The following is a 57,516-nucleotide window of genomic DNA, read 5'->3' as shown; positions in this document are numbered from 1 at the left end:
CGCACCGATGATGACGTCGGACCTGGCCTTGAGCAGCTTGTCGGTCTCGGCCGGGGCGATGCCCGAGTCGGTGTCGCCCGAGTCGGCCTTGACGCCCTTGACGTCCTTGCCCAGCACGCCGCCAGCCTCGTTGATGTCCTTGATCGCCAGGTCGACGCCGGCGAACTCCGGCGGGCCGAGGTAGGCGAGGCTGCCGGTCTGGGGCAGCAGCGAGCCGATGGTCAGGACACCGTCGCCCTTGGCCGCGGCGGGCTTGTCGGACTCGGACTTGTCGTCATCGCTTCCACCGCACGCTGCAAGCACCAGCGCACCGGCAGCGGCGACAGCGGCAAGACGCATGGTCTTGGTACTGCGCTTCATCTGTCCTCCGGGGGTTCAGTCGAACGGCCGTCACGGCCGCAACAGTGTTCTGAAACCTAGTCGCCGTGCGTGTCACTCGGGCCCATCACGGTGTTAAATCCCGGTTCGTAGTCAACTTGTAACCCGGGAGGTCAGGAACCGATCTCGGCACCGTGGTCGATGACCTGCTGGGCGACCTCGCGCATGGAGATCCGCAGGTCCATGGCGGTCCGCTGGATCCAGCCGAAGGCCTCCGGCTCGCTGAGCGAGAGCGACTCCTGGAGCACCGCCTTGGCGCGTTCCACCAGCTTGCGGGTGGCGAGCTGCTCCGTGAGGTCCTCCACCTCGTCGGCGAGCGCACGGACCTCGGCGAAGCGGCTCATGGCCATCTCGATGGCGGGCACGAGGTCGGTCGCCGTGAACGGCTTGACGAGGTAGGCCATGGCGCCGGAGTCCCGGGCCCGCTCCACGAGCTCGCGCTGGCTGAAGGCCGTGAGGATCACGACCGGCGCGATCCGGGCCGCGGCGATGCGCGACGCGGCGCTGATCCCGTCGAGCCGCGGCATCTTGACGTCCATGACCACGAGGTCGGGCCGCAGGAGCTCGGCCAGCTCCACTGCCTGCTCACCGTCGGCAGCCTGCCCCACGACGTCGTAGCCCTGCTCCCCCAGCATCTCGACCAGGTCGAGGCGGATGATCGCCTCGTCCTCCGCCACGACGACGCGGCGAGCCTGGGGCGTGGGGTCAGAAGTCACGTGCGTAGGTTATCGGCCGCCTCGTCACGAGGACCGAACGTGTCCCGGGTGGGATTCGAACCCACACTGGATCGGGTTTGAGCCGACTCCCTCTGCCGTTGGGGTACCGGGACTCAACAGCCCGACCACCCTAGCGTCGAGCCGTCGTGGCCGCGGCAAGGGTCGATCACGCACCACACCGCGAGGGGCGGGAGGGACCGGGACGGTCAGTCCTCTTCCTCGAGGTCGTCGTAGGCCGGGACCACCTTGTTGATGGCGTCGCCCATGCGGTGGATCCGCAGGGCGTTGGTGGAGCCGGGGATCCCGGGAGGGGCACCGGCCACGATCACGACCTCCTGGCCGTGGTCGCAGCGGGCGATCTCGAGGAGGCGCTTGTCGACCTGCATGACCATCTCGTCGGTGTGCTTCACCTCGGGCACGAGGAACGTCTCGACGCCCCACGTGAGGGCCAGCTGGCGCCGCGTGAGGTCGTCGGGCGTGAACGCCAGCACAGGGATGGGCGAGCGGTACCGGGCCATGCGGCGGGCCGAGCCGCCGATGGTGGTGAACGCGATGACGTACTGGGCTCCGATGGCCTCAGCCACCTCGGAGGCGCCGCGGCAGATGATGCCCGTGCGGGTCTTGGGGGTCCACGTGTAGGCCGCCATGCGCGGCAGGCCGTGGTCCTCGGTGGACTCGATGATGCGCGCCATGGTCTTGACGGTCTGGATGGGGTACTCCCCCACGCTCGTCTCGCCCGAGAGCATCACGGCGTCGGCGCCGTCGAGCACCGCGTTGGCGACGTCGGAGGCCTCGGCGCGCGTGGGGCGCGGCGCAGAGATCATGGACTCGAGCATCTGCGTGGCCACGATGACGGGCTTGGCGTTGCGCCGGGCCTTCTCCACGATGAGCTTCTGGACGATCGGCACGTCCTCGAGCGGCAGCTCGACGCCGAGGTCGCCGCGGGCCACCATGACACCGTCGAAGGCGTCCATGATCTCGTCGAGGTTCTCGACGGCCTGCGGCTTCTCGATCTTGGCGATGACCGGACGGTGGATGTTCTCCTCGCGCATGATGCGGCGCACGTCCTCGGCGTCGCGGGCGTTGCGCACGAACGACAGGGCCACGAAGTCGACGTCCTGGTGGAGGGCGAAGCGCAGGTCGGCGATGTCCTTCTCGCTCATGGCGGGGACGCTCACCGAGACACCGGGCAGGTTGATGCCCTTGTTGTTGCTCAACGTGCCGGAGGTCTCGACCGTGGTGACGACCTCGGTGGCCGTGACCTCGAGGGCGCGCAGGCGCATCCGCCCGTCGTCGACGAGGATCTGGTCGCCGGGCGAGACGTCGCCGGGCAGGCCCTTGTACGTGGTGGAGCAACGGTCCTGGTCGCCCTGGACGTCGTCGACCGTGATGGTGAAGCGGTCGCCCACCGCCACCTCGATGGATCCCTCGGCGAAACGGCCGAGCCGGATCTTGGGGCCCTGGAGGTCGGCCAGGATGGCGATGGCCTTGCCCGTCCGCTCCGCGGCTGCTCGGACGTGCACGACGTTCTGCTCGTGGTCGGGGTGGTCGCCGTGGCTCATGTTGAGTCGCGCGACGTCCATGCCGGCCTCGACGAGCTGCAGGATGCGCTCGGCGGAGGCGACGGCGGGGCCGAGGGTACAGACGATCTTGGCTCTACGCACGACCCCACCCTATGCCTGGGTGGGCCCTACTCACGAGTCACCCCGCACGACGACCGAGCCCGCCGGAGCCAGGCTCCGACGGGCTCGTCCGACGGATCGGAGAGTCGCGCGCTCAGACCGTGAGCGGCCTGTCGTTGGGGTTGATCGGACGCGGCAGGTTGCTGGCCTCACCGGTGAGGAAGGCATCGACGCCGTTGGCGGCCGAGCGACCCTCCGCGATGGCCCACACGATGAGCGACTGGCCACGACCGGCGTCGCCGGCGACGAACACGCCGGGCACGCTGGACATGTAGGAACGGTCGCGCTTGACGTTGCCGCGCTCGTCGAGGTCCACGCCCAGCTGGGAGACGAGACCGTCCTTCTCGGGACCGGTGAAGCCCATCGCGAACAGCACGAGCTGTGCCGGGATGACCCGCTCGCTGCCCGGGACGTTCTCGAACTTCCCGTCCTTCATCTCCACCTCGGTGATGCGGAGGCCGGAGACGTGACCGTCGTCGTCGCCCACGAACTCCTGGGTGGAGACGGCGTAGACGCGGTCGCCGCCCTCCTCGTGGGCCGAGGCGACGCGGTACACCATGGGGTACGTCGGCCACGGCTGGTGCTCGGGACGCTCCTCGCCGGCCTGGGGCATGATCTCCAGGCTCGTGATGGAGCGCGCACCCTGACGGATGGACGTGCCGAGGCAGTCCGCGCCCGTGTCGCCGCCACCGATGATGACGACGTCCTTGTCGGTGGCCAGGATCTGGTCCTGGACCTCCTCGCCGAGCGCCACGCGGTTGGCCTGGGGCAGGAAGTCCATGGCCTGGTGGATGCCCGCGAGCTCACGGCCCGGGGCCGGGAGGTCGCGGCGGACCGTGGACCCGATGGCCAGGACGACGGCGTCGTAGCGGTCGCGCAGCTGCGAGCCGGTGATGTCCTCGCCGACCTTGACGCCGGTGCGGAACACCGTGCCCTCACGTCGCATCTGGTCGACGCGACGATCGACGTGACGCTTCTCCATCTTGAACTCGGGGATCCCGAAGCGCAGCAGCCCGCCGGGCTTCTCGTCGCGCTCGTAGACCGCGACGGTGTGTCCCGCGCGCGTGAGCTGCTGGGCGGTGGCCAGGCCGGCCGGGCCGGAGCCCACGACCGCCACCGTCTTGCCCGTGAGCCACTCCGGCGGCTCGGGCTTGACGTTGTGACGCTCCCACGCGGTGTCGATGATCGAGACCTCGACGTTCTTGATGGTCACCGGGTCGCGGTTGATGCCGACCACGCACGCCGTCTCGCACGGTGCCGGGCAGAGCCGGCCCGTGAACTCCGGGAAGTTGTTCGTGGCGTGCAGACGGTCGATCGACTCGTCCCAGTCGTCGCGCCAGACCAGGTCGTTCCACTCCGGGATCAGGTTGCCCAGGGGGCAGCCCGAGTGGCAGAAGGGGATGCCGCAGTCCATGCAGCGCCCCGCCTGCTCGGAGATGATCGGCAGCAACGCCTTGCCGGGCCCACCGGGGTAGACCTCGAGCCAGTCGTTGACGCGCTCCTCCACGGGGCGGCGCTCGGCCACCTGGCGGGGAGTCGTGATGAAACCACGGGGATCAGCCACGTGCGGCCACCTCCATCATGCGAGCAGTGGTGTCCTCTTCGGAGAGCCCTTCGGACTCGGCCTGCTTCTGGGCCTCGAGGACCTTGCGGTAGTTGACGGGCATGACCTCGGTGAACCGGGTCAGCGAGTGCTCCCACGCGCCGAGCAGCTGCTCGGCGACGGCGGAGCCCGTCTCCTGGTGGTGCTTGGTGATGAGCTCCTTGAGCTCCTCGACGTGCTCGTCGGCGACGTCGCGCAGCTCGACCATCTCGGGGTTCACGAGGCTGTGGTCCAGGTCGAGGACCCAGGCCGTGCCGCCGCTCATGCCGGCCGCGACGTTGCGGCCGGTGGGACCGAGGATGACGACGCGGCCGCCGGTCATGTACTCGCAGGCGTGGTCGCCCACGCCCTCCACGACCGCCCGCGCGCCGGAGTTGCGCACGCAGAAGCGCTCGCCCACCTTGCCGCGCAGGAAGATCTCGCCGCCCGTGGCGCCGAAGCCGATGACGTTGCCCGCCACGATGTTGGCCTCCGGCGTGAACTGGGCCTCGCGCGGCGGCCGCACGACGATGCGACCTCCCGAGAGTCCCTTGCCGACGTAGTCGTTGCCGTCGCCCTCGAGGCGCAGCGTGATGCCCCGGGGCACGAAGGCGCCGAAGGACTGACCGGCCGAGCCCAGGAAGGTCAGGTCGATCGTGTTCTCGGGCAGGCCCTCGCCGCGGTACTTCTTGGTGACCTCGTGGCCGAGCATGGTGCCGACCGTCCGGTTCACGTTGCGGATGTTGAGCTGGGCCCGCACGGGCTCGCCCTTCTCGAGCGCGTCGGCGCTGAGCCGGATCAGCTCCTGGTCGAGCGCGACGTCGAGACCGTGGTCCTGCGTCGTGACGTTGTGCAGCGCAGCACCCTCGGGCAGCTCGGGACGGTAGAAGATCGGAGCCAGGTCGAGACCCGAGGCCTTCCAGTGGTCGACGGCCTTGCGGGTCTCCAGCATCTCGGCGTGGCCCACGGCCTCCTCGATGGTGCGGAAGCCCAGGGACGCGAGGTGCTCGCGCACCTCCTGCGCGATGAACTCGAAGAAGTTCACGACGTACTCGGCCTTGCCGGAGTACTTCTCGCGCAGCTGCTTGTTCTGCGTGGCCACACCCACGGGGCACGTGTCCAGGTGGCACACGCGCATCATGATGCAGCCGCTCACCACGAGCGGAGCCGTGGCGAAGCCGAACTCCTCGGCACCGAGCAGGGCTGCGATGACGACGTCGCGCCCGGTCTTGAGCTGGCCGTCGCACTGCACGACGATGCGGTCGCGCAGGCCGTTGAGCAGCAGCGTCTGCTGGGTCTCGGCCAGGCCGAGCTCCCACGGACCGCCCGCGTGCTTGAGCGACGTGAGCGGCGAGGCTCCCGTGCCGCCGTCGTGGCCGGAGATGAGCACGACGTCGGCCTTGGCCTTGGACACGCCCGCCGCGACCGTGCCGACACCGACCTCGGAGACCAGCTTCACGTGGACGCGGGCCGACGGGTTGGCGTTCTTCAGGTCGTGGATGAGCTGCTTGAGGTCCTCGATCGAGTAGATGTCGTGGTGCGGCGGCGGGGAGATGAGCCCGACGCCGGGCGTGGAGTGACGCGTCTTGGCCACCCACGGGTACACCTTGGGTCCGGGCAGCTGGCCGCCCTCGCCGGGCTTGGCGCCCTGCGCCATCTTGATCTGGATGTCGTCGGCGTTGGACAGGTACTCGCTCGTGACGCCGAAGCGACCGGAGGCGACCTGCTTGATCGACGACCGGCGCTCGGGGTCGTAGAGACGCTCCGGGTCCTCGCCACCCTCACCGGTGTTGGACTTGCCGCCCAGGCGGTTCATGGCGACGGCGAGCGTCTCGTGCGCCTCCTGGCTGATGGAGCCGTAGCTCATCGCGCCGGTGGAGAAGCGCTTGACGATCTCGCTCACGGGCTCGACCTCGTCGATCGAGATGGGCTCGCGGGCACCGTCCTTGAAGGCGAACAGGCCGCGCAGCGTCATGAGCCGCTCGGACTGGTCGTCGACGCGCGACGTGTACTGCTTGAAGATGTCGTAGCGGCCCGTGCGGGTGGAGTGCTGGAGGCGGAAGACCGTCTCGGGGTCGAACAGGTGCTCCGGTCCCCCACGACGCCACTGGTACTCGCCGCCGACCTCGAGGAGGCGACGCGCGCCCTTGATGCCCTGGGTCGGGTAGGCCACGACGTGGCGCGACTTGACCTCCTGCGCGAGGACGTCGAGACCGACACCACCGAGCTTGCTGGACGTGCCGGTGAAGTAGGCGTCGACGACGTCGTGCGCGAGACCGATGCACTCGAAGATCTGCGCACCGGTGTACGAGGCCACGGTGGAGACGCCGATCTTGCTCATGACCTTCAGGACGCCCTTGCCCAGGCCGTACGTGAGGTTGCGGACCGCCACCGAGGGCTCGACGCCCTCGACGAAGACGCCCTCGCGCGCCAGGTCCTCGGCGGACTCCAGCGCCAGGTAGGGGTTGACGGCCGTGGCGCCGAAGCCGATGAGCAGCGCGACGTGGTGCACCTCGCGGACGTCGCCGGCCTCGACGAGCAGGCCCGCCTGGGAGCGCAGCTTCTCGCGCACCATGTGGTGGTGCACGGCTCCCGTGAGGAGGAGCGACGGGATGGGAGCGAGGTCGGCGTCGGAGTGACGGTCCGACAGCACGATGATGCGGGCGCCCTCGGCGACGGCACGGCTGACGTCGGCGCAGATCTCGGCCAGCTTGGCCTCGAGCGCGGCGCCACCGCCGTGGACGTCGTAGAGACCGCGGACCACGTGCACGCTGAACCCCGGCATGTCGCCGTCCTTGTTCATGTGACGGATCTTGGCGAGCTCGTCGTTGTCGATCACGGGGAACGGCAGCTGCAGCATGCGGCAGGACGCCGGGCTGGGCTCGAGCAGGTTGGCCTCGGGGCCCATGGTCCCGGACAGGCTCGTGACGACCTCCTCACGGATGGCGTCGAGCGGCGGGTTGGTGACCTGCGCGAAGAGCTGCGTGAAGTAGTCGAACAGCAGCCGCGGGCGGTCCGAGATGCCGGCGATGGGCGTGTCGGTGCCCATGGAGCCGATGGCCTCGGCCTTGGTGCGCGCGATGGGCGCGACGAGCTTGCGCAGCTCCTCCTCGGTGTAGCCGAAGACCTGCTGGCGCCGCGCGACGGAGGCATGCGTGTGGACGATGTGCTCGAGGTCGGGCAGGTCCTCGAAGCGCACGAGGCCCGAGTAGAGCCACTCGTCGTAGGGCTGCTCGGCCGCGAGACGACCCTTGATCTCCTCGTCCTCGATGACGCGGTGCTGCTCGAGGTCGAGCAGGAACATGCGGCCCGGCTCGAGGCGGCCCTTGCGGGTGATGGTCTTGGGGTCGAGGTCGAGCACGCCGGCCTCCGACGCCAGCACGACGAGACCGTCGTCGGTGATCCAGAAGCGTCCGGGGCGCAGTCCGTTGCGGTCGAGGACCGCGCCGATCTGGGTGCCGTCGGTGAAGCAGACGCACGCGGGGCCGTCCCAGGCCTCCATGATCGAGGAGTGGAACTCGTAGAACGCCCGGCGGGCGGGGTCCATCTCGCCGTTGTTCTCCCACGCCTCGGGGATCATCATCATGACGGCGTGGGGCAGCTCGCGGCCGCCGAGGTGGAGGAGCTCCAGCACCTCGTCGAGGGAGGCGGTGTCGCTGCCCTCGGGGTCGCAGATGGGGAAGAGCCGCTGCAGGTCGCCGGGGATGAGCTCGCTCGACAGCGTGGCCTCGCGGGCCCGCATCCAGTTGCGGTTGCCGCGGGCGGTGTTGATCTCGCCGTTGTGCGCCACGAAGCGGAACGGGTGCGCGAGCGGCCAGCTGGGGAACGTGTTGGTGGAGAAGCGGCTGTGCACGATGGCCAGCGCCGACTCCATGCGCGGGTCGCGCAGGTCGGGGAAGAACTCGTCGAGCTGCTCGGTGGTGAGCATGCCCTTGTAGATGAGCGTGCGGCACGAGAGTGACGGGAAGTAGACCCCGACCTCGTGCTCGGCGCGCTTGCGCAGGCAGTAGGTCAGGCGGTCCAGCAGGATGCCCGAGCGCGGCTCGCCGCTCGCCGCCACGAAGACGAGGGCGAACGACGGCATGGCGCCGCGCGACATGGAGCCGAGGATCTCGGGCTTGACGGGGACGTCGCGCCAGCCGAGGACCTCGAGGCCCTCCTCGGTCGCGAGACGCTCGATCGTGGCGCGCGCCTCGGCGGCCTCGGTCGGGTCGAGGGGCAGGAAGGCCATGCCGGCGGCGTACGTGCCGGCCTCGGGCAGCTCGGCCCCGGCCTCGTCGCGAGCGACCTCGCGCAGGAAGCGGTCGGGCACCTGGATGAGGATGCCCGCACCGTCGCCGGTGTCGGGCTCGCCGCCGACCGCTCCGCGGTGGTCGAGGTTGCGCAGGGCCGTGAGGCCGTGCTCGACGATCTCGTTGCTGGGGACGCCGCTGAGCGTGGCCACGAAGGCGACGCCACAGGCGTCGTGCTCGTTCTGCGGGTCGTAGAGACCCTGCGCGGGGGGCAGGGCGGAGAAACGGGACACAGGCGGGCCTCTTTCTCGTCGTCGGAGCCGGGACGGCCCAGAACACTGGTGGGAACGCAGCACCGGGCAGACCGGTGGCGCTCGACCGGGGACGACGTTGGCCCTGGAAGCCTGCCCAGATTACACCGGCTTCGCAGCGCCGACGAGGAAGGTGGGCCTAACCGCCGGGGACTCAGCCGAGGGAGGCGCCGACGGCCTCGCCCACGAGGTACGTGAGACCGGCCGCGGCCGCGCCCAGCACGAGCTGGCGCAGGCCGCCGAACCACCAGGAGCGAGCCGTCACGCGGGTGACCACGGCACCACACGCGAAGAGCCCCACGAGGGAGAGCACGATGGCGGGCCACGCCACCTCGACCCCCACGAGGTAGGAGAGCAGCGGGATGACGGCGCCCACGGCGAAGGAGAAGAACGAGGACACCGCGGCCAGCATCGGCGACGCGAGGTCGTCGGTGTCGACGCCGAACTCCTCGCGGGCATGCACCTTCACCGCGTTCTCGGGGTCCTCATGGACCTCGCGCGCCATCTCACGGGCGGTGGACTCGTCGATCCCCTTGTCGATGAACATGACCGCGAGCTCGGCCTCCTCGGCCGCCTCGTTGTGCAGGATCTCCTGGCGCTCGATGTCGACCTGCGCGAGAGCGAACTCGCGCTGGCTCGCCACCGACGTGTACTCCCCCGCCGCCATCGAGAACGCGCCCGCCGCGAGACCGGCCAGTCCGGCCAGGACCACGGGCTTCGTGTCGTCGGCCGAGCTTCCGCCGACCACGCCCATCATGAGGGCGAAGTTGGAGACCAGTCCGTCCATGGCACCGAAGACGGCGGGCCGCAGCCAGCCGCCGGTGACGTCGGGATGTTCGTGCTGGATCTTCTCGAGCTCGGGAAGGTCGTCGGTCGCGCTCATGGCTCGAAACTAGACCTCTCCGGGCGCCGCGTCATCGAAGGCCAGGCTGCTCAAACCCCCGGGCCGCGTCGGAAGGGTCAGGAGGCGGACGTGGTCTCGTCCGCGTCCTCGTCCGAGCCGGCCGGCTCGACGTCGCCGGTCCGGTCCTCCTTGCGCCGCGCCCAGAGGAAGTAGGCGAGGGCGAGCACGAAGACGATGATCGACGTCCACACGTTGAGCCGGAACGGCCCGATGGTGTTGGCGGTGTCGATGCGCAGCTGCTCGATCCAGAACCGACCCGCGGTGTAGAGCATGGCGTAGAGCGCGAAGGCGCGACCGGCCGTGAGCTTGACCCGACGGTCGATCAGCACGAGCAGCAGCGCCGCTCCCAGGTTCCACAGCAGCTCGTAGAGGAACGTGGGGTGGAACGTGGCGAACTGCTCGTAGCCCGCCGGACGGTTCACGTCGTCGATCTTGAGGCCCCACGGAAGCTCGGTGGGCTTGCCGAAGAGCTCCTGGTTGAAGTAGTTGCCGATGCGCCCCACGGCCTGGGCCACGAGGAGGCCGGGGGCGAGGGCGTCGGCCACACCCGAGAGCGGGACGCCGTAGCGCCGGCACGCGATCCAGGCACCGAGCGCTCCGCCGGCGATGGCGCCCCAGATGCCGAGTCCGCCCTCCCAGAGGTACAGAGCGCGCACGGCGCTGCGACCCTCGGCGAAGTACAGCTCGGGGTCGGTGGCCACGTGGTAGACCCGGGCCCCCACGATGCCGAACGGGATGGCCCAGATGGCGACGTCGCCGACCAGGCCGGCACGGCCGCCGCGGGCCACGTAGCGGCGCTCGCCGATCCAGATGGCGAGCAGCGCGCCGATGATGATCCCGAGTGCGTAGGCACGCAGGGGGAACGGGCCCAGGTGCCACACGCCCTCGGAAGGGCTGGGGATGAAGGCCGGAAGCACCGTGTGCACCATCAGGAACGTTCCACTCCGGCACGCAGCTCGCGCGCCAGCTCACGGACGGCGTCGACGCCGGCCTCGGGTGTCTCGGCGTCGAGGACGCGACGCACGATGGCCGAGCCGACGATCACGGCGTCGGCGAAGGCGGCAACTTCGTGGGCCTGCTCGCCGTTGCTCACGCCGATCCCGACGCCGACGGCCTTGTCGGTGACCTCGCGGAGGCGTCCCACCAGGGTGGGTGCGAGCGAGCTGCTCTGCTCGCGGGCACCGGTGACACCCATGACTGCGGCGGCGTAGATGAAGCCGCTCGCGGCCTCGGCCGTCATGGCCAGGCGCTCGTCGGTGGAGGACGGGGCCACGAGGTAGATGCGGTCGAGGCCGTGGGTGCGCGAGGCTGCCTCCCACTCGCCGGCCTCGTCGGGGATGAGGTCGGGCGTGATGAGGCCCGCTCCCCCGGCGGCGACGAGCTCGGCGGCGAACCGCTCGACGCCGTAGCGCTCGACCGGGTTCCAGTACGTCATGACGACCGCGACGGCCCCGGCGTCGGCCACGGCCCGGACCACCTCGAAGACGTCCTTCGTGCGGACACCGGCCGCGATGGCCGTCTCGGCCGCCGCCTGGATGGTGGGCCCGTCCATGACGGGGTCGCTGTAGGGCAGGCCGACCTCCACGAGGTCGACCCCGCCCTCGACGAGAGCCTCGACCGCCGCGATGGAGGTCTTCAGGTCGGGGAAGCCGGCGGGCAGGTAGCCGACCAGCGCGGCCCGGTCCTCGGCGCGCGTGCGCTCGAACAGGTCGTCGATCCGCGACATCAGGCCGTCCCGTCCACGGCATCGTCGTCGAGCTCGATGCTCTGCTCGAGCAGCCCGAAGTACTCGGCCGCCGTGTGGACGTCCTTGTCACCGCGACCGGAGAGGTTGACCAGGATGGTGGAGTCGGGGCCCAGCTCCTCGGCCAGGCGCAGGGCCCCGGCCAGGGCATGGGCCGACTCGATGGCCGGGATGATGCCCTCGGTCTTGCAGAGCAGGTCGAACGCTGCCATCGCCTCGGCGTCCGTGGCCGGGACGTACTGCGCGCGGCCGGTCTCGGCGAGGAACGAGTGCTCCGGGCCGACGCCCGGATAGTCCAGACCGGCGGAGATGGAGTGCGACTCCAACGTCTGGCCGTCCTCGTCCTGCAGGAGGTACGACCGCGCGCCGTGGAGCACGCCGACCTCGCCTGCCGTGATGGGCGCTGCGTGGCGACCGGTCTCGTAGCCGTCACCGCCGGCCTCGACGCCGAGCAGCTTGACGTCCGAGTCGTCGAGGAACGCGGTGAACAGGCCGATGGCGTTGGAACCTCCGCCCACGCAGGCCACCGCGGCGTCGGGCAGCGAGCCCGTCAGCTCCAGGACCTGGGCGCGGGCCTCGTCGCCGATGCCCCGCGTGAGGTCGCGGACCATGGAGGGGAAGGGGTGCGGCCCGGCTGCGGTGCCGAAGAGGTAGCTCGTGTGCTCGACCGAGGAGACCCAGTCGCGCAGGGCCTCGTTGATGGCGTCCTTGAGGGTGCGGCTGCCCGTGGTGACCGAGATGACCTCGGCGCCCAGCATCTTCATGCGGGCGACGTTGAGGGCCTGGCGCTCGGTGTCGACCTCGCCCATGTAGACGGTGCAGTCGATGTCGAGGTAGGCGCACGCCGTGGCGGAGGCGACGCCGTGCTGGCCCGCACCGGTCTCGGCGATCGCGCGGGGCTTGCCCATGCGCTTGGCCAGCAGAGCTTGCCCCAGCACGTTGCGGATCTTGTGGGCGCCCGTGTGGTTCAGGTCCTCGCGCTTGAGCAGGATCCGGGCACCGGCGCGCTCGGAGAAGCGCGAGGCCTCGTACAGCGGGCTGGGCACGTTGGCGTACTCGCGCAGCATCCGGGCGAGCTCGGCTGCGAACACCGGGTCGGCCTGGGCCTCGGTCCAGGCGCGGTCGAGCTCGTCGAGCGGGGCCACGAGCGCCTCGGGCATGAAGCGTCCGCCGAAGCGGCCGAAGTGACCGGTGGCGTCGGGCTGGATGTACGTGGTCATGCCTGTACCTCGTTAGGAAGAGAACGATCGCGAGCGAACACACGGGGGACCTGGCGGCGCTCCCCCGGGACGGTGGCCCGCTCGCCGGCGGTCAGCGGGACGCCTAGCCCCGGTGCTGCAGGGCGGGGTGGGACCCGGCAGCAACGAGATCGGCCACCGTGGCCCGCGGGTCGTCGCCGCGCACCAGGGTCTCACCCACGAGCACGACGTGCGCGCCGGCGCGGGCGTACTCGATGACGTCGTGCGGCCCGCGGACCCCGGACTCGGCCACCTTGACGACCGACGCCGGGATGAGCGGCGAGAGGCGCTGGAAGGTGTCGCGGTCGACCTCGAGCGTTTTGAGGTTGCGGGCATTGACGCCGATGAGGTCGGCGCCCGCCTCGAGGGCGCGCGTCACCTCGGGCTCGTCGTGGACCTCCACGAGCGGCGTGAGACCGATGGAGCGGGCGCGCTCGATGAGGCTCTCCAGGGCCGGCTGCTCGAGGGCGGCCACGATGAGCAGCGCCATGTCGGCGCCAGCAGCCCGGGCCTCCCACAGCTGGTAGGAGGTGGTGATGAAGTCCTTGCGCAGGACCGGGACGTCGACGCGGGCACGGACGGCCTTGAGGTCCTCGAGGGTGCCACCGAAGCGGCGCTGCTCCGTGAGGACGCTGATGGCTGCGGCGCCACCGGCGGCGTAGTCGCCCGCGAGAGCCGCCGGGTCCTTGATGCTGGCCAGGGCGCCCTTGCTGGGGCTGGAGCGCTTCACCTCGGCGATGACCGAGACCCCGTCGGCACGGAACGCGGGCATGGGGTCGAGCGCGGGGTCGAGACGCTCGGCACGGCGCTTGAGGTCGTCGAGCGACGTCTGCTCCATGCGGACCGCGAGGTCCTGGGCCACGCCGTCGAGGATGTCGTCCAAGACCGTCATGGGTGAGCCCTCCCCTCGGGAAACCGGTGAGCCCCCAGGATAGACCCGTCCGGACGGGCGACGTGCGGGGGTGCCGGGACGGCCTTTTCTCACTAGGGTCAGGCCATGACGACGAACCAGCCGCCGCCGTACCCGGGCGACCAGCCCGACGACTCCTCCTCCACCTCGGGCCTGCCGAGCTACGGCTCCACGCCCCCACCTCCGCCTCCGCCTCCCGGGGCGGACTACCCGCCGCCCCCGCCGCAACCGCCCGGCGGACCCGGTGGGTTCCAGCAGCCGTTCAGCGCACCCGACGCCATCGCGTGGGGCTGGAAGGCGTTCACGGCCAACGTCGGGCCCATCCTCCTCGCAGCGCTCGTCGTCATCCTGGTGAACGTCGCCTTCTCAGCCGCAGGGTTCGTGATCGGCGGAGGCTTCGATGCCGAGACGGCGCAGAGCTTCAGCCTCGCCAACGTGCTGCTGAACCTCCTGTCCACGATCGTGGTGCTGTTCCTGTCCGCCGCCTTCGCCCGCGCAGCCCTCGACGTCGTGGACGGGCGGGGCTTCGACTTCTTCGGCGCGTTCGGACGCATCAACCTCGTGTCCGTGGTGGTGGCGTCGATCGCGGTGAGCATCCTGACGGTGATCGGGTTCGTGCTGCTCATCATCCCCGGCCTCATCGTGCTGTTCCTCACCTACTTCACGACGAACTTCGTGGTCGACGACGACGCCGGCTCACCGTTCAAGGCCATCGGCGACAGCGTGAAGCTCGTGTCGTCGAACCTCGGCGACGCCCTGCTGCTCGCGCTGCTGAGCTTCCTCGTCATCGTGGTGGGCTTCTGCGCCCTCATCATCGGCGTGATCGTCGCCTACCCCGTGGTGGCGCTGTCCTCGGCGTACGCCTACCGGCGCTTCCGGGGTCAGCCGGTCGCCGCGCTCTGAGTGACCGGTCCTGGCTCGCTCCCGTCAGGGGGCGAGCCAGGCACCCCAGGGCGTGTTGCGCAGGACCCCGAACACCACGAGCACCGTGGCCAGCAGGACGACGAGCCGAGGCGTCACCTCGACCCACGGCACGTCGTGTCCGGAGGCGCGCCGCGCCAGCCACACGAGCCATGCCGCTCCGGCCGCGACCATCGCCACCACGACGACGGCGTTGCTGCTGATCGCCGCGGCCACCTCGCCGTGCACCAGGTCGTTGACGGCCCTCAGGCCACCGCACCCGGGGCACGGCCGTCCGGTCAGCACCAGGAAGGGGCAGAAGCCCCACGAGCCCTCGACGTGAGGATCGCGCAGTGCCAGCGCGGAGACCGCCGCAGCGGCACCGAGCCCCAGGAGCAGGGGCTCGCGCAGGAGCCGAGCTCCTGAGCGCTGGGCGAGAGGTGAGCTCAGTGGCCGGGCGCGCGATCGACGCCGTAGCCGAGCGACGCCATGACCTTGCCGATCGGAGCCGCGAGCACGGCGATGACCGTGCCGATGGTGAAGAGCACCCAGTGCGGCTCAGGGATGAGCGCGATACCGCCGATGGTGATGCCGAGCAGAGCCAGCAGGACGGCGGTCCAGGCGGCGGGCGAGCTTCCGTGCGACATGAGTCTCCTCAGGCGATGTTCGAGTCGACGTCAGCGTACCCGTCGGGCACCGCGTCGCCGAACTCGGTCCGCGTCAGGGCGGGGGCGGGCTCGAACGCGTCGGCCGTCACGCGGGCGCGGCGGGTGTGGCGCTCGATGAGCTCGATGACACCGTTGTAGTCCAGGCCCTTCGTGATGCCCAGCACCCCGAAGATCGTGGCGAAGAGGATGGCCAGGTCGAGACGGAACGTGTAGCCCGTGAGCGCCGCGCGGCAGTAGGCGCCCTCGAGCGTGAGGCGCTCGTCGTCGGTCAGCGCGTCGCGTCCCACGAGCTGCGCAGGACCGGTGAGTCCGGCGGGCGTGAGGAAGCGGTCGTCGGCGTGCGGGTACTCCTCGCGCAGGCACGCCATGACGTTCTCGGGAAGCGGTCGGTTGCCGACGATGCTCATGTGGCCGCGAAGGATGTGCAGGAACTGCGGAAGCTCGGTGAGGGCGAAGCGCTCGACCTTGCGGCCCACCGGCGTGTAGAGCGGCGAGTCGGGGGCGATGTTGAGGAACCGCTGCTGCTTCTCGACGGGGACGGTGTCGCGGTTGGCGATCTTGTCGGCGTTCTTGATCATGGTGCGGAACTTCACGATGCGCCGCTCCTCGTCGCGCGAGATGCGCCGCACCGAGCGGTACAGGACCGGACGGCCCGACGTGATGGCGATGGCCAGGCCGACGAGCAGGACCACAGGGACCCACACGAGGGCTCCGACGACGGTCAGGACGAGATCGAGGAGACGCTTCTTCATCATGCGACGGACCGGCTCTCGGAGGAGGAGACAGGGACGGGGGGTCGAACGGCCGAACGGCCGGGGAGCAGGGAGCGCAGCACGGTGCGCAGCGCGGCGACGGCGAGCCAGGCCCGGGCGTCGAGGCCGACGACGGCCGAGGCCGACCGTCCGGCCAGGAGGGAGTCGATGCGGGCGGCGAGACGCCCGTAGGTGGCGTGCAGGACCGAGCCGGACTCGACGAGTCGGCCGGGGTACAGCACCGCCAGGCCGGCGTGGCGTCCGTGGGCGGCGACGAGGTCGCGCAGCTCGCCCTCCACCAGGTTCTTCCAGCCGCCGTAGTAGCGGCGGTCGTCGCCCGGGGCCAGGGCGATGACGGTGGAGACGAGGACGACGGAGACCGGACGGTCGCCGGCCTCGTCGAGCACGCCGGCCACGACACCCAGGTCGCGCTGGAAGGCCGCCATGTCGTCGGCGGAGCGGGCCTCGGTGGGGTGGACGGGTCCGAGCGCGCACACCACGAGCTCGACGGGCCCCTCGGAGTCGCTCAGCAGCTCGGCGGCCGAAGGGGCCGGCACGGGACGCGAGCTCGTGGCGACGGGGCGGACGTCGCGGCTCTGCGAACCGGCGAGGACGGCCCGGCCGAGCCGGGTGCCGGAGCCGAGGACGACGCGGACCGGGGTGGGCGCACTCATCGGCGCGCGCTCTCGAGGAGGATCTTCTCGAACGCGTCGCCGCACGTCTCGAGGGCGAACTCGCGCTCGGCGAGCTCGCGGGACGCCCGGCCGACCTCGTCGCGGCGGTCGGGCTCGTCCATCAGGTCGGCGACCCAGTCGGCGACGGCGGGGACCGAGTCCGACGACGGCGGTGCAACGAAGCCGCCGGTGGACCTGATGAGGTCGGAGGCCGAGTTCTCGGCCGGCATGAGGCCGACGACGGGGCGACCGGCGCAGAGGTACGACAGGGTCTTGGACGGCACCGAGAACGCGCCCGCCTGCTGGTCGAGGAGCACCACGAGGACGTCGCCGGTGGCGAGGACCTCGGGGAGGCGCTCGTAGGGCTGGAAGGGAAGCAGGGTCACGGGCACGGACTCACGGGCCGCCAGGTCGCGGATGAGCTCGACGGCAGGTCCGTCGTTCACGACGACGAGCCGGGCGTCGCGTCCGCGCTCCTGGACCGCCTTCGTGAGCTGCACGAGGAGGCCCGGGTCGTGCTTGAGGCCGAGGGTGCCCGAGTACAGCAGCGTGAACGTGTCGTCGAGCTGGTGCTCGACGGCCCAGTCGTTCTTGCGCTCGCGGGGGACGATCTCGTCGAGCGGGGCCCAGTTGGGGATGACGGTGACCTTGTCGGCCGTCCCCCAGCCCTCGTGGACCGGCACGAACGAGTCGGCGATGACGACGATCGCCCGGGAGCGACGCGAGGAGAACCGCTCGGCGACCTCGAAGCCCCAGGCCACGACCCCGAAGGCCTTGGAGAGCTTCTCACCGGCGAAGGCGCGGACCGCCACGGAGTAGACGTCCTGGTGCCAGAGCACCCACGGCGTCCGCAGGAACATCATCACGAAGGCGAAGAGCGTGAGCGTGGGGATCTGCACGTTGGAGAGCAGGACGACGTCGGGACGCTCCTGGCGCACGTGCTTGACGAGATCGATGCCGAGCCGCAGCTCCATGAGCAGGCGGTGGACGAAGCGCTCCTTGTCGAAGACGATCCCGTCGCCGACGGTCTCGAACCGCAGGGTCTCACCGGGCTCGGCCTCGAGTCGGCCCTTGCCGGAGACGTAGGCGGCGCAGGAGGAGTGGACGACGTCGTGGCCTCGGCGGGCGAGCTCGCGGCTCAGCTGGACCTGGAACGGGTGTCCGCTGAAGTCATGGACGACGACCTTCATCCAGCAACCTCCGCATCCCGAGTCGCGAGGGTTCCGAGACCCTCATTGCCCCGAACAACGAAAGTCCGGCGGCAGGGGTTACGGACGATCTGTCACGGAAGTGCGCCGAGGTGCTCATGCGGTGGGGTCGTCCCCGCGGTCCTGCGCCTTCCAGAGGTCCATCGGGTCGTCGGGGTCGACGTCGGGACGACGCGCACCCGGCGCGTCGTAGCGTCCGCTCATGGTGGACCAGCGCCCACCGTGCAGGGCTGCGACGACACCGAGGACCGCTGCCAGCACGAACCCGGCCCACGCCACCAAGATCCACCCCGTGGTGACCACGGAGTCGGGCTGGTTGCCGCCCGTGAAGGACGGCGACTTCTCGACCGCCTCGCGCAGGGCGGAGTCGAGCGAGTCGTCGCCCGGGACGAGCATGACCAGCGCCCCGACGGAGACGAGCACGACCAGGACACCCACGACCCGGCGCGTGCGGCGACCGGCCGCGAGGATCGCGAGACCGGCCGTGAGGACCACGAGGGCCAGGGCCGTGGCCGCCGGGTACGCAGCCGTGCCCGTGACCTCGACACGGTCCGACGGTGCGCCGGAGGCCTGGACGTCGGCACGCTGCCACGTCCTGGAGAGGGCGAGGAACGCTCCGCCGCCCGCGACGAGCAGTCCGAGCACGACGGGGACCAGCAGCTTCTCCCGAGCGGGCAGCCGCGCGCTCACAGCAGCCGATCGGCGTCGAAGCACGTGGTGTCACCGGTGTGGCAGGCCGGCCCGTGCTGGTCGACGGTGAGCAGGATCGTGTCGCCGTCGCAGTCGAGGCGGACCTCGCGCACGGCCTGCGTGTGGCCCGAGGTCTCGCCCTTGACCCAGTACTCCTGGCGGCTACGGCTCCAGTACGTGCCGCGGCCGGTGGTGAGCGTGCGGTGCAGCGCCTCGTCGTCCATCCAGCCCAGCATGAGCACAGCGCCGGTGGACGCGTCCTGCACCACGGCGGGCACGAGGCCGGCGCCGTCGCGCTTGAGCCGTGCGGCGACGGCTGGGTCGAGGGAGGTCACGAACCCGATCCTCCCACTGCGCCCCCACCCGCGGAGCCCGCACCCACCGCGCCCGGTGCCAGCTTCTGCTGAGCCACCCAGCTGGCGTGCAGCCGCGCGTAGGTGCCGCCGAGGGCGACGAGCTCGCGGTGCGAGCCGTCCTCCACGAGGCGACCGGCGTCGAAGACGAGGACGCGGTCGGCGTTCTCGGCCGTGCTCAGGCGGTGCGCGATCGTGACGCTGGTGCGGCCGTCGAGAAGCCTCTCGAGCGCCCGGGTGGCGCGGAGCTCGGTCTGCGGGTCGACGGCGCTCGTGGCCTCGTCGAGCACGAGGAAGTCAGGGTCGGCCAGCGCCGACCGGACGAGCGCGACGATCTGGCGCTCGCCTGCCGACAGCGCCTCGCCCCGCTGGCCCACACGGGCGTCGAGGCCGTGCGGCAGCGCTCGGAACCAGTCGGTGAGCGCGAGGTCGTCGAAGACCGCCACGAGCTCGGCATCGGTGGCGTCGCTGCGGCCGTAGAGCAGGTTCTCACGCAGGGTGGCGTCGAACAGGAAGCCCTCCTGCGGGACCATCACGACGTGCCGGCGCAGGTCGTCGAACGGCGCCCGGGAGACGTCGGTCCACTCGTCGTCGCGGCCGAGCAGCACAGCGCCCTCGACCGGGTCCATGAGGCGCGTCAGGAGCTTGGCGAACGTGGTCTTCCCCGAGCCCGTCTCCCCCACCACGGCGACCCGCTGCCGCGGCGCGATGGTGACGTCGACGTCGTCGAGCACCACCGGGCCGTCGGGGTAGCGGAACGTGACGTGGCGGAACCGCGCGCCCAGGTCGCCGTCGGCCAGCCGCTCGCCACCCGGACCCGGGTCCACGACGTCGGCCGGCGTCTCGAGCAGTTCGATGACCCGACGCCAGGAGGCGACGGCGTTCTGCGCGTCGGTGATGACCTGCGTGGCCATCTGCGCCGGCCCGACGAAGAGCCCGACGAGGAAGATGAAGGCGATCACGGTGCCCAGCGAGAGGTCGCCCAGCAGGCCCAGCCAGAGGCCGACACCCAGGACGGCCGCGTTGGCGATGCCCGCCACCACGGTGGCCGACGCGAAGGTGACCGAGACGATGGTCTGGGCGCGCACGTTGGCGCGGTAGTTGGTGTCGATGGCATCGTCGATGCGGCGCTGGGTGCGCTCCTCGATGGCGTAGGAACGCACCACGGAGGCGCCGACCACGGGCTCCCCCACGACGGCCAGCAGCTCGCCCACCGTCGCCCGGACACGGTCGTAGGCGCGGGACATGCGCTCCGCGAACGTGGACAGGAGGAGCACGAGGGGCACGAAGCTGGCGAGCACGACGATCGTGAGCTGCCAGGACAGGAACGCCATGACGATCGTCGCGACGATCATCTGGCCGACGCTCACGATCATGATGAGGCCGGTGAACTGCAGGAACTGCGAGATCTGGTCGACGTCGGAGGTGACGCGCGAGACGAGCGAGCCCCGGCGCTGCGTGTTCTGGGTGAGCATCGAGAGGTCGTGCACGTGGCGGAACGCGCGGACGCGGAGCTCGGCGAGACCTCGCTCGCTCGCGGTGAAGATGCGCACCTTGGACAACGACGCAGCGATGCCGGTGAGCAGGAGCACGACGAGCGTGACCCCGACGTACATGCCGATGCGGCCGACGTCGACAGCGCCGCTGCCGGTCTCGCTGCCGCCGAGACCGTCGTCGATGGCGCGCTGCACGACGATGGGGACGACGGCGCTGCCGACCGTGCCCAGCGCGGACAGCACCGCGGTGAGCCAGATGCCCTGCGTGATGGCGGGCGAGAGGGAGAGGCCCCTGCGGATGATCGCGAGGCTGCCCTCGCGCTCGATCTCCTCGGGCACGGGCAGGACCCCGTCGAGGGCGTCGGTGTCACTCATGGTCGACCTCCTCGCGGGCCTGGTCGTAGGCGTCGACGAGGTCGCGGTAGGCCGCCGACCTCGCGTGCAGCTCGTCGTGGGGACCGCGGCCGACGATCCGGCCGTCGGCGAGGTGCAGGACGGTGTCGGCCAGCGCGATGGTGGCCTTGCGGTAGGCGACCACGAGCACGCTCGGGCCGGTGCCGTCGGCCGTCTGGTCGGCGAGCGCACGCAGGATGCGCTGCTCCACGTCGGGGTCGAGCGCGCTCGTGGCGTCGTCCATGACGAGCAGGCGGGGACGGCGCACGAGGGCGCGGGCCAGAGCGAGCCGCTGGCGCTGCCCGCCCGAGAGGCTCGTGCCGCGCTCGCCCAGCTCGGTGTCGAGTCCGTGGGGCAGGGCCGACACGAAGCGCTCGGCCTGCACGACCCGCAGCGCGTCCCAGACCGCGTCGTCGTCGACCTCGGCGCCGAGGGTGACGTTGCTGCGGACCGAGTCGTCGAAGAGGAACGTGGACTGCGGGACGAGGGCCACCGACGCCGCCAGCCCGGCGTGGCTGAGGTCGCGGACGTCGACTCCGTCGAGGCTCACCGTGCCGGTGACCGGGTCGACGAGCCGGGTGACCAGCGAGGTGAGCGTGCTCTTGCCGCTGCCCGTCGCCCCCACGACCGCGGTGACGCTGCCCGGGGCCACGTCGAAGGAGAGGTCGGACAGGACCGGCACTCCCCCGTCGGCCAGCGGCTCGTGGGAGAACCCGAGGTCGTCGACCCGCAGCGCGACGGGACCCTCACCGGCGAGGGCGCGGGTGCCGTACGGCATGTGCGCGTCGTCGTCGAGGACCGTGCGGACGCGGTCCCAGCCCACGACACTGCGCGGCAGCTCACCCAGGACCCAGCCGATGGCGCGCACCGGCATGGCCACGACCGTGAAGAGGAAGGCGATCTGCACGACGTCGCCGGGCTCGGCGGCACCGGACTCCACCCGGAGCGCACCGAGGAGCAGGACGGCCAGGATCCCGAGGTTGGGCAGCGCCTCCAGCACGGGGTCGAAGACCGCGCGGATCCGTCCGACGCCGATGTTGGCGTCGCGCAGGCGCTCGGCGGCCGCGGCGAACCGGCGGGTCTCGTCGTCCTCGCGGCCGAGGCTCTTGACGACGAGCGCACCGTCGAAGGACTCGTGGGCGATGGCCGAGACGTCGCCGCGCAGGCTCTGTGCGTGCGCCATGCGCGGGCCCTGCCACCGCTGGTACACGATGTTGATGGCGAAGAGTGCGGGGAAGACGACGAGCCCCACGAGCGTGAGGACGGCGTCGGCCACGAGCATCGTGGCGACGGCGCCCACGAGCATCGCGAGGACGCCGAGGGCCATGGGGAGCGGCATGAAAACGCTCCAGATGGCCTCGACGTCGGCGTTCGCGTTGGAGAGCAGCTGCCCCGTGGGGTGCGACTGGTGCCACGACAGCGGCAGCTCGAGGTACTTGCGGGTGACGCGGCGGCGGTCGGCGGCCACGAGCCGGTAGAAGACGATGCCGCCGGCGAGCCGGCGGCCCACCACACCCACGGTCCTCAGCAACGCGACGGCGATGAAGAGACCGATCGCCACCCAGAGCGTGCCGTCGGTGATGTCGCCGCGATCGAACGACGGGCGGATCACGTGGTCCGTGGCATAGCCCAGCACCCAGGCGTCGGCCACGGTCATGAGCCCGAAGAGCAAGGAGAAGACGACCGCCAGGGCGAACATGAACCGCTCGCGACCGATGCCGATCCCGAGCACGGCGAAACCGCGCCGGGTCAGCCCTCGGGGGTCGGCTGAGCCCGCGGCGAGGTTGTCGGTGCTGGGAGTACTGGGCTTATTGTCTGACACTGTGTCCGGCCGAGCGCAGGGCGCTCTTGACCGCTCCGATCGTGAGGTCGCCGAAGTGGAAGACACTTGCGGCGAGGACGGCATCGGCACCGGCCTCCACAGCGGGAGCGAAGTGCTCGAGCCGGCCGGCGCCGCCGCTCGCGATGAGCGGCACTGGTGTAACACCGCGGACCGCCCGAATCATTTCCAGGTCGTAGCCGTTCTTCGTCCCGTCGGCGTCCATGGAGTTGAGCAGGATCTCTCCGACCCCCAGCTCCGTGGCCTGACGGACCCACTCGACGGCGTCGATCCCGGCGCTCTGGCGACCGCCGTGGGTGGTCACCTCGAACCCGCTGGGCTGGGCTCCCTCGCCCGAGGACGGCGCCCGGCGGGCGTCGACGCTCAGGACGAGCACCTGGTTGCCGAAGCGGTGCGCGATCTCGGCGATGACGTCCGGCCGCGCGATGGCGGCGGTGTTGATGCCGACCTTGTCGGCACCGGCGCGCAGCAGCCGGTCGACGTCGTCGACGGTCCGCACCCCTCCACCCACGGTGAGCGGGATGAACACCTGCTCGGCCGTGCTGCCGACGATGTCGAACGTGGTGCTGCGGTCGCTGCTCGAGGCCGTGATGTCGAGGAACGTCAGCTCGTCGGCGCCCTCGGCGTCATAGACACGGGCCATCTCGACTGGGTCGCCGGCATCCACGAGGTCGACGAAGTTGACGCCCTTGACCACCCGGCCGGCGTCGACGTCGAGGCACGGGATGACACGCACGGCGAGGCTCACCCGAGGAGCCTACCGAGGCCACCAGTAGGGTCCGGCCATGGCCACGAGCCACCGCTGCGACCACTGCAGGGCGACCATCGACACCTCGTCCGACGCCGCCATGATCGTCAACGTCCACCGCCGTGTCGATGACGACGAGTGGGGCGACTCCTGGTTCAGCGACAGCGCGAAGGACACCTTCAGGTTCTGCTCGCAGCCCCACCTCGCGGCGTACATGGGGCGGGAGACGCTCCCGCCGCCGGTGCGCGGGGACGACGGCGACGAGGGTTCCGTCGCCACCGTCCTCGGCTGCCTCCTCGTGGGACTCGTGGTCGTGGCTCTCCTCGTCGGCGCCGGCTACGGGTTCCTGGCGCTCGTCACCGACGTGCTCTGACAGGTCAGTGGTCGCGCTTCGTGAGGGCGAGTGCCTCCTCGAGCGTGAACTGGCCCGTGTACAGCGCGGTTCCGGCGATGGCGCCCTCGACACCGATGTCGACGAGGCCCATGAGCGCCTCGATGTCGGCGAGGGTGGTGACGCCGCCCGACGCGACGACGGGACGGTCGGTCCGCGAGCAGACGTCGCGCAGCAGGTCGAGGTTCGGGCCCTGCAGCATGCCGTCCTTGTTGACGTCGGTGACGACGTAGCGCGCGCAGCCCTCGGCGTCGAGGCGCGCGAGGGTCTCGTAGAGGTCTCCGCCGTCGCGCGTCCACCCGCGGGCGGCGAGCGTCGTGCCGCGGACGTCGAGGCCTATGGCCACGCGGTCGCCCCACGTGGCGATGGCCCGGGCGCACCACTCGGGCTGCTCCAGCGCGGCGGTGCCGATGTTCACGCGACGGCAGCCCGTGGCCATGGCGGCCTCGAGCGACTCGTCGTCGCGGATGCCGCCGGACATCTCGACCTTGATGTCGAGAGCACCGACGATCCGGGCCTGGAGCTCGCGGTTCTGGCCGTGGCCGAACGCGGCGTCGAGGTCGACGAGGTGCAGCCACTCGGCCCCTGCCGACTGCCACCGCAGCGCGGCCTCGACCGGGTCGCCGAAGCGCTTCTCCGAGCCGTCGACCCCCTGGACCAGCTGGACGGCCTGGCCGCCCTTGATGTCGACGGCGGGCAGCAGCTCCAGGTAGTCACTCACCGGGCGATCCTAGCGATGGACCTTGTCCGAGGTCGCGCCTAGGTTCTCAGGCATGAGCACCCTCGTCCTGGTCCCCGGATTCTGGCTCGACGCGTCCTCGTGGGACGAGGTGTCTGCTCCGCTTCGCGCCGCGGGCCACGAGGTCGTGCCCCTCACCCTTCCCGGGCTCGAGTCGCTGCACGCCGACCGGTCAGGCATCGGGCTCGCCGAGCACGTGGCGGCCGTGGTCGCGGAGATCGATCGTCACGACGATCTCGTCGTGCTGGTGGGCCACAGCGGTGGCGGCACCGTGATCCATGGCGCCGTCGACCAGCGTCCCGACCGGGTGGCGCGGGCCGTCTACGTCGACTCCGCTCCCCTGCCCGCCGGCCAGCCCACCAATCCTCATCTCCCGGCCGAGCGCGGCGAGATCGGGCTCCCGCCGTGGGACGTGTTCTCCGACGACGGCTCCAAGGATCTCGACGGGCTCACCCCGGAGCTGCTTGACGCCTTCCGCGCCCGCGCCGTCCCGCACCCCGAGCGTGCGGCGCGCGACGGTCTCGTGCTGTCCGACGAGAGGCGGTACGACGTCCCCGTCACGCTCATCTCGTCCACGTTCACGCTCGCCGAGATCGAGCAGTACCGCGACGCGGGCGAGAGCTACTTCGCCGAGCTGGCGCTGCTGGAGTACCTCACGATCGTCGAGCTGCCCACCGGCCACTGGCCCCAGCTCTCCCGCCCCGCCGACCTCGCCGCGGCGATCGTCGCCGCTCTCTGACGAGTGGCGCAAAGTGGGTCTCGAGTGGCGCAGATTGGTCCGACACGCCGTCCCGAAAGTGCCAATCTGCGCCATTCGCGCGTGAGGGCCGGAGCTAGAGCGTGGCGATCCAGTTCTCGAGGAGACGACGGCCTGCGTCGCCGGACTTCTCGGGATGGAACTGGGTGGCCCACAGCGGGCCGTGCTCCACGGCGGCCACGAAGCGGTCTCCCCCGTAGTCGGTCCAGGTGACCTTCGGCTTCAGGAGCGGCGTGTCCCCGTCGAGCTCCCAGTGCCTGACCCCGTAGGAGTGCACGAAGTAGAACCGCTCGTCCTCGATGCCGGCGAACATCTGCGAGCCGTCGCGAGCGATCACGGTGTTCCACCCCATGTGCGGCACGATGGGCGCCTGCAGGCGTTCCACGGTGCCGGGCCACTCGCCCGCACCCTGGGTCCGCACGCCGTGCTCGATGCCCTCGCCGAACAGGATCTGCATGCCCACGCAGATGCCCAGCACCGGACGCGACGCGATGAGGCGACGCTCGATGATGCGCTCGCCACCCACGGCCGACAGACCACGCATGCAGGCCGCGTACGCGCCGACACCCGGCACGAGCAGGCCGTCGGCCTCCTCGGCCGCCCGCGGGTCGGCCGTGAGCGTCACCTCCGCGCCGGCCCGCTCGACGGCGCGGACAGCGGAGCGGAGGTTGCCCGACCCGTAGTCGAGCACCGCCACCGAGGGGCGAGCGGTCACAGGGCGCCCTTGGTGGAGGGGACGCCCGTCTCCCGGGGGTCCAGGGCGATGGCGTCGCGCAGGGCGCGGGCCAGGGCCTTGAACTGCGCCTCGGCGATGTGGTGCGGGTCGCGGCCGCCCACGAGGGTCACGTGCAGCGTGAGTCCGGCGTGGTGGGCGAGCGACTCGAAGACGTGCGACGTGAGCGACCCGGAGTACTGGCCGCCGATCACGACGGTGATCTGGCGCTCGGGCTCGCCGGTGTGCACGAAGTACGGTCGGCCCGAGACGTCGACGACGGCCTGCGCGAGCGCCTCGTCGAGCGGCACGAGGGCGTCGCCGTACCGCTTGATGCCGACCTTGTCGCCGAGCGCCTCGCGCAGGGCCTGGCCGATGACGATGGCCGTGTCCTCGACGGTGTGGTGCGCGTCGATGTGGAGGTCGCCCTCGGTCTTGACCGTGAGGTCGATGAGCGAGTGCCGCGCGAACGCGGTGAGCATGTGGTCGTAGAAGCCGACCCCGGTGGAGATGTCGTGCCGGCCGCTGCCGTCCAGGTCGAGCTCGACGACGACGTGCGACTCAGACGTCCTGCGCTCGATACGGCTGGTGCGTGCCATCGTCGGTCACCTCCTGGAGTGCGGCGTGGAAAAGGTCCATCTCGTCGGGGGTGCCGATCGAGACGCGCAACCATCCTAGGGGGCCGGTCTCGCGGATCAGCACGCCGCGGTCGACGAGGGCCTGCCACGTGGCGTGCCGGTCCTCGAACGGACCGAACAGGATGAAGTTGGCGTCGGACTCGGCCACGGTGAAGCCGCTCCCCCGCAGCCTCGACGCGGTGTGGTCGCGCGTGGCGCGGAGCGCGGCCACCTGGGCGAGGAGCTCGTCGGTGTGGCGCAGGGCCGCCTCCGCCGTGGCCTGAGTGACGGAGGAGAGGTGGTAGGGCAGGCGCACGATCCGCAGGGCGTCGACCACGGCGGCGTGGGCAGCGAGGTAGCCGAGGCGCCCGCCGGCCAGGGCGAAGGCCTTGCTCATGGTGCGGGTGACGATGAGCCGCGGGAACTCCTCGAGCAGCTCCAGGGCCGACGGCGTGCCGGCCCTGCGGAACTCCGCGTAGGCCTCGTCGACCACGACGATGCCCGGAGCCGACTCCAGCACGGCCCGCGTGTGGCTCGGGTCGAGCGCCGTGCCGGTGGGGTTGTTGGGCGACGTGAGGAACACGACGTCGGGCTGCTCGGCCTCGATGAGGGCGATGGCGGCCTCGACGTCGATGCCGAAGTCCTCGCGGCGCTGCCCCGCGACCCAGCGCGTGTGGGTGTTCCGGGCGTACTCGGGGTACATCGAGTACGTGGGCGCGAACGACAGCGCCGTGCGGCCCGGGCCACCGAAGGCCTGCAGGATCTGCTGCATGACCTCGTTGGAGCCGTTGGCTGCCCACACCCGCGAGGCGTCGAGCCCGGCCGACGGCACCTCGGCCGTCAGGTAGGACGCGAGCGCCGTGCGCAGCGCCACGGCCTCGCGGTCGGGGTAGCGGTTCAGCCCCAGCGCGGCAGCGCGAACGGACGACGCGATGTCGTCGGCGGCCGCCTCGCTGGGTCCGTACGGATTCTCGTTGGTGTTCAGCCGTACGGGCACGTCGATCTGCGGCGCACCGTACGGCTCCTCCCCCCGCAGCTCGTCCCGGAGCGGGACCCAGGCGGGGGTGCCGGCCTCGGTCATCAGCGGCTGGTCCGGATGGAGACGGCAGCGCCGTGGGACGGGAGGTCCTCGGCGTCGGCGAGCGTGGTGACGTGCGGGCCGACCTCGCGCAGGGCCTGCTCGGTGTACGTGACCACGTGCATGTTCTTGCAGAACGCGCGCACCGAGAGCCCCGAGGAGTGGCACGCGCACCCGGCAGTGGGGAGCACGTGGTTGGACCCGGCTGCGTAGTCGCCGAGCGAGACCGGCGTCCAACGACCCACGAAGATGGCACCGGCGTTGACGATGCGGGCGGCCACCCCCGCGGAGTCGTCCGTCTGGACCTCGAGGTGCTCGGCTGCATAGGCGTTGGCCACGTCGACGGCCTGGTCGAGGTCGGCCACCAGGACGATCGCCGACTGCTGGCCGTCGAGCGACGTGGTGATGCGCTCGGCGTGCTTGGCGGCCGGGACCTGACGCTCCAGCTCAGCCGTCACCGCATCGGCCAGAGCCTCGCTGGGCGTGATGAGGATGCTCGCGGCCATGGGGTCGTGCTCGGACTGGCTGATGAGGTCGGCCGCGACGAAGGCCGCATCGGCCGTGTCGTCGGCGATGACCGCGATCTCGGTGGGTCCGGCCTCGGAGTCGATGGCCACCGACCCCTGCAGGTACCGCTTGGCCGCGGCGACGTAGATGTTGCCCGGACCGGTGATGAGGTTGACCGGCGCGACGGAGCCGCCGGTGGAGGTGGTCCCGTAGGCGAGCATCGCGAGGGCCTGCGCACCGCCGGCGGCGTACACCTCGTCGATCCCCAGGAGGGCGCAGGCGGCCAGGATGGTGGGGTGCGGCTGACCGTCGAACTCGCGCTGCGGAGGTGTGGCCAGCGCGATGGACGCGACTCCGGCGACCTGCGCCGGGACGGCGTTCATGACGACGGTGCTGACGAGCGGCGCCAGACCGCCCGGCACGTAGAGACCGACCCGCTGCATGGGCACGATGCGGCGCTCGACCGTGGCGCCGTCGGCGACGGTGGTCACGACCGAGGCCTCCAGCTCGGCCTGGCTCGTGCGACGCAGGCGCGCGACGGACTCCTCGAGGGCCGCGCGGATGTCGGGAGCCAGCTCTGCGAGAGCACGCTCGAGCGCCTCCGGGGCCACGCGCAGCGAGGCCGGACGGACGCCGTCGAAACGCTCGCCGTACTCCAGCACGGCCTCCTCGCCGCGGGCCTTCACGTCCTCGCACAGCGGCCGCACGACGTCGAGCGCGTGCTCCACGTCGAGCTGGGCCCGGGGAAGGTCGGCAGAGGCGTCGATGCGGAGGTCGAGTCGGCGGATCACGCACCAATCCTAGGCGCGGCAGCCCGCCCCTAGGATGCTCGGGTGAGTCGGACGTCGGTGCAGCAGCCCATCGTGGCCGGAGTGGTCGCCGCACTGGTCGGGTTCACGTCGTCGTTCGCCGTCGTGCTCGCCGGCCTCACGTCCGTCGGCGCCACTGACGCCGAGGCTGCCAGCGGCCTGCTCGCGCTGTGCCTCGTCTTCGGGCTCCTCATGGTGGTGCTCTCGCTCTGGACCCGCATGCCTCTCACGCTCGCCTGGTCCACCCCCGGCGCTGCCCTCCTCGTGACCACGGGACCGGTCGACGGCGGATGGCCTGCCGCCGTGGGCGCCTTCATCGTCACGGGCGTCCTGCTGGCCGCCACGGGCGCCGTGCCCTGGCTGGGTCGGCTCATCGGCCGCATCCCCGTGCACATCGCACAGGCGATGCTCGCCGGAGTGCTGCTCGGCCTGTGCCTCGAGCCGTTCACCGCGCTGCAGGACCATCCGTGGATCGTCGGCCCCGTGGTCGCGGCGTGGCTGCTCGCCACGCGGCTCGCACCGCGCTGGGCGGTGCCCGTCGCCCTGGTGGTGGCGCTCGTGGGCATCGCTGCGTATCTGCACGACAGCGGACGGTCCGTCGCCTGGTCCGAGGCCGTCCCCTCCCCCGTCTGGACCACGCCGACGTTCACGTGGGCCGCCCTCGTGGGCATCGCCCTCCCGCTGACCGTCGTCACGGTCACGTCGCAGAACATCCCCGGCGTGGCCGTCATGCGCTCCTTCGGGTTCGAGCTGCCCTGGACGCGCTCGGTCGTGGCGACCGGACTGGGCACCGTGGCGGCCGCACCCTTCGGCGGTCACGCCATGAACCTGGCGGCCATCTCGGCCTCCCTCGCGGCAGGCGACGAGGCGGGGCCGCGGGAGCGGCGCTGGGTCGCGGCGCTGACCACCGGGCTGGTCTATCTGCCCCTCGGGCTCGGGTCGGGGCTCTTCGTCGTCCTCACCACGGCGGCGCCCGAGGGCGTGATCCCGGCCGTCGCGGGGCTCGCGCTGCTCGCGACGTTCGCGACCTCCGTGGCCAGCTCGCTCGCCGAGGTGCGGTTCCGCACGAGCGCGGTCGTCACGTTCCTCGTCGCTGCGTCGGGCCTCCAGGTGCTGGGGGTCGGCGGGGCGTTCTGGGCCCTCGTGCTGGGCATCGCGGTCCACCTCGGCCTGGAGCGGAAGGCAGCCTGATGGCGAGGAAGAAGTCCGGCGGAGCCACTCCCGCCTTCGCCCACCTCGTGCGTGAGGAGGTGGCCTTCACGGAGCGGTCGTACGAGCACGACCCTCGCGCCGGCTCCTACGGCCTCGAGGCCGCTGAGGCTCTCGGGGTGGAGCCCGCCCGGGTCCTCAAGACGCTCCTGGCCGACGTCGACGGCGAGCTGTGCGTCGGCATCGTCCCCGTGGACGCGCAGCTGGACCTGAAGGCGCTCGCCTCCGCGCTCGGCGCCAAGAAGGCCGGCATGGCCGACGCGGCACGTGCCGAGCGCGCGACCGGCTACGTGGTGGGCGGGATCTCGCCGCTGGGGCAGAAGAAGAGGCATCGCACCGTGCTCGACGCCTCGGCCCTGGCGTGGGACACCGTGCTGGTGTCCGCGGGGCGCCGAGGACTGGAGGCCGAGCTGGCTCCGGCCGACCTCGTACGTCTCACCGAGGCGGTCGTGCAGTCGATCGCAGCCCGCTGAGGTAGGTCACGACGAGGAGCGCCAGGAGCGCCCCGGCCGGCCACGCGAGGAAGGGTGCGAGCGTGTCGACCTGCAGTGCCGACGGCACCTCGTCGCCGACGGACAGACCGCGCACCGAGGCCGCCGTGGGGTCGCTGGGTCCCCACCAGGTGCCGAGCCTCCAGGCGACCCCTCCGGCCGCGAGCGTGGCCACGACGAACCACGGCACGAGGGCCCAGCCCAGTCGGTTCATGACCACGGCCACGACACCGCCCCACACCAGGCTCACGAGGGCGCCGACGGCCATGAACGCGGCCACGACCTGGAACTGGCCCCGGATGGCCTCCTCGGTGAGCACGGCGCCACGCTCGGTGACGACGTAGGCCGAAGGCTCGGCCACCGCCTTCCAGAGCAGCGCAGCCACCACGCCGAGGGCGAGCAGCAGGAGCGTCCAGAGGAGGAGGCCGATCAGGGGTCGACGCACGACGGGGCCCTTCGGGTGGGTGCGGGAGGGCTCGGTGACGGTCAGGCCAGACAACTCGGCCCCAGGAGCTCCTTGAGGTCGGCGATGAGCGACGACGACGGCTTCACGCGGTACTGGTCGTCGAGCCGCCAGACCTTGGTGCCGCTCGTGCTCACGAGCCGCAGGTGCACCTCGGTCATGCCGGGGTGGGTGCCGAGCACCTGCTTGAACTGTCCGATGGTGTCGGTGGTGCAGCGGGCCACGGGGAGCGTGACGACCACCGGTGCCTCGGCGCCGCCGCTGCTCATGGCCGGCATGGTGACCTCCATGGCGTTGAGGTCGACGCCGTCGTCGGTGCGACGGACGCGGCCCTTCACCACGACGATGGCGTCGGGCAGCAGCACGGAGGAGGCCAGCTGGAAGGCGGCCGGGAAGACCATGACGTCGACCGAGCCCTCGAGGTCCTCGATCGTGACGAGCGCCCAGGTGTCGCCCTTCTTGCTCATGCGGCGCGAGACAGCCGTGATGAGACCGCAGATCCGTACCGTGCTGCCGTCGGCCCGCTCGGTGTCGGTGAGGAGCTGGCCCACGGTGCAGTCGCTGCTGGCCTTCAGGACGTGCTCGAGACCGAGGAGCGGGTGGTCCGAGACGTACAGGCCCAGCATGTCGCGCTCGAAGGCGAGGAGCTGCGTCTTCTCCCACTCCGGCAGCTCAGGGACGGTGATGGCCAGACCGGTGACCGAGTCGTCCATCCCGCCGAACAGCGAGTCCTGGCCGATGGCCGCGTTGCGCTTGAGGTCGATGTACTGGTCGACGGCGTCGTCGGCGATCGTGGTGAGGGCGCGGCGGCCGTGGCCGAGGGAGTCGAAGGCACCGGCGCGGATGAGCGAGTCGAGCACGCGCTTGTTGCACACGTGGACCGGGACCTTGTCGAGGAAGTCGGCGAAGTCGGTGTACGGGCCGCCCTCCTCGCGTCCCTCGACGATGCCGGCGACCACGTGGTCGCCGATGTTGCGGACGGCCGAGAGTCCGAAGCGGATGTCCTCGTCGACCGAGGCGAAGGTGCCGATGGAGTCGTTGACGTCGGGCGGCAGCACCTGGATGCCGAGCCGGCGACACTCGTTGAGGTAGATCGCCGACTTGTCCTTGTCGCCCTTGACGCTCGTGAGCAGCGCGGCCATGTACTCGGCCGGGTAGTGGGCCTTGAGGAAAGCGGTCCAGTACGAGATGACGCCGTAGGCCGCCGAGTGCGCCTTGTTGAAGGCGTAGTCGGCGAACGGGACGAGGATGTCCCACAGCGTCTTGACGGCCTGCTTGCTGAAGCCGCGCTCCATCATGCCGGCCTCGAAGCCGACGAACTCCAGCTCCAGGACCTCGCGCTTCTTCTTGCCCATGGCCCGACGCAGGTTGTCGGCCTGTCCGAGGGTGAACCCGGCCAGCTCCTGCGCGATGGTCATGACCTGCTCCTGATAGACGATCAGGCCGTACGTGGTGCCGAGGATGGGCTTGAGCGCCTCGGTGAGCTCGGGGTGGATGTAGTCGACGGGCTGCTTGCCGGTCTTGCGCAGGGCGTAGTTGGTGTGGCTGTTGGCACCCATGGGACCCGGGCGGTACAGCGCGATGACGGCCGAGATGTCCTCGAAGTTGTCGGGCTGCATGAGGCGCAGGAGCGAACGCATGGGTCCACCGTCGAGCTGGAACACGCCGAGCGTGTCGCCGCGACCGAGGAGGTCGTAGGCGCCCTGGTCGGTGAACTCCAGGTCCTCGAGCACGAGGTCGATGCCGCGGTTGGACTTGATGTTGGCCAGCGCGTCGTCGATGACCGTGAGGTTGCGCAGGCCCAGGAAGTCCATCTTGACCAGCCCGAGCGACTCGCACATCGGGTAGTCGAACTGCGTGATGATGGCGCCGTCCTGCTCGCGCTTCATGATGGGGACGATGTCGATGAGCGGCTCGCTGCTCATGATCACGCCGGCCGCGTGGACGCCCCAGCCGCGGATCTGGCCCTCGAGACCGAGGGCGGTCTCGTAGACCTTGCGCACCTCGGCGTCGTCGGCGTGCATGTCGCGGAAGTCGCGTCCGTCGTTGTAGCGGCTGTGCTTCTCGTTGAAGAGGTCGGTGAGACCGACGCCCTTGCCCATGACGTCGGCGGGCAGCGCCTTGGTGATCTTCTCGCCCATGGCGAACGGGTAGTCGAGCACCCGGCTCGCGTCCTTGATGGCGGCCTTGGACTTGATGCGTCCGAAGGTGGCGATCATGGCGACGCGGTCGGAGCCGTACTTCTCGCTCACGTAGCGGATGACCTCGGCGCGGCGGCGATCATCGAAGTCGATGTCGAAGTCGGGCATGGAGGGGCGCTCGGGGTTGAGGAACCGCTCGAAGATGAGGCCGTGCGTGAGCGGGCAGAGATCGGTGATGCGCAGGGCGTACGCGGCGATGGAGCCGGCGCCTGATCCACGACCCGGACCGACCCGGATGCCGTTGTCCTTGGCCCAGTTGATGAAGTCGGCGACCACGAGGTAGTAGCCGCAGTAGCCCTTGGTGCGGACGACGTCGAGCTCCATCTCGACGCGGTCGCGGACGTCCTGGGTGAGCTTGTCCCCGGGGTAGCGGGCCTCGATGCCGCGCCACACCTCCTCGACGAACCAGGTCTCCTCGGTGTGACCGGCCGGGACGTCGGCCCGGGCCATGTAGCCGCCGTTGGACTCGGTGAACTCGACCTCGCACCGCTCGGCGATGAGGAGCGTGTTGTCGCACGCCTCCTTCATGTCGAAGCGGTCCTCCCAGAGCTCGCGCATCTCCTGGGCGGACTTGATGTAGTACCCGGCCCCGTCGAACGCGAACCGCTTGCCGCCCTGGGCGTAGGTGGGCTCGGTGAGGCGGCTGCCCGAGTTGACGCACAGCAGGGCCTCCTGGGCCGCGGCGTCCTCGGGGTTGTTGTAGTGCGAGTCGTTGGTGGCGATGGGAGCGATGCCGAGCTCGCGGCCGAGCCGCAGGAGGTCGTCGCGCACGACCTTCTCGATGGAGAGGCCGTGGTCCATGAGCTCGAGGAAGAAGTTCTCCTTGCCGAAGATGTCCTGGAACTCTGCGGCGGCTGCCCGGGCCTCGTCGTACTGGCCGAGCCGGAGGCGGGTCTGGATCTCCCCGGACGGACATCCCGTGGTGGCGATGAGGCCCTTGCTGTACTGGTTCAGGAGCTCGCGGTCGGCCCGGGGCTTGCGGTAGTAGCCCTCCAGGCTGGAGCGCGAGGACAGCCGGAAGAGGTTGTGCATGCCCTCGGTGCTCGAGGCGAACATGGTCATGTGCGTGTACGCGCCGCCGCCGGAGACGTCGTTGCCGCCCTCCTCCTCGCTGTCGCCCTTGCCCCAGCGGACCTTGCGGCGCTCGCTGCGGTGGGTGCCGGGCGTGAGGTAGGCCTCCATGCCGATGATCGGCTTGACGCCGTGCTTCTTGGCCTTGGAGTAGAAGTCGTAGGCGCCGTGCACGTTGCCGTGGTCGGTCATGGCGATGGCCGGCATCTCGAGGGAGGAGGTGCGCTCGAACAACCCGTCCAGGAGGGAGGCGCCGTCGAGCATCGAGTACTCGGTGTGCACGTGCAGGTGCACGAAGGACGAGTCGCTCGGCATGGTGTGGCGGCCTCCAAGACACGTCGAAAGAACCCTCGCGGGCAGGTCATCGGGGAAGAGGACCAGCCTACGTCAGCGCGATGACAGATCGGACCGGGCTCGCCGCCGCAGTGGTGGAGACAGGCGACCCGTGATAGAAAATTCCCACCACGCGCGCGAACCTGGGGGAAACATGACGATGCACGCCACCGCATGGGCCACGGGGCCGATCGGTCCTGAGACGATCGCCCTTCCCGGCGAGACACAGCAGCTCCGCAACGCGGTGCAGGGCATCCGCGGGCTCTGCCGCCAGGTGGAGCAGGCCGCCAACCAGCTCAAGCAGGCCAACCCGCCCGAGGGCCAGAACGGGAAGGCCGTCACGGCGCTCTCCCGGGCCGCCCAGCGCACCGGCCGCCAGCTGGAGGCCGACTCCCAGCAGCTCGAGCGGCTCGGCGACGCCATCGACCACGCCTCCGACGTCCTGGGCAACGCCCAGCAGGGGGTCGACGACCTCAAGCGCCGTTGGCGCGACGCCCGCGAGACGTTCCGCGACGCGCTCCACGGGGCCAAGAACGCACCCAAGGACGTGGGCGCCCTCATCCACAGCGTCGACGCCGACGTCTCCGACGGCCACGGCGCGCAGTTCAAGCGCCAGGCCGGCCTGCAGTTCACCTCGGTGGGCCAGGGGCAGGCCCACGCCATGCTCGTCCAGGACGGCAGCAAGATCGAGCACGCCATCACGGCGTACCGCCACGCGGCCCGCAGCATCGTCGACGAGTACTCCGACCTCATGCAGAAGGTCAAGAACGCCGACGAGAAGCTGGCCGAGAAGCTCCCCCGCCAGCGCGACCACGCCACGGCCGAGGCCCAGGAGATGAACGGCCACGAGGGCGGCGGCAACGACCACCAGGGCATCTCAGCGCCCGCCGGCATCCGCTCGGTGGCCGAGGAGATCCACGCCGCCGCGCAGACCATCGACCAGGCCGCGCACCGCCTCGAGGACATCCGCCTGGCCATCCGGGCCGGCCGCATGCTCCCCGAGGACGAGCGCGTGGGCAGCAACGACGGCTTCAAGCGCGACTGGGACGAGCACTTCGACAAGGTCCGCCACCAGCTCAACGGCGCCCGGCGCGCCGCCGACCACGTGGCCGACCGGCTCCGGGACGCCGACGAGAACGGCGCCGCCGACATCCGCCAGGCGCTGCGCGACGACTGAGGCGCCACCTGAGGACGAACGACGAGGGGCTGTGGTCGCGATCGCGACCACAGCCCCTCGTCGTTGTTGACCGACCTACTTCAGGCTGGCCTTCTGGTACTGGCGGACCGAGAGCGGGACGAAGACCGCGAGGATCAGCACGATCCACAGCAACGTGTAGAGCACGGGGTGCTGAAGGCTCCACGCGTCGGGGACGGGCTGACCGTCGGGCAGGTTGCCGAAGAGGTCGCGGACGGCCTGCGTGAGCGCGGAGACAGGATTCCACTCCACGACCTTCTGCAGCCCGTTCGGGAACGACTCCGTGGGCACGAAGGCGTTGGAGACGAACGTGAGCGGCATGATCACCAGGAACGACGCGTTGTTGATGACGTCGACGCTGGGGACGGAGAGGCCGACCCAGGCCATGACCCAGCTGATGGCGTAGGCGAAGACGAGCAGCAGCAGGAACGCGCTGAGGGTGTCGAGGATCGATCCGTGCGCACGCCAGCCGACGAGCAGTCCGGTGAGCGCCATGATCACGAGCGAGACCACGTTGTAGACGATGTCGCTGCCCGTGCGTCCCACCAGGACGGCCGAGCGCGCCATGGGCAACGACCGGAACCGGTCGATGAATCCCTTCTGCATGTCCTCGGCCAGGCTCGCACCCGTGAACGTGGCGCCGAAGACGACAGTCTGGGCGAAGATCCCGCCGATCAGGAACTCCTTGTAGTCCAGGCCGGGACCGGCGTCGATGGCGCCACCGAAGACGTACGCGAACAGCAGCACGAACATGATGGGCGAGAGCAGGACGAAGACCATGATCTCCGGCACGCGCTTGATCTTGATGAGGTTGCGCTTGGCGACGACCCAGCCGTCGACCAGGGTGCGCACGGGGCTGGCCACGCTCATGCGGAGACCTCCTGGGTGGTGGTGTCGGGGGTGGACTCGGCGTCGTCGGCCTCATGGCCGGTGAGCTCGAGGAAGACGTCGTCGAGGGTGGGTCGGCGCAGGCCGACGTCGAGGACCTCGATGCCCGCCCCTCGCACCTCGCTCAGGACGCTCAGGAGCTGGTCGGCCCCGTTGCCGGAGACGGCTGCCGACGCGGACCGCTCCCCCTGGATCACGTCGCCGCTCGCGACCTTGCCCAGGATGCTGACGACCTCGCCGATGCGGCCGGGGTCTGCGGCGACGACCTCGATGCGGTCGCCGCCCACCTGCGACTTGAGCTCGTCGGCCGTGCCGCGCGCGATGGCCTGGCCCCGGTCGATGACGACGATGTCGTCGGCGAGGAGGTCGGCCTCCTCCAGGTACTGGGTGGTGAGCAGCAGGGTGGCGCCGGAGCTCACGAGGTCCTGGATGACGCCCCACATCTGCTGGCGGCTGCGCGGGTCGAGGCCCGTGGTGGGCTCGTCGAGGATGATGACGGGCGGCTCGGCCACGAGCGCACCGGCGAGGTCGAGACGGCGGCGCATGCCTCCGGAGTAGGTCTTGGAGGGCCGGTCGGCGGCGTCCGCGAGGCCGAAGCGCTCGAGCAGCTCACGGGCCCGCGCCTTGGCCTTGGACTTGGGGAAGCCGTAGAGGCGCCCCACCATCTCGAGGTTCTCGTACCCCGTGAGGTGCTCGTCGACCGCGGCGTACTGGCCGGAGAGACCGATCTTGGACCGCACCCCCGTGGGGTCCTTCAGGACGTCGACCCCGGCCACCTCGACGGACCCGGAGTCCGGCGCAAGGAGCGTGGTGAGGATGCGGACGGCGGTGGTCTTGCCGGCGCCGTTGGGGCCCAGCAGGCCCAGCACGGTGCCCTCGGGCACGACGAGGTCGAGCCCGTCGAGCGCCGTGACCCCCTTGTACTTCTTCACGAGGCCGTGGGCCTTGATCATGTCGGTCATCGTTGAGACTTCTTCCACTCAGGAACACTCACGACGACATCCTGCCTCACCCGACCGACACTTTTCGATCATCCGAGGGTCTAGTCGTCCTTCTTCGAGGAGCCGAGCCCGAACAGCCCGACGTCGTAGCGCTGGTCCTTGGGAGGCTTGCGGGTGGCCGACGGGCCGTAGGCGTAGTCCCAGGAGTAGTCCGAGTGGACCAGCGCGACGCCGCCCTTGAACGGGACGGTCTCCGGACTGGTCTGGAGACCGTTGCGAGCCTTGGCCGGGACCTTCCAGCGGCCGGTGATCTTGCCGTCGGACGCCTTCAGGGTCATGAGCTCCACGCTCGTGTCGTTGGCCAGCGTGACGAGGACCGTCTTGCCGCCGTCCATGAGCTGGAACGTGGGTGAGGCCGAGGCGGCCTGCCCCCGCTCACGCTCGAGCGAGGCCATGATGGAGCTGGTGTCGGTGGCCCACAGCGCCTTCTTGTCCTTCAGCGAGTAGCGCACGACGCCCTTGCTCTGCGGAAGCACCACGGACCCGTCGTCGAACCCGGCCGTGACGTAGCCGGCGGAGCTCGTGGCCGTGAGCGAGAACTTCTTCAGGTCGTCGGCCAGGTAGTCGCGCAGCACCTTGCCGGTGGTGGCAGCGACCTTGCCCGTGGCCGGGTCGAGCTGCACCAGGACGTCGCGCACCTTGGCGTCCGTGTCGGACACGTCACCGTACGTGGTGGACATCCACAGCGGGTTGCCCCGCCAGGAGGTGACCGTGTTCCTGGGGTCGACCGAGCCGAAGATGCGGGAGGCCGTGGTGGACCACACCGGGTCGAGATCGGGCAGGCGGTAGGCGTCGACCGTCCAGTCCTTGCCGCCCTTGATGCTCGAGGTGGTGACCACGAGGTCGGGGTCCTCCGGGGTGGTCTCCCAGGTGTAGACGGGGTTCTTGATCCTGGCCTTCTGGGCCAGCTTCCCGTCCTTCCAGCTGCTCACGACGCCCTTGGCGTCGATGACGAGCACGGCACCGTCGTGCACCCGGACGCTGCTCCACTGGCGCTCCTTGCTGGGAGCGCTCGCGCGAGCCAGGATCTTGCCGCTGGAGGCGTCGTAGCGGATGGCCTCCGAGCAGGGCTTGCCCTCGCCCGGACGCACCGCGACCGTGAACGTCTTGACGCTCTTGTCGGGCGTGGGCGCAGCGCACACGCGCGCAGCAGGGTCGTCGGCGACGGTGGAGGACCAGAGCTTCTTGCCCTTCGTGCTGAAGGCCGTGAGGACGTTCTGGCCGTAGGCGACCACCTCGGACCCGGTCGTGAACGCGCCGGCCCCGCGATCGACCTCGGGGTCCGTGGTCTTGAGGCCCGCGAGGGCGGTGGCCTCCGTGTCGGTGGGACCGGCGGTCGCGACGACACCGGCCTTGGCCTTCTGGGGCTTCGGGAACGTGAAGACACCGATGTCGTAGCGGTCGCCCTCGGGCTCCTTGACGTCCTTGTAGTCGGCGAACTCGAACTCCCAGCGCTCGAAGTTGCGGGTGAGCACGACCCCGTCGCCGAAGAGCGTGAGTCCTGGCTGCACCTGGAAGCCGTTGCGGTACTCCTCGGGCACGGCCCAGCGGCCGACCAGCTTGCCGGTCTTGACGTTCACGGCCACGACCTCGGCCTCGGTGTTGTTGCTGACCGAGGCCACGAGGTAGCCGTCCTTCGTGACGCCCTGGGGCAGCACGTCGGTGAGGGGGTACTCCTGGTCCGACTTGAGCTCGAGCTGGCCGAGGTCCAGGTCCCACAGCATCTTCTTGTCGGCGAGGGAGTAGCGCGAGATGCCGCTGGCCTGCGCGAAGACCATGTCGCCGTCGGGGAGGCCGAGGGTCGTGTCGAGGTGCAGGGCAGCACTCGCCACGTCGAGCTGACCGGCCGGGGTGGGCCCCTCGTTCTGGGTGGGGCCATCGGCGCGACCCAGGACCTTGCCGGTCTTCGGGTCGACCTGGGTGAGGTACTGACGTGTACCCACCTGCTGGGCCAGCCAGGAGGGGTTGCCCTTCGCGGCCGAGATGACGCAGTCCTGCTTGGCCTCGGGGAAGAGCGTGGCGTTGTCCTGCGTCCAGATGGGCTCGAACGAGGGCAGCTCGTAGGCGTCGACCATGCAGGTGGGGTTGCTGCCGAGCCGCGACCCGATGAGCACGTCCTTCCCCGGGGTGGGGAGCAGGCCGAAGTACGAGTCGGCCTTGAGCTTGGCGACGGGGTCGGGCTGGCCGTCCTTCTTCATGACCCACACGACGCCGCGCATGTCGACGAGGTAGTCCTTGCCCTTGACCGTGAACAGGTGGTTGACGCTGCCGCCGGCGCCCTCGCCCTGGAACTGCACCATGCCGTTGAGACGGTCGGACTTCTTCAGGACCTTGCCGTCGGAGACCCGGATGGTGGCCACGTCCGAGCAGAAGCCCGACTCGCCGTAGACGACGGTGAGCTGCTTGACGGCACGGTCGGGCTGGGAGGTGAAGCACACGGTGCCGCCGCCGAGATCGAGCTTGGCGGTCCAGAGCTTCTCCCCCGACCTCAGGTCGTAGCCGGACACGTTGTCGACCGAGTAGCCGACGACCTTGGAACCGCTCACGAAGGCACCGGAACGGCGGTCGACCTGGGCGGTGTCGAGTGCGCCGGCCTGCTCCTCGAGGTCGTCGGTGGAGGCCAGCAGGACCTTGGCCTCCAGGGCCGGGCCGGTGGCCGGACCGCGGGCCGAGGGCGCCTTGGGCGGAAGAGGCAACGACGGGCCGTCGGCCTTCTTGTCGTCGCCACCACCCGTGCAGGCGGTGAGGACGAGGGTGGCTGCGACGAGGGCAGCGGCGACGCGCCTCATGCGCGCAGCCACTTCTTGGTGGCGGCCAGCAGGTCCTTCTCGGAGCGGCCCAGCTTCCGGGCGGCCTCCTGGCGGGACTGGTTGCCGTAGAAGGTGGACGCGACCTCGTACACGGCGTCGCGACCTCCCGTGTCCTCGAGGTAGGCGAAGACCGCTCCCCCGGACTTGTAGGCGATCGTCTCGACCGACGGGTCGTGGAACGCCTCGTACTCCTTCGGTGCGACCTTCTCGAACCGGCTCCAGCCCGAGCGGATCAGGCCGCCGTGCTCGGCCAGGAGGGCGTCCTTGCCGTACTCGCCCCACGTGGCCAGGCCCTCGATGACCCAGATGGGCGGCGAGCCGTCTCCCCACTGGTCGGCCAGCACGTGGACCGCCTCGTGCGTGGTGACGCGCGGGAAGTCGGAGCGCGTGAAGGAGCCTTCGTGCAGTCCCACACGGCCCGTGCCGAGCGGCACGCCCTTGGCCGTGGAGGGCTTCTTCTGGCCGGCGGCCAGCTCCTGCGGGTCGAGGAAGGGGTGCCGGTACGCGTGGGCGTCGGCCTCGCTCGTGCCGACCCCGCCCCACAGCTTGCCGTCGACGGCCTTCCAGGTGAGTGCGTAGAAGACCTTCGTGACGCCTCCCGGATCGGGCATGGTGTCGAAGGCGCGCTTGGCGCCGGCGTCGATCGTGGCGGCGTACCGCTTGGCCTTGGCGGCGTCCTGCAGCCGGAAGCCCACGATGGAGTGCTTGCCCTCGATGACGTCGACGTCGGCGACGTCCCAGAACGAGGGGTCGAAGTAGGAGTCGGCGTCGCCGATGCGCAGGAGCTCCAGGGGTGCGTCCTCGGTCTTCTTGCGGAAGTCGGCGCGATAGCTCTCGACGACGTCCTGTCCGTCGCAGTCCTTGATGCGGTGCGAGAACACGAGGTTGCCGCTGTACTCGACCTTGCCGCCGGCCCCGTTGCGCGTGCGGCCGCTGGGGACGCCGACGTACCACTCACCGTCGACGACGCCCATGCGATCGAAGTTCTCGTACCGCCGGGTCCACCGCTTGCGGACGTCATCGAGCGAGTAGTCCTCGGCGTCGATGACACCGACGAGCTGCTCGACGTCGCGAGTCTTGAACGCGGCGTTGAGCTTCTTGCGCAGGGCCGCCGTGTCGGCCGGCGTGACGACGTTGCCGGCCTCGGGCTTGACGATGTTGGGGCCCTTGGTGGCGGTGGCCTCGGGCGAGCCGCCCTTGCCTCCGCCGCAAGCCGTGAGTGCGAGTGCTGCCGTGCCGGCCAGCAGCGTCCTGCGGTCGATCGTTCCCATGATTCCCCCGAGTCCATGCCTGATGGACCGAAAGAGTAGCCGCACTCGACGACGTCGGCGCGTCGGCCCGCCCGAGCGCCGCCGATCAGTCCTGGCGGTACGTGCTCAAGAACCCGCCGAGACGCTGGATGGCGTCGGAGAGGTCCCTCGCCCACGGCAGGGTGACGATGCGCAGGTGGTCGGTCGACGGCCAGTTGAACCCGGTCCCCTGCGTGATGAGGATCTTCTCCTGCAGGAGGAGGTCGAGCACCAGCTTCTGGTCGTCCTTGATCGGGTACACCTCGGGGTCCAGGCGCGGGAACGCGTACAGCGCGCCCCGGGGCGCCACGACGCTCACCCCCGGGATCTTGCGCAGCTCGGACACCGCGGTGTCGCGCTGCTCGAGCAGCCGTCCGCCGGGCAGGATGAGGTCCTTGATGCTCTGGAAGCCGCCGAGCGCGACCTGGATGGCGTTCTGGGCCGGGACGTTGGGACACAGCCGCATGGAGCACAGCAGCGTGATGCCCTCGAGGTAGTCCTGGGCACCTTCCAGCGGGCCCGTGACCACGAGCCACGCGGCCCGGTAGCCGCACACCCGATAGGCCTTGGACAGGCCGTTGAACGTGAGCGTCAGGACGTCGGGAGCCACGCTCGCGAGCGGGACGTGCACGGCGTCGTCGTAGAGGATCTTGTCGTAGATCTCGTCGGCCATGAGGATCAGGTCGTGCTTGCGAGCCAGGTCGGCGATGCCCTGCAGCGTCTCGCGCGAGTACACGGCGCCGGTGGGGTTGTTGGGGTTGATCACGACGATGACGCGCGTGCGGTCCGTGATCTGCGCCTCGAGGTGCTCGAGGTCGGGGTTCCACCCGTTGTCCTCGTCGCACCGGTAGTGCACCGGGACACCACCGGCCAGGTTGGTGACCGCCGTCCAGAGCGGGTAGTCCGGTGCGGGGATCAGCACCTCGTCGCCGTTGTCGAGCAGCGCCTGGAGCGCGATCTGGATGAGCTCGGAGACCCCGTTGCCGATCCAGACGTCGTCGATGTCGATGTCGGGGAAGCCGTCCTGCAGCTGGTAGTGGTGCACGACCGCGCGGCGGGCGGACTGGATGCCGCGCGAGTCGGAGTAGCCGGCCGAGCCCGGCAGGCCGGCGATGACGTCCTGCAGGATCTCGGCGGGAGCGTCGAAGCCGAAGGGCTGCGGGTTGCCGATGTTGAGCTTGAGGATCCGGTGACCCTCGGCCTCGAGCTGGGCGGCTCGTGCGCTGACCGGTCCTCGGATGTCGTAGAGGACGTCTCTCAGCTTCTCGCTCTGGCGCACGGTGGACATGCCCCCATCTTTCCAGAAGCCCCCCGGCGGGAGTGCCGGGCCACGGGCGACGGACGGCGCAGCTCAGTCGAGGGCGCGGACGACGTCGAGGGCGCTCTGGAGGTCGTCGGGGTACGGGCTCTCGAACTCGACGTACTCGCCGGTGCGCGGGTGGGCGAAGCCCAGGCGCACTGCGTGGAGCCACTGTCGTTCGAGCCCCACCCGCTGGGCGAGCGTGGGGTCGGCGCCGTACTGCAGGTCGCCGACGCAGGGGTGGTGCAGTGCGCTCATGTGCACGCGGATCTGGTGGGTGCGGCCGGTCTCGAGCTTGATGGTGAGCAGGGAGGCGTAGCGGTGAGCCTCGAGCGTGTCGTAGTGCGTGACGCTGGGCCGGCCGTCGGAGCGCACCGTGAACTTGAAGTCGTGCTTGGGGTGCCGCGCGATGGGGGCGTCGATCGTGCCGACGCTCGGGTCGGGGTGGCCCTGCACGAGCGAGTGGTAGGTCTTGTCGACGGTGCGGTCGCGGAAGGCCTGCTTGAGCACGCTGTAGGCCTGCTCGGACTTGGCCACCGTCATGAGGCCGCTCGTGCCGACGTCGAGACGCTGCACGATCCCCTGGCGCTCGGAGGCGCCCGAGGTGGAGATGCGGACGCCGGCGCCGGCGAGATGGCCCACGACCGTGGGGCCGGTCCACCCGACGCTCGGGTGCGCGGCCACGCCGACAGGCTTGTCGACCACGACGAAGTCGTCGTCCTCGAACACGACGCGCATGCCCTCGACCTCCTCGGCGACCACGACGGCCTGCCGGGGGGCGGGGATGGAGGCCTCGAGCATCGAGCCGGGCTCGACGCGCTCGGACTTCTGCGGCACACGGCCGTCGAGCTCCACGAGCCCCGCGGCCACGAGCTCGGCGGCCCGCGTGCGGGACAGGCCGAGCAGGCGCGACAGGGCGGCGTCGACGCGCTCCCCCGCCAGCCCCTCGGGGACGGAGAAGACCTTGCGCTCGAGGATCTCGGTCATGACGTCTCCTCCTCGCGCGTCCCGTCGAGGCTCACGCCGCGCCAGGTGCGCCAGATGATGAGGACCGCCGCGACGGTCAGGGCGATGTCGGCGACGTTGCCCACGAAGAAGCCGTTGTAGTCGATGAAGTCGACGACGTGACCGCGCAGCACGCCGGGCTCGCGCACGATGCGGTCGGTCAGGTTGCCCACGGCACCGCCGAGCAGCAGCGCGAGGGCGACGGTCCAGCCGACGTCGCGCAGGCGGCTGGCGGCCCGCGCCACGAAGACGCACACCACCACGGCCACGAGGCTCAGCACGACGGTCATGGACGCACCGAGGCCGAGGGCGGCGCCCGGGTTGCGCAAGAACGTGAGGCTCAGCAGGCCGTCGGGCAGCAGCTCGACGCGCTCACGCCCGGCCAGGCGCTCCACGGCGAGGACCTTGGTGACCTGGTCCGCGACGTAGACGATCACGGCGAGCAGGACGAACAGGCCGATCCGGGGTCGACCCAGCGACCCCGTGACCTCGTCGTCGCCGTCAGGGCTCAGCGACGCTCCTCGCGCTGCTTGCATGTCATGCACAGTGTCGCACGGGGGAAAGCCTGGAGCCGCATCTTGCCGATGGGCTCCCCGCAGGACTCGCAGGCGCCGTACGTGCCGTCGCCCAGGCGGCGCAGGGCACGCTCGGTCTGCTGCAGCAGCTCCTGCTGGTTGGCGGCGAGGGAGAGCTCGGCGTCGCGCTCGAGCCCCTTGGAGCCGACGTCGGCCTGGTCGTTGCCGGCGCCGTCGACGCCGTCACGCAACAGGTCCTGAAGCTCCTTGGCCGAGAGGTCGAGCTCCTTGCGGAGCCGGACGAGATCATCCTCCAGCTCGGCTCGGACGGCCTTGGTCTCGGCGGCGGTCCAGGGCTTCTCATCAGCCCGGACGGCCATGGTGGTCTTCGACATGCGAGAAAACTAGACCCGCGGGGGCACCCGTGCAAACGCGCACCGCCGCAAGGTTTCCTGAGAACTCGCGGTACTCTTGCGGCACAGCGTTCGAGCCGTCATCAGCGGCGAGCCTCCGGAAGAACAGGACCCTCCCCGGGCCCCCAGTAGAACCGGACGGGCCGGCCCGTCACAGCCTGCATACGAGTGGTCACCGCCGAGTCATCGGCAGCGGCAACCGAGGTGGTACCGCGGTCCCTGTGGGGTCGTCCTCGACACGGACGACGACGCAGGAGCACCCCATGACGTACCCCAAGGTCCAGACCGGACTCACCGATCCCGACCGCAGCAGCGGTGTGCCGTCCACCCCGCGCTTCCCCGACATCGAGGAGCGCGTCCTCGCGTACTGGAAGTCCGACGACACCTTCCGGGCGAGCATCGACGCGCGCGAGACCGGCCCGTCCGGCGAGAACGAGTTCGTCTTCTACGACGGCCCCCCGTTCGCCAACGGCCTCCCGCACTACGGCCACCTGCTCACGGGCTACGTCAAGGACGTCGTGCCGCGCTACCAGACGATGCGCGGACGACGCGTCGAGCGACGCTTCGGGTGGGACACCCACGGCCTGCCCGCCGAGCTCGAGGCCATGCGCCTCAACGGCATCAAGACCACCGACGAGATCGTCGAGATGGGCATCGACAAGTTCAACGACGCCTGCCGTGCCTCGGTGCTCAAGTACACCGGCGAGTGGGAGGAGTACGTCACCCGCCAGGCACGGTGGGTCGACTTCCAGAACGACTACCGCACGCTCAACCCCGACTACATGGAGTCGGTCATCTGGGCGTTCAAGAGCCTCTACGACAAGGGCTTCGTGTACGAGGGCTTCCGCGTGCTGCCCTACTGCTGGAACGACGAGACGCCCCTCTCCAACCACGAGCTCCGCATGGACGACGACGTCTACCAGAACCGCCAGGACCCGGCCGTCACGGTGGGCTTCACCGTCACCACCCCGGGCGAGCACGAGGGCAGCAAGGTCGTCGTCTGGACCACCACGCCGTGGACCCTGCCCAGCAACCTCGCGGTCATGGTCGGCTCCACGATCGACTACGTCACCGTGCAGCACGGCGACGACCGGCTGATCCTCGCCGAGGCCCGCCTCGGTGCCTACGCGCGCGAGCTGGGCGACGACCCCGAGGTGGTCTGGCGCGGCACGGGTGCCGACCTCGTCGGTCTCACCTACGCTCCCCCGTTCACCTACTACGCCGACCACGAGAACGCCTTCCGCGTCGTGGCCGCCGACGAGGCCGTCACCACCACCGACGGCTCGGGCCTGGTCCACAGCGCCGGCGCCTTCGGCGAGGTCGACAAGGAGGTCACCGACCGCGAGGGCATCGAGCCCGTCATGCCCGTGGGCAAGGACGGCCGCTTCACCGCTCCCGTCGACGCCTACGCCGGCATGCTCGTCTTCGACGCCAACGCCCCCATCATCGACGACCTCAAGAACGGGACCGGACCCGTCACCCCGGGCACGCTCCTGATCCGTCGTGAGACCTACGACCACAGCTACCCGCACTGCTGGCGCTGCCGCGAGCCCCTCATCTACAAGGGCGTCTCGTCGTGGTTCGTCGAGGTCACGGCCGTCAAGCAGCGCATGCTCGAGCTCAACCAGCAGATCGGCTGGGTCCCGGAGCACATCAAGGACGGTCAGTTCGGCCGCTGGCTCGAGAACGCCCGCGACTGGTCCATCACCCGCAACCGCTTCTGGGGCTCCCCCGTGCCGGTGTGGAAGAGCGACGACCCGGCCTACCCGCGCATCGACGTCTACGGCTCGTTCGAGGAGATCGAGCGCGACTTCGGCCGCGTGCCCAGCAAGGACGGCGTGGTCCCCGACCTCCACCGCCCCTACGTCGACGACCTCGTGCGCCCCAACCCCGACGACCCCACCGGGCAGTCGATGATGCGGCGTGTCCCCGACGTGCTCGACGTCTGGTTCGACTCCGGCTCCATGTCGTTCGCCCAGGTGCACTACCCGTTCGAGAACGCCGAGTGGTTCCACGACCACTTCCCGGCCGACTTCATCGTCGAGTACATCGGTCAGACCCGCGGCTGGTTCTACACGCTGCACATCCTGGCGACAGCCCTGTTCGACAAGCCCGCGTTCGAGGCCTGCATCAGCCACGGCATCGTGCTGGGCTCGGACGGCAACAAGATGAGCAAGTCGCTGCGCAACTACCCCGACGTCTCCGAGGTCTTCGACCGCGACGGCGCCGACGCCATGCGCTGGTTCCTCATGGCCTCGCCGATCCTGCGGGGCGGCAACCTCGTCGTCACCGAGCAGGGCATCCGCGACTGCGTGCGCCAGGTCATGATCCCGCTCTGGAACAGCTGGTCGTTCTTCGGCCTGTACGCCAACCTGGCGGGTCACGAGGCGCAGGCCGTGAGTGACGCGTCGGCGCTCGAGGACCCCCTCGACCGGTACGTCCTGGCCAAGCTGGGCCAGTGGGTGCGGGAGATGACCGACCACCTCGACTCCTACGCCATCGCCGAGGCGTGCGAGTCCACGCGGGTGTTCCTCGACGTGCTCACCAACTGGTACATCCGCGGCTCTCGCGAGCGGTTCTGGGACGGCACCTCGCCCCAGCCGTTCGACACCCTGCACACCGTCCTCGAGACGGTGTGCCGCGTCGTCGCTCCGCTGCTGCCGCTCACCACCGAGGAGATCTGGCGCGGCCTCACCGGCGGGCGCTCGGTGCACCTCACCGACTGGCCCCAGGCCGACGCCCTGCCCGCCGACGACACCCTCGTCGCCGCCATGGACGCGGTGCGCGAGGTGTGCTCGGCGGGATCGGCCCTGCGCAAGGCAGCCGGACTTCGAGTACGCCTGCCCCTGACGTCGCTCGACGTCGCGGTTCCCGACCCTGCGCTCCTGCACGGCTTCGAGGACATCGTGGCCGGTGAGCTCAACCTCAAGCGGGTGCGCTTCATCGACGTCGAGTCCGACGAGGCCGCAGCCCACGGGCTGTCGTCGAGCCTCACCGTCCACGCCCGCGTGGCGGGTCCGCGGCTCGGCAAGGAGGTCCAGACCGCCATCAAGGGGTCCAAGACGGGCGACTGGTCGCTCGACGCCGACGGCGTGGTGACCTCCGGCGGCATCGCGCTCGTGGAGGGCGAGTACACGCTCGAGCAGGTGGCCACCTCGTCCGACGACGTGGCCATCAGCGTGCTGCCGGGCGGCGGGTTCGTGGCGCTCCACACCACGGTCACGCCCGAGCTCGCAGCGGAGGGCGTGGCACGCGACATCGTGCGGGGCGTGCAGCAGGCGCGCCGCGACGCCGGGCTCGAGGTCTCCGACCGCATCAGCCTGGCCGTGGGCGGCAGCGAGCAGGCGCTCGCAGCGGCTCGCACCCACGCCGACCTCATCACCGCCGAGACCCTCGCCACGACGTTCACCGTCGGCGAGGTCTCCGACGGCACGAGCATCGACGTCGCCGAGGCCACGGCGTTCGTCCAGGTCGCCAAGGCCTGAGCAGGACGAAGGGCCCGTCACCGTGAGGTGACGGGCCCTTCGTGTGTCCGGAGCGACTCAGATGGACTGGTTCGACGTGTCCTCGTCGCCGAGCAGCGAGCGCAGGCGACGCGGCGAGGCGTCGGCCGGAGCCTGGGCCGTGGCCGGCGTGGTGCCGTTCTCGTTGGCCGCGAGCTGGTCGAGCTGGCTCTGGAAGTAGTTCTTCAGACGCGCGCGGTACTCGCGCTCGTAGGCCCGGAGGTGCTCCACCTCCCGCTGGATCTCGTAGCGCTCGCGCTCGATGGCCGCGACGGCCTGCTGGCGACGCTCGTTGGTCTCGTCGTCGAGCTTCTGCGCGCGGATGCGGGCGTCGGTCTCGAGGCGGTCGGCCTTGCCACGCGACTCGTTGGTGAGGCGCTCGGCCGTGGAACGAGCCTCACCGACGATGCGGTCGGCCTCTTCCTTGGCCTGGTCCATCAGCTGATCGGCGTTCTGCGACGCGATCTCCAGCAGACGGGCGGCGGCACCGGATGCCTCGCCCACCGTGGGCCTGACCGTGGGCGGGGCGGGAGCAGGCGTGGGAGCGACGGCGACCGGCTCGGGGGCCTTGACCGGCTCCGGCTCGGGCTCGGGCTCGGGCTCGGGCTCCGGCTCGGGGGCCTTCTCCTGGACGGCGGGCTGGGGCGCGGTCTCGGCGGCGGGAACGACGGCCGGGATGAGCCCGGTGGGCTCGCCGGTGGACGCAGCGGCCACCTTGGCGCGGAGCTCGTCGTTCTCGACGGTCAGTCGCTCGAGCTCGGCCTCGACCTCGTCGAGGAACTGGTCGACCTCGCCCATGTCGTAACCCTCGCGGAGACGGACGGGCGTAAAGCGCTTGTTCCGCACGTCCTCGGGCGTGAGCGGCATGAGTTCACCTCGTGTTCGGAGTAGTCACTGGGACTTGGGTGGGACCCACGGTACTCGGTCGCAGTTCACTTCTGCCACAGGCGTCCCCCTGGTGTCGTGCGGACCCAGGAACGCCAGACCAAGATGCTGGATCGCTCAGTAGAAGATGGCCGGAATGATGGCCAGCAGGATGTAGAGACCGATCAGCAGGACCATGGGCGAGAGGTCGAGCATGGTGCCACCGAGGCGGATGGGAGGGATGACCCGGCGGATGGAGCGCAGCGGCGGGTCGGTGACGGTGTACAGGCCCTCGCACACGACGGCCACGAACCCGGCGGGTCGCCAGGACCGGGCGAAGAACTGGACCCAGTCCACGACGAAGCGCGCAAGCAGCAGGACGATCGCGATCCAGCAGAGCGTGATGAGCAGGCTGCCGACGAGTTCCATCGATCAGCTCTGGTTGAAGAAGCCGCCCGCGGCGATGCGCTGCCTGTCCTCATCGGTGACGTCGACGTCGTGGGGGGACAGCAGGAAGACCTTCTCGGTGACCCGCGTGATCTTGCCGTGCGCGGCGAACACGAGACCGGCCGAGAAGTCCACGAGACGCTTGGCGTCGTCGGAGTCGATCTCGGACAGGTTCATGATGACGGGCACGCCGGAACGGTAGTGCTCGCCGACCGTGCGGGCGTCGTTGTACGTGCGCGGCGTGACCGTCTCGATGCGCGTGACGGCGCGCTCGGAGACGCTCTGACGCGCCTCGCGCAGCTCGGTGCGGACCGGACGGGGGCGGCGCTCGTCGATGCTGGCCACCGGGCGCACGGCCGGGGCGCGCTCGGGCACGTCCTCGCGGACCGAGGGCACGGGTCCGGTGATCTCGTCGTCGTACTCGTCGAGCTCGGCCTGCTCGACGAGGCCGAGGTACTCGCCTACTTTTCGCATTGCGCCAGCCATGAGGCTCTCCCGTACGTCCGACGTGCACCAGCTGGTGCACGAGTGAATTCCACTCGTGAGATTACCGGGTGTTGGGCCTCTCACCCAGCACCGCGCGCCCTATTCGCAGGTGTGTCGCGCCGGCATGGACGGCGTCGACGAAGTCGCCGCTCATGCCCGCCGACACGGCGACGGCCCCGGGGTGGTCCTGGCGGACCGTCCGGGACAGCTGGACGAGCTCGTCGAAGACCGGCCGCGGGGCCTCTCCCAGCGGTGCGACGGTCATCAGGCCGCCCAGGGTGAGGTGCGGCAGCTCGGCCACGAGGTCGGCGAGAGCGCGGACGTCGGCGGGTGCCGCGCCCGATCGACCGGGGTCGGAGCGGTCGAAGTCGACCTGCAGGAGGCACGTGAGTTCACGCTCCGCCGCCTCGGCCCCACGCGACAACGAGCGGGCCAGCTTGGCCCGGTCGACGCTGTGCACGACGTCGGCGTAGCGCGCCACGGCGCCGGCCTTGTTGGTCTGCAGGCCCCCCAGGAAGTGCCACCGAAGGTCCGCTCCCTGCTGCGCTGCCTCCTCGGCCTTGTCGCCCGCCTCCGGGTGCCGGTTCTCGCCCACGTCGTGGACACCGAGCGCCGAGAGGGCGACGGCGTCGGAGGCCGGGTAGGTCTTGGTGACGACGACGAGGGTGATCTCGTCCCTCGAGCGGCCCGCCTCACGGCAGGCCTGGGCGACGTCGGCCTCGACGGCGGCCAGGTTCTGCTCCAGCTCGTCGCGTCGGCTCATCGCAGCACCACCACGCCGCCGAACCGTCCTGACGCCGATCCCTGGCGTCGGTACGAGAAGAAGCGCTCGTCCTCGATGGTGCAGACGTCGGCGCCGACGTCGTGGACCTCGACACCGAGCGCCTTGAGCTGGGAGACCACGCCGAGGCCGACGTCGACCGCCGGGGTGCCCCACGGGGTGACCGACCGGGTGCCCGGCACGGCTGCCTCGACCGCGGCCACCATCTCCTCCGGCAGCTCGTAGCAGCGGCCGCACGCCCGCGGGCCCACCCAGGCCCGGATCCGAGCGGCACCGGAGGCCGTCATCCGCTCCACCGCCGCCTCGACGACACCACCGACCATGCCGACCCGGCCGGCGTGCGCCGCTCCGACCACGCCGGCGTCGACGTCGGCCAGCAGGACCGGGACGCAGTCGGCGACCCGGACGAGCAGACCCAGCTCGCGCACGGTGCTGACGAGGGCGTCGCACTCGGGCACGGTCCCGGAGCCGTCCGCGCGCAACGTGTCCGCCTCGACCACGAGCGAGCCGTGGACCTGGGACATGGAGTGCAGTCCCTCCACCCCCAGCTCGCGCGCGACGGCCGCGTGGTTGGCGACGACGTTGGCCATGCTGTCTCCCCCGGCACTGCCGAGGTTGAGCGAGTCGTAGGGCCCCTCGCTCGAGCCGCCCGCCCGGTCCGTGAACGCGATCTCCACACCGGGCAGGGACTCACGGAACCAGAACACGGTCCCAGCCTACGAGGGTGCTCAGCGCAGGAAGTCGGGGATGTCGAGGTCGTCGCCGTACTCGGCGGGCTGCGGCTCCGGCGTGACCGTGCTGGGACCGTCGAGGTGCGGGTCGGGCTTGCTCAGGTAGTCGTCGGCCGTGGGGACGGGCGCCGCCGGAGCAGGAGCCGCCGCCGGAGCCGCCGGGGCCGCCGGAGCGGAGGCGCGCTGCTCCTTGTTGAGCAGGACGGGCTGGGAGCGGTCGCGGGCCTTGGGCTGCCCGCCGTCGAAGCCGGCCGCGATGACGGTGACGCGGACCTCGTCGCCGAGGGCGTCGTCGATGACGGCACCGAAGATGATGTTGGCGTCGGGGTCGACCGCCTGCTGCACGAGACCGGCAGCCTCGTTGATCTCGAGCAGGCCGAGGTCGGAGCCGCCGGCGATGGAGAGCAGCACGCCGCGCGCGCCCTCGATGGAGGCCTCGAGCAGCGGGCTGGAGACGGCCATCTCCGCCGCGACCGCGGCACGGTGCTCGCCGCGCGCCGAGCCGATGCCCATGAGCGCCGATCCGGCGTCGGACATGACCGACTTGACGTCGGCGAAGTCGAGGTTGATGAGACCCGGCGTGGTGATGAGGTCGGTGATGCCCGAGACGCCCTGGTGGAGCACCTGGTCGGCCTGGCGGAAGGAGTCGAGGAGGCTCACGTTGGGGTCGCTGATGGACAGCAGCCGGTCGTTGGGGATGACGATGAGCGTGTCCACCTCCTCGCGGAGGGCCTGGATGCCGGCGTCGGCCTGGCCGGAGCGGCTACGGCCCTCGAACGTGAACGGGCGGGTGACGACACCGATGGTGAGCGCGCCGAGCGAGCGGGCGATGCGGGCCACGACAGGCGCGCCGCCGGTCCCGGTGCCGCCGCCCTCGCCCGCGGTGACGAAGACCATGTCGGCGCCCTTGATGGCGGCCTCGATCTCCTCCGCGTGCTCCTCGGCGGCGAGCTTGCCGATCTCGGGGTTGGCGCCGGCGCCGAGGCCGCGCGTGGAGTTGCGTCCGACGTCGAGCTTCACGTCGGCGTCGCTCATGAGCAGCGCCTGCGCGTCGGTGTTGATGGCGATGAACTCGACACCCTTCAACCCGACCTCGATCATGCGGTTGACCGCGTTGACGCCGCCGCCGCCGATGCCGACGACCTTGATCACGGCGAGGTAGTTCTGGACCGCCATCGGTGTGCCTTCCCCTGGGGATTCAAAGATTGGTGTTGAAGAGCGTGGTGCCGCGAGGTGTGGCTCTCAAGAACAGTGGTGGGTCGGAAACTCTAACCCTGAGGTGGAGGTTTATAGTTATGTCAACCTCCGCTACGTCGACGGTACGGTCCGTGTCCCTCACGTCCCACGCGACACGCCGGTGGGCAGGAAGGGCGTTCAGCTCACTTGCGCGTGGTGGGCTGCTCCGGCGCGCTGACGTCGTACCGGGCCGCCTTGATGCGCAGGAGCGCGCGCAGCACCGTGATCTTCTCGTCGGCGTCGGCCACGCTCCCCCACATGACCTCGCGACCCTTCGTGAGGTCCAGGAGCACCGAGTCCTTGGTGGCCGCCTCGACGTGCTGCACCTGGCGCAGCACGTCGGGACCGTTGGCCCGGAGGTCGACGACCACGCCGGCCGCCGCCTCGAAGGCCTGCTGGCGCCGTCGGGCGTCGACCGCGGCGACCCGGACCTCAGGGAGGTGCTGCGGCTCCTTGGCCAGGACGCGGTAGTCGACGCCGTACTTGTCGACGGCACGGACCTCCTGGCCCTCGCGCACCCAGGCGACGGCCTGGCGCTCGGTCACGACGATGCGCACGGTGCCGGGCCATGAACGCTTGACCTCGACCTCCTCCACGCGCGAGATCCGGGCGAGGCGCTCCTCGATGCCGACCGCGTCGAGGCGGGCCATGGGCCGTCCGGCCGGCACGTCGGCCACGCGCTCCACCTGGGCGGTCCTGAGCGTCCTGAGCCCCTCGACCTTCACGTCCTTCACGGCCAGGAGGCTCGAGAACCAGATGACCCAGACCAGTCCGCCGAGGACGACGAGGGCCAGCACCGGCACGGCGACGCGCAGGACGCGCCGGCGTCGCTCTCCCTTGCGTCGGCGCTCGAAGCGCTGCTCGCTCACGCCGGACCGGACCTCAGGAGCTCCAGCACGCGCGGCCCCACCGTGGTGATGTCGCCCGCTCCGAGGGTGAGGAGGAGGTCGTCCTCGTGCAGGAGCGGCACCAGGTGCTCGGCCAGCGTGTCGACGGGTCCGCCCGCCTCGGCAGGCGTCCCCACGACGGACGCGAGGACGAGCCCCGACGTGACCTCGGGGTCGGGGTCCTCGCGGGCGAGGTAGAGGTCGGCCAGCACGACGAGGTCGGCGGCCGCGAGCTCCTGACCCATCTCCGCGCCGTGGCGACGGGTGCGGCTGACGAGGTGCGGCTGGAAGGCCACGACGAGGCGACGGCCCTGCGCGACGGCGCGCGCGGCGGCGAGGTCGGCGCGGATCTCCGTGGGGTGGTGCGCGTAGGAGTCGTAGACCACGACACCGCGCTCCTCGCCCAGACGCTCCATGCGGCGCTGGGCACCCGTGTACCGCGCGAGTCCCGCGGCGAGGGCCTCGGAGTCGTGACCGAGCCGGCGGCCCACGGCCCACGCCAGCAGGGCGTCGAGCGCATAGTGGGCGCCCGGCACGGCGAGTTCGACACGCTGACCCTGCTCGGAGGGCTCCACCGCGGTGAAGGTGGTGCGGGTGCCGTCGACGACGAGGTCGGTGGCCCGCACGTCGGCGTGCGGCGTGGTGAGCCCGACCGTCACGACGTCGAGGCCGCGGTCCCTGGCGACGGGCACGAGGGCGGCCGCGCCTGGGTCGTCGACGTTGACGACGAGCAGCGTGCCGACGGTGCCGACGAACTCGACGAAGGCCTCGGCATAGGCCTCCTCGCTCCCCCACGTGTCGAGGTGGTCGGCGTCGACGTTGGTGACCACGGCGACGTCGGGCGAGTAGACGAGGAAGGCACCGTCGCTCTCGTCGGCCTCGGCGACGAGCAGCTCGCCCGTGCCGATGGCCGCGTTGGTGCCGAGGCTGGCCACTTGGGCGCCGATGGCGAACGACGGCTCGGCACCGGCCGACTGCAGCGCGCACGTGAGCATCGCCGTGGTGGTGGTCTTGCCGTGCGTGCCTGCGACCGCGACGGTGCGGTGCCCGCTCATGGCCGAGCGCAGGCCGGCCGAGCGGGGCCAGAGGCGAAGACCACGACGACGGGCCTCGACGACCTCGGGGTTGTCCTCGCGCACCGCGGTGGAGACGATCACCGTGTCGGCGTCGGCGACCTGCGCGGCCGCGTGACCCACGAAGCACGTGATGCCCTCGGCGCGGAGAGACTCCAGGAGCGGAGACGCCTGGGCGTCGCTGCCCGAGACGACGACCCCCTGCTGGGCGAGGAGCCGGGCGATGGCCGACAGTCCGGCTCCCCCGATGCCCACGAGGTGCACCCGGCCGATCAGGTCGGGGGTCTCGATGACGTCGGGGATCGCGACCCTCATCGGCCCAGCGCCTTGCGCCCGCGTCGGGGTCCCGCGGCGGCCGCCTCGACGACCATGGCGGCGAGACGCTCGTCGGCGTCGCGGCGCACGATGTCGGAGGCCGCTGCGGCCATGAGGCCGAGCCGCCCGGCGTCGGTCACGAGGGGCACGAGGACGTTGGTGACCCAGCTGGGCGTGAGCGAGGCGTCGTCGATGAGGAGCCCGCCGCCGGCCTGGACCACGGGATGGGCGTTGAGGGCCTGCTCTCCGTTGCCGATGGGCAGCGGCACGAAGGCCGCCGGGAGCCCCACGGCTGCGACCTCGGTGACGGTGTTGGCGCCAGCACGGCACACGATGAGGTCGGCCGCGGCGTAGGCGAGGTCGATGCGGTCGATGAAGGACGTGACGACGTAGGGCGGCCGTCCCGCGACCCGCTCGACCTTGGCCTCCTCGGGCCGACCGGCGGCGTGGAGCACCTGCACCCCGGCCTCGGCGAGGTCGGTGGCGGCGGAGGACACAGCCAGGTTGATGCGCCGCGCACCCTGCGACCCGCCCGTGACCAGCAGCGTGGGGCGGTCGGCGTCGAGCCCGAAGAACGCCCGTGCCTCGGCCCGCAGCGCCTCGCGGTCGAGACCCGAGATCTCGCGGCGGATGGGCAGGCCCACGTAGGCGGCGTGGGGCAGGTCGGTGTCGGGGAAGCTCGTGGCCACGAAGGAGGTGAGACGGGCACCCAGCTTGTTGGCGATGCCGGGCAGGGCGTTGCCCTCGTGCACGACGAGCGGGATGCGCAGGCGCCGCGCCACGAGGTAGGCCGGCACCGAGACGTAGCCACCGAAGCCGACGACGACGTCGGGGCGGGTCCGCTCCACGACCCCACGGGTGGCCTTGACCGCAGCACGCAGGCGGCCCGGCACCTGCAGCAGCGCCTTGCCGGGCCTGCGCGGCAGCGGGACCGGCGGCACGAGCTCGAGCGGGAAGCCGGCGGCGGGGACGAGGTCGACCTCGAGACCCCGCGGGGTTCCGAGGCACACGACGTCGTGGCCGGCGTCGCGCAGGACGGCAGCGGTGGCGAGCAGCGGCGAGGTGTGACCGGCCGTGCCGCCGCCGGCGAGCAGGGCACGCACCGGTCATCGCCTCCTGGCGGCGGTGCGGCGGGCCCGCCGCTGCCTTCCGGCAGCGAGCGCACGCTTGGCGCCGGGCTCCGTGCTGGCGAAGTTGAGCAGCAGGCCGGCACTGACGAGGGTGACCAGGAGGCTCGAGCCTCCGTAGGAGACGAGCGGCAGCGGGATGCCGATGACCGGCAGCAGGCCGAGCACCATGCCGATGTTGATGACGGCCTGGGCCATGATCCAGATCGTGATGCCGGCCGCGGCGAAGCGGACGAACGGGTCGCGCGAGCGGGTGGCGATCCGGACACCCGCCACGCCGAGCAGCGAGAAGAGAACCAGCACGACGAGCGTGCCGGCGAGCCCGAGCTCCTCGCCGATGATCGCGAGGATGAAGTCGGTGTGGGCCTCGGGCAGGGTGCCCCACTTCTGCCGGCTGCCGCCGAGCCCGACGCCCCAGAACCCGCCGCGGGCGAAGCCCATCATGGCGTGGATGGCCTGGTAGCCGGCGTTCTCGGGATCGGCGCTCGGGTTGAGGAAGCTGAAGAGACGCACGACGCGGTGCGGAGCGGTGGCCACGAAGAACACGCTGATGACGCCCACGGCGACGACCATGCCGGTCATCCAGCGCCGCGGCAGGCCCGCGACCCAGGCCATCCCGACGATGATGACGAACAGGACGGCGGCGGTGCCGAGGTCGTTCTGCGCCACGACGAGCGCCGCGATGAGGCCCGCCACGAGCAGCATCGGCATGAGGATGAGGCGCGGCTCCTTGAGGCGCTTCACCCGGCCCGCGTAGTGGTGGGCGATCCACAGCACGAGAGCGAGCTTCGCGAACTCCGAGGGCTGCAGCTGGAAGCCCGCGACGACCGGGATCCAGTTCCGGTTGCCGTTG

The 57,516-nt window shown here is 70.7% G+C and carries 51 protein-coding genes, 1 tRNA gene and 1 pseudogene (2 of these 53 cut by a window edge); 7 read left to right on the top strand and 46 right to left on the bottom strand.

Translation table 11 applies throughout. The annotated features are described in order from the left end of the window. The 11 genes from ASD11_RS05580 to trpC form a co-directional block, all read right to left on the bottom strand. A protein-coding gene (locus ASD11_RS05580; RefSeq protein WP_056284389.1) for an ABC transporter substrate-binding protein crosses the window boundary here: on the bottom strand, positions 1-360 show its 5' end (the start). Its footprint begins 903 nt before the window's first position; 360 of the gene's 1,263 nt are visible here — the first part of the coding sequence; it begins with the start codon at positions 358-360; the stop codon falls past the left edge of the window. A 131-nt stretch (positions 361-491) separates the two neighbouring features. Then, positions 492-1,094 (bottom strand): ANTAR domain-containing response regulator, encoded by a 603-nt coding sequence (locus ASD11_RS05575; RefSeq protein WP_056284385.1) that lies wholly within the window; start codon positions 1,092-1,094, stop codon positions 492-494. 40 nt (positions 1,095-1,134) lie between these two features. Then, a tRNA-Leu gene (locus ASD11_RS05570) sits at positions 1,135-1,207 on the bottom strand. Positions 1,208-1,300: 93 nt separating this feature from the next. Then, a complete protein-coding gene (gene pyk, locus ASD11_RS05565; protein WP_056284383.1) occupies positions 1,301-2,758 on the bottom strand; it encodes a pyruvate kinase in 1,458 nt (485 codons plus the stop codon). A 112-nt stretch (positions 2,759-2,870) separates the two neighbouring features. Then, positions 2,871-4,340, bottom strand: a complete 1,470-nt coding sequence (locus ASD11_RS05560) for a glutamate synthase subunit beta (protein ID WP_056284381.1) — start codon at positions 4,338-4,340, stop codon at positions 2,871-2,873. Next, positions 4,333-8,883 carry a glutamate synthase large subunit gene (gene gltB / locus ASD11_RS05555; protein ID WP_056284379.1) on the bottom strand — a complete coding sequence of 1,517 codons (4,551 nt, stop codon included), beginning with the start codon at positions 8,881-8,883 and terminating at the stop codon, positions 4,333-4,335. Before gltB ends, ASD11_RS05560 begins: the two co-directional genes overlap by 8 nt. Before the next feature lie 172 nt (positions 8,884-9,055). Further along, positions 9,056-9,784, bottom strand: coding sequence for a VIT1/CCC1 transporter family protein (locus ASD11_RS05550; RefSeq protein WP_056284376.1), 729 nt, complete (start codon positions 9,782-9,784; stop codon positions 9,056-9,058). Between the two features lie 77 nt (positions 9,785-9,861). Beyond that, on the bottom strand, positions 9,862-10,734 hold the full coding sequence (lgt, locus tag ASD11_RS05545) for a prolipoprotein diacylglyceryl transferase (RefSeq protein ID WP_082554189.1): 873 nt from the start codon (positions 10,732-10,734) through the stop codon (positions 9,862-9,864). Continuing rightward, positions 10,734-11,531 carry a tryptophan synthase subunit alpha gene (trpA, locus tag ASD11_RS05540; RefSeq protein ID WP_056284373.1) on the bottom strand — a complete coding sequence of 266 codons (798 nt, stop codon included), beginning with the start codon at positions 11,529-11,531 and terminating at the stop codon, positions 10,734-10,736. Before trpA ends, lgt begins: the two co-directional genes overlap by 1 nt. Beyond that, positions 11,531-12,769, bottom strand: coding sequence for a tryptophan synthase subunit beta (gene trpB / locus ASD11_RS05535; protein ID WP_056284369.1), 1,239 nt, complete (start codon positions 12,767-12,769; stop codon positions 11,531-11,533). Before trpB ends, trpA begins: the two co-directional genes overlap by 1 nt. Positions 12,770-12,872: 103 nt before the next feature. Then, positions 12,873-13,679 (bottom strand): indole-3-glycerol phosphate synthase TrpC, encoded by an 807-nt coding sequence (gene trpC, locus ASD11_RS05530; protein WP_056284366.1) that lies wholly within the window; start codon positions 13,677-13,679, stop codon positions 12,873-12,875. Between the two features lie 105 nt (positions 13,680-13,784). On the opposite strand from trpC, the gene ASD11_RS05525 reads away from it, so the two are divergent. Next, positions 13,785-14,600, top strand: a complete 816-nt coding sequence (locus ASD11_RS05525; RefSeq protein WP_056284364.1) for a hypothetical protein — start codon at positions 13,785-13,787, stop codon at positions 14,598-14,600. A gap of 24 nt (positions 14,601-14,624) precedes the next feature. Here ASD11_RS05525 and ASD11_RS05520 read toward each other — a convergent pair whose 3' ends face one another. The 10 genes from ASD11_RS05520 to hisF form a co-directional block, all read right to left on the bottom strand. After that, complete coding sequence (locus ASD11_RS05520; protein ID WP_056284361.1) at positions 14,625-14,903, bottom strand: DUF2752 domain-containing protein; 279 nt, start codon at positions 14,901-14,903, stop codon at positions 14,625-14,627. A 140-nt stretch (positions 14,904-15,043) separates the two neighbouring features. After that, positions 15,044-15,244: an HGxxPAAW family protein gene (locus tag ASD11_RS05515; protein ID WP_056284357.1), complete on the bottom strand. Its 201-nt coding sequence runs from the start codon at positions 15,242-15,244 to the stop codon at positions 15,044-15,046. 8 nt (positions 15,245-15,252) lie between these two features. Then, a complete protein-coding gene (locus tag ASD11_RS05510; RefSeq protein WP_082554187.1) occupies positions 15,253-16,020 on the bottom strand; it encodes a sugar transferase in 768 nt (255 codons plus the stop codon). Further along, positions 16,017-16,691 carry a hypothetical protein gene (locus tag ASD11_RS05505; protein ID WP_056284350.1) on the bottom strand — a complete coding sequence of 225 codons (675 nt, stop codon included), beginning with the start codon at positions 16,689-16,691 and terminating at the stop codon, positions 16,017-16,019. The genes ASD11_RS05510 and ASD11_RS05505 overlap by 4 nt, the downstream gene beginning before the upstream one ends. Next, complete coding sequence (locus ASD11_RS05500; protein WP_056284346.1) at positions 16,688-17,881, bottom strand: glycosyltransferase family 4 protein; 1,194 nt, start codon at positions 17,879-17,881, stop codon at positions 16,688-16,690. The genes ASD11_RS05505 and ASD11_RS05500 overlap by 4 nt, the downstream gene beginning before the upstream one ends. Before the next feature lie 114 nt (positions 17,882-17,995). Beyond that, the gene (locus ASD11_RS05495) at positions 17,996-18,589 is read right to left on the bottom strand and encodes a Trp biosynthesis-associated membrane protein (RefSeq protein ID WP_056284343.1); all 594 of its coding nucleotides are present in this window, start codon (positions 18,587-18,589) and stop codon (positions 17,996-17,998) included. Next, entirely contained in the window at positions 18,586-18,924 is a 339-nt protein-coding gene (hisI, locus tag ASD11_RS05490; RefSeq protein ID WP_082554185.1) for a phosphoribosyl-AMP cyclohydrolase, read from the bottom strand. The genes ASD11_RS05495 and hisI overlap by 4 nt, the downstream gene beginning before the upstream one ends. After that, positions 18,921-20,813 carry an ABC transporter ATP-binding protein gene (locus ASD11_RS05485; protein ID WP_082554184.1) on the bottom strand — a complete coding sequence of 631 codons (1,893 nt, stop codon included), beginning with the start codon at positions 20,811-20,813 and terminating at the stop codon, positions 18,921-18,923. The genes hisI and ASD11_RS05485 overlap by 4 nt, the downstream gene beginning before the upstream one ends. Further along, on the bottom strand, positions 20,806-22,563 hold the full coding sequence (locus tag ASD11_RS05480) for an ABC transporter ATP-binding protein (RefSeq protein WP_235503248.1): 1,758 nt from the start codon (positions 22,561-22,563) through the stop codon (positions 20,806-20,808). The genes ASD11_RS05485 and ASD11_RS05480 overlap by 8 nt, the downstream gene beginning before the upstream one ends. Positions 22,564-22,639: 76 nt before the next feature. Next, positions 22,640-23,419 (bottom strand): imidazole glycerol phosphate synthase subunit HisF, encoded by a 780-nt coding sequence (hisF, locus tag ASD11_RS05475; RefSeq protein ID WP_056284337.1) that lies wholly within the window; start codon positions 23,417-23,419, stop codon positions 22,640-22,642. A gap of 37 nt (positions 23,420-23,456) precedes the next feature. Between hisF and ASD11_RS05470 the strand changes: the two genes are divergently transcribed. Further along, complete coding sequence (locus ASD11_RS05470) at positions 23,457-23,792, top strand: hypothetical protein (protein ID WP_056284334.1); 336 nt, start codon at positions 23,457-23,459, stop codon at positions 23,790-23,792. A gap of 4 nt (positions 23,793-23,796) precedes the next feature. Here ASD11_RS05470 and priA read toward each other — a convergent pair whose 3' ends face one another. Beyond that, a complete protein-coding gene (gene priA / locus ASD11_RS05465) occupies positions 23,797-24,531 on the bottom strand; it encodes a bifunctional 1-(5-phosphoribosyl)-5-((5-phosphoribosylamino)methylideneamino)imidazole-4-carboxamide isomerase/phosphoribosylanthranilate isomerase PriA (RefSeq protein ID WP_056284331.1) in 735 nt (244 codons plus the stop codon). A 52-nt stretch (positions 24,532-24,583) separates the two neighbouring features. On the opposite strand from priA, the gene ASD11_RS05460 reads away from it, so the two are divergent. Next, on the top strand, positions 24,584-25,288 hold the full coding sequence (locus ASD11_RS05460) for an alpha/beta hydrolase (RefSeq protein WP_056284328.1): 705 nt from the start codon (positions 24,584-24,586) through the stop codon (positions 25,286-25,288). 94 nt (positions 25,289-25,382) lie between these two features. Here ASD11_RS05460 and hisH read toward each other — a convergent pair whose 3' ends face one another. From hisH to hisD, 4 genes are read right to left on the bottom strand one after another with little or no spacing between them, the layout of a single operon-like run. Continuing rightward, positions 25,383-26,021, bottom strand: a complete 639-nt coding sequence (hisH, locus tag ASD11_RS05455) for an imidazole glycerol phosphate synthase subunit HisH (RefSeq protein ID WP_056284325.1) — start codon at positions 26,019-26,021, stop codon at positions 25,383-25,385. Then, positions 26,018-26,617, bottom strand: coding sequence for an imidazoleglycerol-phosphate dehydratase HisB (gene hisB / locus ASD11_RS05450; RefSeq protein WP_056284322.1), 600 nt, complete (start codon positions 26,615-26,617; stop codon positions 26,018-26,020). Before hisB ends, hisH begins: the two co-directional genes overlap by 4 nt. After that, on the bottom strand, positions 26,580-27,716 hold the full coding sequence (locus tag ASD11_RS05445; protein ID WP_056284320.1) for a histidinol-phosphate transaminase: 1,137 nt from the start codon (positions 27,714-27,716) through the stop codon (positions 26,580-26,582). Before ASD11_RS05445 ends, hisB begins: the two co-directional genes overlap by 38 nt. Further along, the gene (hisD, locus tag ASD11_RS05440) at positions 27,716-29,011 is read right to left on the bottom strand and encodes a histidinol dehydrogenase (RefSeq protein ID WP_056284317.1); all 1,296 of its coding nucleotides are present in this window, start codon (positions 29,009-29,011) and stop codon (positions 27,716-27,718) included. The genes ASD11_RS05445 and hisD overlap by 1 nt, the downstream gene beginning before the upstream one ends. A 42-nt stretch (positions 29,012-29,053) precedes the next feature. On the opposite strand from hisD, the gene ASD11_RS05435 reads away from it, so the two are divergent. Together ASD11_RS05435 and ybaK are read left to right on the top strand one after the other, a co-directional pair. Then, a complete protein-coding gene (locus ASD11_RS05435; protein ID WP_056284314.1) occupies positions 29,054-30,220 on the top strand; it encodes a benzoate/H(+) symporter BenE family transporter in 1,167 nt (388 codons plus the stop codon). Next, positions 30,220-30,711 (top strand): Cys-tRNA(Pro) deacylase, encoded by a 492-nt coding sequence (ybaK, locus tag ASD11_RS05430; RefSeq protein WP_056284311.1) that lies wholly within the window; start codon positions 30,220-30,222, stop codon positions 30,709-30,711. The genes ASD11_RS05435 and ybaK overlap by 1 nt, the downstream gene beginning before the upstream one ends. Here ybaK and ASD11_RS05425 read toward each other — a convergent pair. Together ASD11_RS05425 and dnaE are read right to left on the bottom strand one after the other, a co-directional pair. Further along, on the bottom strand, positions 30,674-31,174 hold the full coding sequence (locus ASD11_RS05425) for a hypothetical protein (protein ID WP_156464605.1): 501 nt from the start codon (positions 31,172-31,174) through the stop codon (positions 30,674-30,676). The two genes, ybaK and ASD11_RS05425, sit on opposite strands and share 38 nt — an antisense overlap. A 41-nt stretch (positions 31,175-31,215) precedes the next feature. Then, positions 31,216-34,779: a DNA polymerase III subunit alpha gene (gene dnaE / locus ASD11_RS05420; RefSeq protein WP_056284305.1), complete on the bottom strand. Its 3,564-nt coding sequence runs from the start codon at positions 34,777-34,779 to the stop codon at positions 31,216-31,218. 172 nt (positions 34,780-34,951) lie between these two features. Between dnaE and ASD11_RS05415 the strand changes: the two genes are divergently transcribed. Beyond that, positions 34,952-35,974: a hypothetical protein gene (locus tag ASD11_RS05415; protein ID WP_156464604.1), complete on the top strand. Its 1,023-nt coding sequence runs from the start codon at positions 34,952-34,954 to the stop codon at positions 35,972-35,974. A 75-nt stretch (positions 35,975-36,049) separates the two neighbouring features. Here the strand turns inward: ASD11_RS05415 and ASD11_RS05410 are convergent, their stop codons facing one another. The 8 genes from ASD11_RS05410 to ASD11_RS05375 all read right to left on the bottom strand — a co-directional run bounded on the left by ASD11_RS05410 (position 36,050) and on the right by ASD11_RS05375 (position 45,195). Then, on the bottom strand, positions 36,050-36,862 hold the full coding sequence (locus tag ASD11_RS05410) for an ABC transporter permease (RefSeq protein ID WP_056284301.1): 813 nt from the start codon (positions 36,860-36,862) through the stop codon (positions 36,050-36,052). Further along, positions 36,859-37,842, bottom strand: a complete 984-nt coding sequence (locus ASD11_RS05405) for an ATP-binding cassette domain-containing protein (protein ID WP_056284297.1) — start codon at positions 37,840-37,842, stop codon at positions 36,859-36,861. Before ASD11_RS05405 ends, ASD11_RS05410 begins: the two co-directional genes overlap by 4 nt. A gap of 80 nt (positions 37,843-37,922) precedes the next feature. Further along, a complete protein-coding gene (locus tag ASD11_RS05400) occupies positions 37,923-40,670 on the bottom strand; it encodes a hypothetical protein (RefSeq protein ID WP_156464603.1) in 2,748 nt (915 codons plus the stop codon). Then, positions 40,667-41,962 (bottom strand): hypothetical protein, encoded by a 1,296-nt coding sequence (locus ASD11_RS05395; protein ID WP_056284291.1) that lies wholly within the window; start codon positions 41,960-41,962, stop codon positions 40,667-40,669. Before ASD11_RS05395 ends, ASD11_RS05400 begins: the two co-directional genes overlap by 4 nt. Positions 41,963-42,047: 85 nt before the next feature. Continuing rightward, positions 42,048-43,268 (bottom strand): pyridoxal phosphate-dependent aminotransferase, encoded by a 1,221-nt coding sequence (locus ASD11_RS05390; protein WP_056284288.1) that lies wholly within the window; start codon positions 43,266-43,268, stop codon positions 42,048-42,050. A gap of 63 nt (positions 43,269-43,331) precedes the next feature. Further along, positions 43,332-44,267: an RluA family pseudouridine synthase gene (locus ASD11_RS05385; RefSeq protein WP_056284284.1), complete on the bottom strand. Its 936-nt coding sequence runs from the start codon at positions 44,265-44,267 to the stop codon at positions 43,332-43,334. After that, positions 44,264-44,821 (bottom strand): signal peptidase II, encoded by a 558-nt coding sequence (locus ASD11_RS05380; protein ID WP_235503247.1) that lies wholly within the window; start codon positions 44,819-44,821, stop codon positions 44,264-44,266. The genes ASD11_RS05385 and ASD11_RS05380 overlap by 4 nt, the downstream gene beginning before the upstream one ends. Then, positions 44,794-45,195: a TraR/DksA family transcriptional regulator gene (locus tag ASD11_RS05375; protein ID WP_056284280.1), complete on the bottom strand. Its 402-nt coding sequence runs from the start codon at positions 45,193-45,195 to the stop codon at positions 44,794-44,796. The genes ASD11_RS05380 and ASD11_RS05375 overlap by 28 nt, the downstream gene beginning before the upstream one ends. Positions 45,196-45,476: 281 nt before the next feature. Between ASD11_RS05375 and ileS the strand changes: the two genes are divergently transcribed. Continuing rightward, the gene (gene ileS, locus ASD11_RS05370) at positions 45,477-48,698 is read left to right on the top strand and encodes an isoleucine--tRNA ligase (protein WP_056284277.1); all 3,222 of its coding nucleotides are present in this window, start codon (positions 45,477-45,479) and stop codon (positions 48,696-48,698) included. Between the two features lie 57 nt (positions 48,699-48,755). Here the strand turns inward: ileS and ASD11_RS05365 are convergent, their stop codons facing one another. The 10 genes and pseudogenes from ASD11_RS05365 to ftsW all read right to left on the bottom strand — a co-directional run. Next, positions 48,756-49,583 carry a DivIVA domain-containing protein gene (locus tag ASD11_RS05365; RefSeq protein WP_056284273.1) on the bottom strand — a complete coding sequence of 276 codons (828 nt, stop codon included), beginning with the start codon at positions 49,581-49,583 and terminating at the stop codon, positions 48,756-48,758. Between the two features lie 135 nt (positions 49,584-49,718). Beyond that, on the bottom strand, positions 49,719-50,009 hold the full coding sequence (locus ASD11_RS05360) for a YggT family protein (RefSeq protein ID WP_056284271.1): 291 nt from the start codon (positions 50,007-50,009) through the stop codon (positions 49,719-49,721). Positions 50,010-50,012: 3 nt separating this feature from the next. Then, the gene (locus tag ASD11_RS05355; protein ID WP_056284269.1) at positions 50,013-50,513 is read right to left on the bottom strand and encodes a cell division protein SepF; all 501 of its coding nucleotides are present in this window, start codon (positions 50,511-50,513) and stop codon (positions 50,013-50,015) included. Between the two features lie 61 nt (positions 50,514-50,574). Then, complete coding sequence (locus ASD11_RS05350) at positions 50,575-51,276, bottom strand: YggS family pyridoxal phosphate-dependent enzyme (protein ID WP_056284266.1); 702 nt, start codon at positions 51,274-51,276, stop codon at positions 50,575-50,577. Next, positions 51,273-52,001 (bottom strand): polyphenol oxidase family protein, encoded by a 729-nt coding sequence (locus ASD11_RS05345; protein WP_056284263.1) that lies wholly within the window; start codon positions 51,999-52,001, stop codon positions 51,273-51,275. Before ASD11_RS05345 ends, ASD11_RS05350 begins: the two co-directional genes overlap by 4 nt. A gap of 258 nt (positions 52,002-52,259) precedes the next feature. Continuing rightward, positions 52,260-53,201 (bottom strand): annotated as a pseudogene (ftsZ, locus tag ASD11_RS05340) (cell division protein FtsZ); the annotation flags it as partial. Positions 53,202-53,404: 203 nt separating this feature from the next. Beyond that, on the bottom strand, positions 53,405-54,130 hold the full coding sequence (locus ASD11_RS05335) for a cell division protein FtsQ/DivIB (RefSeq protein ID WP_056284259.1): 726 nt from the start codon (positions 54,128-54,130) through the stop codon (positions 53,405-53,407). Continuing rightward, a complete protein-coding gene (murC, locus tag ASD11_RS05330; RefSeq protein WP_056284256.1) occupies positions 54,127-55,536 on the bottom strand; it encodes a UDP-N-acetylmuramate--L-alanine ligase in 1,410 nt (469 codons plus the stop codon). Before murC ends, ASD11_RS05335 begins: the two co-directional genes overlap by 4 nt. Then, complete coding sequence (gene murG / locus ASD11_RS05325) at positions 55,533-56,639, bottom strand: undecaprenyldiphospho-muramoylpentapeptide beta-N-acetylglucosaminyltransferase (protein ID WP_056284253.1); 1,107 nt, start codon at positions 56,637-56,639, stop codon at positions 55,533-55,535. The genes murC and murG overlap by 4 nt, the downstream gene beginning before the upstream one ends. A gap of 3 nt (positions 56,640-56,642) precedes the next feature. Next, a protein-coding gene (gene ftsW / locus ASD11_RS05320) for a putative lipid II flippase FtsW (protein WP_056284250.1) crosses the window boundary here: on the bottom strand, positions 56,643-57,516 show its 3' portion. Its footprint extends 347 nt past the window's final position; only the last 874 of its 1,221 coding nucleotides appear in the window; its start codon lies off the right edge, out of view; it ends in the stop codon at positions 56,643-56,645.

Source organism: Aeromicrobium sp. Root495, from assembly GCF_001426755.1.
Lineage (GTDB): Bacteria > Actinomycetota > Actinomycetes > Propionibacteriales > Nocardioidaceae > Aeromicrobium.
The sequence above is the reverse complement of the archived record's forward strand: the minus strand, read 5'-3'. Positions and strand labels throughout refer to the sequence as shown.

Coding starts and splice junctions, on each gene's coding strand:
- ASD11_RS05550 (WP_056284376.1), bottom strand. CDS start 9,784: ATGAGCGCGACCGACGACCTTCCCGAGCTCGAGAAGATCCAGCACGAA.
- lgt (WP_082554189.1), bottom strand. CDS start 10,734: ATGGTGCACACGGTGCTTCCGGCCTTCATCCCCAGCCCTTCCGAGGGC.
- trpA (WP_056284373.1), bottom strand. CDS start 11,531: ATGTCGCGGATCGACGACCTGTTCGAGCGCACGCGCGCCGAGGACCGG.
- trpB (WP_056284369.1), bottom strand. CDS start 12,769: ATGACCACGTACATCCAGCCCGACGCCACCGGTCACTTCGGCCGCTTC.
- trpC (WP_056284366.1), bottom strand. CDS start 13,679: ATGACGGTCTTGGACGACATCCTCGACGGCGTGGCCCAGGACCTCGCG.
- ASD11_RS05525 (WP_056284364.1), top strand. CDS start 13,785: ATGACGACGAACCAGCCGCCGCCGTACCCGGGCGACCAGCCCGACGAC.
- ASD11_RS05515 (WP_056284357.1), bottom strand. CDS start 15,244: ATGTCGCACGGAAGCTCGCCCGCCGCCTGGACCGCCGTCCTGCTGGCT.
- ASD11_RS05510 (WP_082554187.1), bottom strand. CDS start 16,020: ATGATGAAGAAGCGTCTCCTCGATCTCGTCCTGACCGTCGTCGGAGCC.
- ASD11_RS05505 (WP_056284350.1), bottom strand. CDS start 16,691: ATGAGTGCGCCCACCCCGGTCCGCGTCGTCCTCGGCTCCGGCACCCGG.
- ASD11_RS05500 (WP_056284346.1), bottom strand. CDS start 17,881: ATGAAGGTCGTCGTCCATGACTTCAGCGGACACCCGTTCCAGGTCCAG.
- ASD11_RS05485 (WP_082554184.1), bottom strand. CDS start 20,813: ATGAGTGACACCGACGCCCTCGACGGGGTCCTGCCCGTGCCCGAGGAG.
- ASD11_RS05470 (WP_056284334.1), top strand. CDS start 23,457: ATGGCCACGAGCCACCGCTGCGACCACTGCAGGGCGACCATCGACACC.
- ASD11_RS05460 (WP_056284328.1), top strand. CDS start 24,584: ATGAGCACCCTCGTCCTGGTCCCCGGATTCTGGCTCGACGCGTCCTCG.
- hisB (WP_056284322.1), bottom strand. CDS start 26,617: ATGGCACGCACCAGCCGTATCGAGCGCAGGACGTCTGAGTCGCACGTC.
- ASD11_RS05445 (WP_056284320.1), bottom strand. CDS start 27,716: ATGACCGAGGCCGGCACCCCCGCCTGGGTCCCGCTCCGGGACGAGCTG.
- ybaK (WP_056284311.1), top strand. CDS start 30,220: ATGGCGAGGAAGAAGTCCGGCGGAGCCACTCCCGCCTTCGCCCACCTC.
- dnaE (WP_056284305.1), bottom strand. CDS start 34,779: ATGCCGAGCGACTCGTCCTTCGTGCACCTGCACGTGCACACCGAGTAC.
- ASD11_RS05415 (WP_156464604.1), top strand. CDS start 34,952: ATGACGATGCACGCCACCGCATGGGCCACGGGGCCGATCGGTCCTGAG.
- ASD11_RS05410 (WP_056284301.1), bottom strand. CDS start 36,862: ATGAGCGTGGCCAGCCCCGTGCGCACCCTGGTCGACGGCTGGGTCGTC.
- ASD11_RS05405 (WP_056284297.1), bottom strand. CDS start 37,842: ATGACCGACATGATCAAGGCCCACGGCCTCGTGAAGAAGTACAAGGGG.
- ASD11_RS05400 (WP_156464603.1), bottom strand. CDS start 40,670: ATGAGGCGCGTCGCCGCTGCCCTCGTCGCAGCCACCCTCGTCCTCACC.
- ASD11_RS05395 (WP_056284291.1), bottom strand. CDS start 41,962: ATGGGAACGATCGACCGCAGGACGCTGCTGGCCGGCACGGCAGCACTC.
- ASD11_RS05390 (WP_056284288.1), bottom strand. CDS start 43,268: ATGTCCACCGTGCGCCAGAGCGAGAAGCTGAGAGACGTCCTCTACGAC.
- ASD11_RS05385 (WP_056284284.1), bottom strand. CDS start 44,267: ATGACCGAGATCCTCGAGCGCAAGGTCTTCTCCGTCCCCGAGGGGCTG.
- ASD11_RS05380 (WP_235503247.1), bottom strand. CDS start 44,821: ATGCAAGCAGCGCGAGGAGCGTCGCTGAGCCCTGACGGCGACGACGAG.
- ASD11_RS05375 (WP_056284280.1), bottom strand. CDS start 45,195: ATGTCGAAGACCACCATGGCCGTCCGGGCTGATGAGAAGCCCTGGACC.
- ileS (WP_056284277.1), top strand. CDS start 45,477: ATGACGTACCCCAAGGTCCAGACCGGACTCACCGATCCCGACCGCAGC.
- ASD11_RS05365 (WP_056284273.1), bottom strand. CDS start 49,583: ATGCCGCTCACGCCCGAGGACGTGCGGAACAAGCGCTTTACGCCCGTC.
- ASD11_RS05360 (WP_056284271.1), bottom strand. CDS start 50,009: ATGGAACTCGTCGGCAGCCTGCTCATCACGCTCTGCTGGATCGCGATC.
- ASD11_RS05355 (WP_056284269.1), bottom strand. CDS start 50,513: ATGGCTGGCGCAATGCGAAAAGTAGGCGAGTACCTCGGCCTCGTCGAG.
- ASD11_RS05350 (WP_056284266.1), bottom strand. CDS start 51,276: ATGAGCCGACGCGACGAGCTGGAGCAGAACCTGGCCGCCGTCGAGGCC.
- murC (WP_056284256.1), bottom strand. CDS start 55,536: ATGAGGGTCGCGATCCCCGACGTCATCGAGACCCCCGACCTGATCGGC.